Raw genomic sequence first — 55,745 nt, 5'->3', positions numbered from 1 at the left:
GACGTGTTCGCACACTTCTCCGCCATCAATGCGAGCGGCTACCGCTCGCTTGACGAGAACCAGAAGGTCAGCTTCGACACCGAGCAGGGCCCCAAGGGTCCTCAGGCGTCGAACATCCAGCCCCTCTAAGGCTCGGATCTTCCACTAGATCTTTTCGCGAGTAGCAGGTCGGACCCCGGTCCGGCCTGCTTCTTCGTTAACCGGGCCCTGTCGGCGGACCGCCCGCGTGCCGGCGCCGCCTCGACCGTAGCGCCGGCTCGACCGCCGCGCCGCCCACGCGTCCGCGCCGGCTCGATCGCCGTGCCGGACCGCTCGCGCAGGCTCGACCGCCGTGCCCGGCCGGGACGCAGGGGCTTCCCTCAGCCCTCCCCGGCGCAGAGACCGATGAACGCACCGAGCTCTTCCAGCGCGGCCGGGGTGGACGGCATGTGCTCGGTCAGCCGCGGGGACCTGACGACGACGGCGCGCCACTGCCCCCGCGAGACCGCGACGTTCACGCGGTTGCGATCGAGCAGGAACCCGATGCCGCGGGGTGCTTCCGCGGCGGAGGACGCCGTCATGGTGACGACCACGATCACGGCCTGCTGACCCTGGAACTTATCCACCGTTCCCACCCGGACGTCCCCCAACCCGGCCGTCCGCAGGGCCTGCCGGGTGAGCTGCACCTGGGCGTTGTACGGGGCGACCACCAGGATGTCCTCCTGCGCGAGCGGGCGCGGGACGGCGCCCGGCTCCGGGGTCCAGGCCAGACCGAGGTGGCGCCGCACCTGGGTGACGACCTCCGCTGCCTCCTGGGCCGAGGCCGTCGCGTTGCCCTCGTGGTCGACGACGACGCATTCGATGCCCGGCCGTTCTCCCTCCAGGTGCCGCCCGCGTGCCGCCGTGGCCGTGGTCAGCCTGCCGTCGTAGGCGAAGACCGACACCGCGTGGCACAAGTCCGGATGCATGCGCCAGGTGTCCGCGAGGAAGTAGCCGAACTGCCCGGGCAGCGTCGCGTGTCCGGCGGACAGCCAGCCGAGGGCGGATGCGTCGACCGGCTCCGGGTGGGTGCCCTGGGTGACCTGGGGGAGTTGCTGCGGGTCGCCGAGGAGCAGGAGCCTGCGTGCGGCGCGGGCCACGGCCATCGTGTTCGCGAGCGAGAACTGTCCCGCCTCGTCGATGACCAGCAGGTCCAGGGACCGCGCCGGCACCCTGCTCCCGGTCATCGTCCAGGCCGTCCCCCCGACCAGGCAGCCGCCGGCTCCGCCGATCAGGCGCGCGACGTCGTCGTCGGACCGTTGCGTCCAGGGCGTGTCCGGAGTCTCGGTGCGCTTGGCCACCTGGTCGGCGGGGACGCCGGCCTCGACGGCACGGCGCAGCAGGTTCTCGACGACGGCGTGCGACTGCGCGACGACGCCCACCTTCCATCCGCTGCGCACCAGACGCGCGATGACGTCCGCGCCGACGTGGGTCTTGCCGGTGCCGGGCGGACCCTGCACGGCGAGATACGAGTCCTGGAGGAGATGGAGGGCGGCGGTGATGGCCTCGGCATACCCGTCATCGCGCGGCGGTGCCGTGGGCAGTTCGGCGCCGCCGGCGAGGCGTGGGGGGATGCGCCGCAGGAGGTCGAGCGCGGGATCCCCGGGCACGTCCGGGAGCGTCCGGCCCACCCGGTCCGCGAGGTCCACCAGGGCGTCCTGCATCGACCTCGTCATGAGTGGCTGGTCGGGGGCCAGCGCGAGGGGCAGTTCGGGACGCTCCGGTGCTCCTCGCCGCAGCTTCTCCCTGAGCACCACGGTCGCGACGCCGTCCGCGTCCTCGGACAGCTCCATCACCTCGACGCCGAACCAGCCACCGCGCCCCGTGCCGCCGGTGTCGATGCTGTCCGCATCGGACGGGACGGGCGCGTCGTAGATCGCGAAGTAGGTGGAGCCCTCACGGATGTCGGCGCCCGCCGTCAGGGTCCCGGTCGCCTTGAGCAGACGGACGGGGTTCGAGCGGGACGTCGGCTTCGCCCAGTCCTGCACCACCTCGAGCGTGCGGAACACCAGCACGTCACGCGCGTCGTCCCAGGTGTGGGCGGGGGAGGCGAGCCGGTCGAAATGGGACCACCAGAACTGCTTGCGCTCCCGGCGGTGATATCCGACGGCGGCCGCGACGAGCGCGATGGCCTGCTGCTCCGGGTCCTTCCCCGGAGCGCCCGGCAGGTCGGCGAGGTACGCCAGCAGCCGGGCCTCCTCGGGAGCGGGTCCGTAGGCGGGGTGCTCCCCGGCGTCGGGCGCGGCGGAGGTGGCCCCAGGTGAGGTGGGTCCCGCGGCGTCGTGCACGGAGGTCGGCGACGTCGAGGGCGCATCGTCGGGCGCAGGGAGGTGCGCGCCGTCGGGCGTGTCGGCGCGGGCCGCCGCCGGTCCACGGGGCTGCGGCCCCGCCCCGTGCCGCAGCCCGAGCGAGAGCAGCCAGTCCCGGAGCCCGAGCGTCGAGAGGCAGTCGTAACGGTTGTAGTCGGTGATGCCGGCGAGGATCTCCGCCGCGGCGGCGCTGTCGCCGGCGTCGCGCGCGGCGCAGTAGGCGGCATAGGCGACGACCGACGCCCCGGCATCGGTCACGTCCCCGGAGCGGAGGGTGCCCCCCATGTAGAGGGGCTCGAGCTTCTTCAGGCTGTAGGAGCGCTCGGAGATGCGGAGGCTGTGGCGCACGGTGTCGTAGAGGTCCACGAGGACGCCGTCGCGGAGCAGGGTGTCCACGGCGTCCTCGCCGATCACGTGGACGAGGGACAGCCGCCGCAGGGCGCTCTTCTCGTAGGCCGCGTAATGGTAGACGTGCAGGTCCGGGTACTGCACACGGCGCTGCCGGACGTACTCGAGGAAGCGGACGAACGCCGTGCGCTCCTCCGCACGGCTGTGGGCCCAGAAGGGACGGAACGGAGGCTCGCCGTCGCGGTCCGTGGGTTGCTCGACGACGCCGAACAGGTATTCGATGCCCCAGCTGCCGTCGCCGGGATCCTGCCACAGGGGGTCGCCCTCGAAGTCGAAGAAGATGTCGCCGGGGCTCGGCGCGGGCAGGGCCCGCAGCGTGTGCCGGGGGAGGACACGGTAGGACAGCGCGCGCTCGGCGCCTCCGGCATCGCGGTAGGTGACGCCCCCGTCCACCGCGATCCCGCCCACCTGCAGGCGTGCCTGCTCCTGCAGCCGCGTCAGCGCGGTGTCCTCCGGGCGGTCGGGCATCGCGGCGAGGTCGTCGATCGTGGAGATGCCCTCGCCGTGGAGCCGCGCCCGGCGGTCGGTGGTCATCCCGGCCACCAGCAGCAGGTCCCGTGATGCCAGCACCTGCTCGGCGCAGTAGTCGCACCGCCCGCACGCGGCGACTCCCGGCGCACCCCAGGCCACGGGGTCCGGCTGCCCCCGGTGGCCGTGCACGAGCTCGAGGAAGCGGGTGCGGCGCTCGCGGAACACGGGCAGCAGATCGGGCAGTCGATGGGTGCTGCGGCTGCGGTCACCGAGGACCAGCGTCACCTCGTCCGCCGTCGGGATGCCCGCCGCCTGCAGCTGGTCGCCGTACGCCGCGAGCTGCAGCAGGGCGCCGACCTTGGCGTGGCGGGCGAGCTTGGTGTCCCAGACGGCGTACGCGCCGTCGTCCTGCCGGACGAGGAAGTCCGAGCGCCCGTGGAACACGCCGTCGAAGAACGCCGCCTGGAACACGACGGCCGCGCCGGAGCGCAGGGCGCGGAGCGACTCCTCCTGCTTGGCCGCCAGGGTGGCGCGGTCCATGGATGCGGCCGGTTCGACGTCGTACACGCCCGACACGTTGCCCGGTGACCACAGCCCGTGCTCGGCGACCAGCTCGTCGAGGACCTTGTGCTCGTGCACGTCCCCGAGGGCGGCGGCGCGCTGCAACATCTCGTCCACGGGGAACTGTGCCCGTGGGGTCCGTCCCAGCTTCTCGTCGAGGATGCGCAGGAGCCGGTACCCGCACTCCGACGCCGTGACGAGGTCCGTCGCCGAGAACACGAGGTCGGGGGAGGTCGCGTCCGGGCCGCCATCGGCGTCGAGCAGGAACATGGGCCGCTGATCCTTTCGTCGTGGTGCCGGGGAGGGCAGCAGTCCATCACGGGCCGCCGACGATCCTGTGATCGTGGTCATGGGGCGTCCGGCCCGGCAGGCGGTGCCGGGAGCCAGCCGGCGGTGCAGCCGACAGTAGAGGATACCCGGCATGGCCGCATGGAGGACCTCTTCGAGGAACGCCGGCGCGCAGGGGCCGCCGCCGGGGCAGGGGGCCCCGGGCACGCGGGCCCGCCGAGGGTCTGGGAGAATTGGAGGCACCGACCACCGACCGACCACCGACCGACCAGGAGCCCCATGAACCCCCGCACGCTTTTCCGCACCGTCGCTGTCGCGGAGGCGGTGACCTGGGCCTTCCTGCTGCTGGGCATGTTCCTCAAGTACGTCACGCGGACCACGGAGGCGGTCGTTCCTCCGGCGGGTGCCGTGCACGGTTTCGTGTTCCTCTGCTTCGTGGCGACGACCGTCTTCATCTGGGTCAACCAGCGCTGGTCGGTGGTGACGGGGCTGCTGGGTCTCGCCTCGGCGGTCGTCCCGTTCGCGACCATCCCGTACGAGCGGTGGATCGAGCGCCGCGGACAGCTCGCCGGGTCCTGGCGCCTCGCCCCGGGAGCCGAGACGCCCCGCACCCCCGTGGAGCAGCTCCAGGCGTGGGTGCTGCGCAGTCCGCTCGTCGCGCTGCTGGTCGCCGTCGTCGGGATCTCCGTGGTCTTCAGCGTGCTGCTGATCGTCGGCCCTCCCGGATCCTCGAGCTGAGGCACGCATGAGCGACCTGCGGAACACCACGGACGACGAGCGGTTCTTCCTCCACAGCGGCCGCCGCTGGCGGAAGACCGACCCCTCGCTGCCGGACGATGTGAAGGCACGCCTGATGTCCCACCTGGGCCGCGGACGCTCGGGCGTGCGCAACAGTGCCAAGGGCGACGACGGCGCTGCCCTGCCCCGCGCGCGGCGCACCGTCCAGCTCGCGAAGGAAGGACTCGGCGAGCGGGGGACGCCCTGGTGGGAGCAGTCGGCGGCCGAACGCACCGCGCGGTGGACCGCAGCCCTGAAGGAGCTGGACCGCCTGCACCCGAAGAAGCCCGGCGGCTCCGCCGACCGCCCGGTGGAGGACGCGCCCGTCGATGACTGACGGGGTCACGGACCCCGAGCTGCGGGCCGAGATCCTGAGGATCGCCGCGCAGCGGGGTAGCGGGAAGACGCTGTGCCCGTCCGAGGCCGCGCGCGGCATCGGCGGGGACCGGTGGCGCGACCTGATGCCCGCCGCGCGGCGTATCGCCTTCGACCTGGCCGGTGAGGGGCTCGTCCATGTCACCCAGCACGGCGAGCCGGTGGCCCCGGACGCGCGCGGCCCGATCCGTATCCGCTGGATCGACGGCGGGGCTGCGACGACGGACGATATCGGGGCCGCGACGACGAACGACGGCGCCTCGGGGGAAGCGCCGTCGTCCGGGTGATGCTCGTGCCCCGCAGTCGGGGTGCTCAGCTGTCCGTCAGTGTCAGTCCGGTTCCCGTCCATTCGACCGGTTCCGCGTGCATCGACCGGTAGGTCACCGCTGCGTCCCAGCTGTGGAACAGGAGGTAGGCCTGACCGTCGGGAGCGATGGCCAGGTCCTGTCCGCCCGGGCCGATGTAGCGATCGCCGCCGAAGGAGTCCGACGTGAGGAAGGGCTCCGGCGCCTTCTCCCAGAGCCCCTCGAGTGCCGGGGCCGAGGCCTGGCCCACGTTGTAGGACCGTCCGCCGTAGTCGTTGCTGGAGTAGAGCAGCACGTACCCGCCGTCACGCGGCACGACGGTCGGGGCCTCGACGAGGTTGCCCTCCCACGGGAGGTCCTGCCTGATGAGCTTCTGCGTCGGTCCGGCGAGTGACAGACCGTCCGCCGTGAGCGGTGCCGTCTGGATCCAGGTGTCCTTGTCGCAGCAGTTGCCGTCGTTCTTCCAGACCAGGTTCAGGCCCTCGTCGGTCACGAAGGTGCTGGCGTCGATGGCCCCGCCCTCGTCCTCGGGGCAGACCAGCATCGCGTCCCCGGCGACCGTGAACGGCCCCGCAGGGTCCGTGGCGGTGGCGACGCCGATGCACTGCACCGTGGGTTCGAAGTTGGTACTGGTGAAATAGAGGACGAACTGTCCCTCCACCACCTCGGTCACCTCGGGCGCCCAGGTCTTGCCCGGGATGATCCACGAGGGGAGCTCCGGCAGCGCGTCGGCGTCGAGCTGCTCCCATTCGAGGAGGTCCGTGGACGTCGCCACCTGGACGTTCTTGCGGTTCCCCTCGGTCGCGTAGGCGTAGTAGGTGTCACCGACCTGGAGGATGTCCGGATCGGCGAACTCCTCGTCCAGCACCCTGGTGGGGTTCTGCTCCGCCGCCGTGGGCGCGGCCTCCGACGCCTCCGACGGCTCCGACGGAGCACAGCCGGCGGTCGCCGCGGCAAGCGCGGCGACCGCCAGCAGGGCGAGCAGGCGGCCCGGGAGCGGACGGGTCACCCCTTCACCCCGGACCGCGACACACCTTCGATGATGAAGCGCTGGAGGAAGACGAACAGGGCGAGCACCGGCACGCTGGCGATCACGGCACCGGCCATCAGGAGGTCGTAGCGGACGGCGTTGGCCGACTGCAGCGTGGACAGGCCCGGCGGCAGGGTCTGCACCTCGGGCGTGAACAGCACGTAGACCGGCCACAGGAAGTCGTTCCAGTTACCGAGGAACGCCAGCAGTGCCAGGGTGGCCATGGCCGGCTTCGCGAGCGGCAGGATGATGCGCGTGAACATCTGGAAGCGGTTCGCGCCGTCGATCCGCGCAGCCTCCTCGAGGTCGTCCGGCAGGGAGATGAAGAACTGCCGCATGAAGAACACACCGAACGCGGAGGCCGCCGTCGGCACGATGATCGCGACGAGCGAGTTCAGCCAGCCGAGGTCGCTGACGAGCAGGTAGTTCGGGATCACGAGGATCACCGGAGGGACCAGCAGCGTCGCGACGATGACCGCGAAGACGATCTTCTTGCCGCGGAAGTTCATCCGGGCCAGCGGGTATGCGGCCAGGGAGGCCGTCACGACCACGAGCGCCGAGTGGATGATCGCGGCCACCATGCTGTTCGCGAACCACCGCAGCACGGGGGTGTTGGTCCCCGGGGCGAGGATCGTCCTGTATGCCTCGAGGGAGAAGGGGTTGGGGATCCACGACGGCGGGATGGCCGTCGCGTCGGCGCGCGTCTTGAACGAGGTGACGATCATGAAGATCATCGGGCTGATGAAGATCAGCGCCACGAGCGCGAGGAGGACGATCTTGACGAGGGTGCGGGGCTGGATCCTGCGCGCCTGCTTCGCCGACGGGGCGTCCGTGGGGGTGGTGCGGGTATCGACGGCCGAGCTCATCGGGCATCCTTCCGTTCGCGGAACAGCCAGAAGACCACGAGGCTCAGGCCGATGAGGAAGACGGTCAGCACGTAGCTCATGGCGGCGGCGCTGCCCATCTGGAAGTTGCGGAGGCCCGTATCCGCGATCTGGTAGATCGCCGTGCGGGTCTCCCTGCCCGGTCCGCCCTGGGTGATCAGGTAGGACTGCCCGAACATGTTGACCGACGCGATCAGGGTGGTGAGGGTCACGAAGGACAGCACGGGGCGGAGGCCGGGGATCGTGACGTTCACGAACTGCTGCCAGGGGCTGGCGCCGTCCATCCGGGCCGCCTCGTAGAGCTCCGAGGGGATGTCCTGGAGGCCGGCCAGGTAGATGACGGCGTTGAATCCGAGGGTCCACCACACGGTCACGCCCACGAGGGCCACCCATGCGGCCGGGGTCGAGGTGGTCCAGGCGATGTCGTTCGGGAGGCCCAGCAGTCCGAGGTAGTAGTTGACCAGGCCGATGTTGTTGTCGAGCAGGTACCGCCACATCACGGCCACGACCGCGACGCCCAGGACGTAGGGCGCGAAGTAGACCGCCCGGAAGAAGTTCCGGCCCGGGAACTTCTTGGCCATGAGCAGTGCCACGGCGAGCGGGATGGTGAGCAGGAGCGGCACGCTGAACAGGGTGAAGATGCCGGTGGCCTGCATCGACCCCCAGAAGTTCGTGAACTGCCTGGAATCGGGCGTGAACAGCTCGACGTAGTTCTGGAGACCCACGAACGGCTTGAGCGGCCGCGTGTAGTCCCAGGTGTGCAGGCTGATCCAGGCGCCGAAGACGATGGGCACCAGGACGAACGCGATGAACAGGACGAGATACGGGGCCAGGAACAGCCACGGGGTGGCGGCGGCCTGCTTGCGGATCTCGCGGGACGACGACGTCCCCGACGGGCGGGGTGCCCCCTTCCGTGAGGAGGCACCCCCTTCTTGCTGCTTCAGCGTGGTCATGGTTCTTACTCTCCGAACGACGCTTTGTTCTCTTCCATGAGGGACGAGGCGTTGTCTGCTGCCTCGGTCATGGCGTCCTCGGGTGATTCCTCGCCGAGGACCGCCTTGTTGACGCCGACCTCGAGGGTCTCCGTCTGGACGGCACCGATACCGGGGACCGGCGGGAGGAAGCGCATGGAGTCGATCTCCTCGGCGATGGCCTCCTGCGGCATGCCCTCGAGGGCACCCTCCGCGCGGACGGATTCGCGGGCGGGGATCATGCCGGAACCGGCCCACTCGGCCGAGTTCTCGCTCATCCAGGCGATGAACACCTTGGCTGCGTTCTGCTTGTCGGGATCGGGCTGTGCCTGGCGGGGCAGGAAGAAGTTGTGCGAGCTGGCCCAGACGGCCTTCTCGTCGAAGATCGTGGGGATGGGCGCCGAGGCGTAGGACATGCCGGACGCCTCGAGGTCGTTGAGCTGCCAGATGCCGTCCCAGGTGATCGACGTCTCGCCGTTCTTGAACGCGACGTACTGCGAGTCGATCGCGACGTTGGAGGGGCTGTACCCGTCCTCGACGATGCCCCGCTGCCAGTCGATGGCCTCGAGGCCCTCGGGGGAGGCGAAGTTGGCCTTGGAGGCCTCGGCGTCGTACGGCTCGTTGCCGTTCTGCCACTGGAGGGAGAGGTTCATCAGGTGGCTCGGCCAGAGCGACGGCATCCAGAACGGGGTGTCGTAGCCCGCAGCCTGCAGCTTCGTGAGCGCGTCCTCGAAGGATGCCGCGTCGGTGGGGGCCTCGGTGATGCCGGCCTTCTCGAAGTGCTCCGTGTTGTAGTACATGGCCAGGGAGTGGACATCCAGGGGGACGCCGAACCGCTCGTCCTGGTAGACGCCGGCGTCCCAGACTTCCTGAGTGAAGTCGTCACCCGTCAGCTCCAGCGTGTCCGTGAGGTCGTCGACCGGCACGATCACGTTGCGTGCGGCCATCGAGGACAGCTGGTCCAGGTGCATGACGCCGACGTCGGGGCCTTCGCCTGCGGTGACAGCCGCCGGGAGGCGCTGGTAGAAGTCCGCCCACTGCATGGTGTTGGAGCTGACCTTGATGTTCTCGTGCTCGGCGTTGAACTCCTCGATCATGGTCTCCATGAACGGGCCGTCACCGCCGGTGAAGCCGTTCCAGAAGGAGAGTTCGACCGCGGGGCCGTCGTACTCGCCGGTGAATTCACTGGCGGCCGGCTCACTGCCGGAACCGCCGCATGCGGTCAGGCCGAGCAGTGCGACGGCGCCCAGGGCCGTGGCGGCCCGCAGGCGTCCGCGCAGGGATCGCTTCGGATGGTTCATGGTGTCCTCCTCGTTGAAAACGTTGCGCACTTCCAGGTGAGTGGCTCAGCGTGTGACCGAGCTTACAGCGCTGTAAAATTAGTGTCCAGCGATTTGTCGCACGGAGTTCCGGCCCGGGCCGGCGCCCCCGGGTCTCCGATTTAGACTGGGATCGACCCGAGGAGACCCAGATGAGGAAAGTCCGACTTGCGGATGTGGCCGAAGTGGCCGGCGTGTCGATGAAGACGGTGTCGAACGTCGTCCACAACTACCCGCACGTCACGCCCGAGATGCGCCGGAAGGTGCAGCAGGCCATCGACGAACTGGGGTACAAGCCCAATCTGACGGCGCGGCGGCTGGCGACGGGCAAGACCGGCATGATCGCCCTCGCGATCCCGGAGATCGACCACCCGTACTTCTCCGAACTCTCGCGGTACATCGCGGAGGAGGCCAGCCGCCTGGGCTACCGGGTCATCGTGGAGCAGACGCTGAGCAATCCGGAGGCGGAGCGGGCGGTCCTGAGCGACCGCGAGGCGGGCCTCGTGGACGGCGTCATCTTCCACCCCGTGCGGATGCAGTCCATCGAGGTCGCCCGGCTGCAGCGCGACGTCCCGGTGGTGCTCCTCGGGGAGTCGACCATGCCCGTCACGGCCGATCACGTCATGATCGACAACGTGGTGGCGGCGCAGGAGGGCGTGCGGCACCTCGTGGGTGAGGGGAGGCGCCGCATCGCGTTCCTCGGTGTGGTCTCTGGGGACACCACGGGATCAACGGACCAGCGGCTCCTCGGGTACCAGCAGGGCCTCGTCGACGCGAAGATGCCCCTCGACCCGGGCCTGGTGCTGTCGGTGTCCGACTTCACGCCGGAGGAGAGTGCCCGGGCGGTGGCCCACGCCCTCGCCTCCGGCCTCGCGTTCGACGGCCTCATCTGCCGCGACGACAGGTTCGCGACCGGCGCGTTGTTCGCACTGCGGCAGGCAGGCGTCCAGGTGCCCCGCGACGTCGCCGTCGTCGGGTGGGACGACACCGAGCTCGGTCGATGGGCCACCCCGCCGCTGACCTCGATCGCACCGGACAAGCGGGAACTCGCGGCCACGGCCCTGGAGCTGCTGCGCGAGCGGATCGACGGCTACCACGGCGTGGGGCGGCACCGCATCGTCTCCCACGCGCTGACGATCCGCGAGAGCGCACCCCTCGGAGCCCCCGCCCTCATGCCCCGATAAAAGGCTTTACAGCGCTGCAAAAATGGGACAAGATATCGGCATGCCGAATCCAGAAGCGTTGACAGCCAGTACCCAGGACGGGACCTACCCGCGGCCCCAGCTCCTCCGCCGCCGATGGATGGATCTCGGCGGCCAGTGGGACTTCAGCCATGACGACGACGACGCGGGCGAAGCGGATCGCTGGTTCTCCGCCGGTGCGCCGTTCCCCCTCACCATCACCGTCCCGTACCCGCCCGAGTCCGCGATGTCGGGTGTGCACGAGACCGGTTTCCACCCGGTGGTCTGGTACCGCCGGACGATCACGCAGGCGGACATCGACGAGAGCGGTCGCGCGGGTGAGGGTGACCGGCTGCTCCTCCACTTCGGCGCGGTGGACTACCGGGCGACGGTCTGGATCAACGGGCAGCTCGTCGGCTCCCACGAGGGTGGCCAGAGCCCCTTCTCGTTCGACGTGACCAGCCACGCCGTCACGGGCGAGGACCTGGTGCTCGTCGTCCGGGCCGAGGACGACCCGCACGACGTCGCCCAGCCCCGCGGCAAGCAGGACTGGCTCGAGGATCCGCACGTCATCTGGTACCACCGCACCACCGGCATCTGGCAGCCCGTCTGGCTGGAGTCCGTCCCGGCGTCGTTCATCGAGGCCGTGACCTGGGAGCCGGACGTCCCGAACGGCTCCGCCCGCCTCGAGCTCGCGATCTCGCCGCAGCGCGTCGGCGCCCTGACGGTGCGGGTGGACCTGAGCTTCGACGGCCAGCCACTGGGCACCTATTCGACGTCGGCCGCCCAGTCCCGCGTGGTGATGGACTGCGTGATCCCGCACCAGGCCAACGGCCAGGCCTACGAGTCGCTGCTGTGGTCCCCGGACCATCCCCGCCTGATCGACGCGACCGTCACCCTGCTCGACGCCGACGGTTCGCCGGTGGACGAGGTGTGGTCCTACTTCGGCCTGCGCAGCGTCGGGACGGCGGGACGCCACTTCCTCCTCAACGACCGCCCCTTCTACGTGCGGTCGGTGCTCGAGCAGGGCTACTGGCCGGATTCGCTCCTCGCCGCACCGGATGCCGCCGCGCTGCGCGAGGAGGTCCAGCTCATCAAGGACCTCGGCTTCAATGCCGCCCGCCTGCACGAGAAGGTGGAGGACCCCCGGTTCCTCTACTGGGCGGACCGCCTCGGCCTGCTGGTCTGGGGGGAGATGGGCAGCACCTTCGAGTTCTCGCCGACCGCGATGGAGCGCGTGGCCCGGGAATGGGCGAGCGTTGTGCAGCGTGACCGGTCCCACCCGTGCATCGTGACCTGGGTTCCCCTCAACGAGAGCTGGGGCGTCCAGCAGATCTCCCACAGTCCGGCACAGAAGCACTTCGCCCAGGCCATGTACCACCTCACGAAGGCCCTCGACGCGTCCCGCCCGGTCATCTCCAACGACGGCTGGGAGCACGTGGAGTCGGACATCTTCACCATCCACGACTACGCGACGACGTACGACGACCTCCACGCGAACTACCGGGACCTGCCGACCTTCCAGTCGCTCGTCGACGGCGTGGGGCCCGCCGGGCGCCGCCTGAGCGTCCTGCCGGGCCTGCCGCGGACCGAGCCGGTCATGGTGTCCGAGTTCGGGGGGATCCTCTACGCGCCGAACAGTCCCATCGAGACGTGGGGCTACTCCACCGCCGAGTCCGGCGAGGACTTCGCACGGCGTCTTGAGGCGCTGTTCACGGCCCTCCAGGACAGCCCCTTCCTGTCCGGGTTCTGCTACACCCAGCTGACCGACACCCTGCAGGAGGCGAACGGCCTCACGGACGAGAACCGGAAGCCCAAGCTGCCCGTGGCGGAGATCCGGAAGATCGTGATGGGCAAGGCCTGGAGGCCCGACCATGTCTGATCCCACCGGCATGCACGGGTCCGTCGCGTCCCGGATCCCCGACGGGGCGTCGCCCGAGGCCGCTGCGGCCGTCGAAGGCCTGTACACCCGCGGCGTGATCGCGCAGCAGGGTGCGTTCACGCGCGAGTGGGCGGCGGAGATGCGCGAGGACATCGACGCGGCTCTCGCCGAGGCGCTCGCACGCCCGAACGGGGCGGTCGGGCGTGGGCCGAAGCGGTACTACGTCGAGATCCACCCCGAACAGCTGCGGGGCTGGGTGGACCTCGTGGACCACCCGTGGGTGCGCATGGTGTGCGAGTCCGTCCTGGGTCCGGACTACGAGATCGTGGAGCTCGGGTTCGACGTCCCGGGCCCCGGCGCCGTCAACCAGCCGTGGCACCGCGACTTCCCGATGCCGGAGGAGACGCGGGAGACCGGGCGGCTGACGTCGCTGGCGTTCAACCTCACCGCCGTCGACACCGAGGAGGACATGGGCCCCTTCGAGGTCGCTCCCGGCACGCAGTGGGACCTGCCCGAGGGCTTCGACCACGAGATGTTCCCGCCGAAGTCGGCGTACGCGCGGTACGAGGCTCTCGCCGAGCGCAAGTACCCGAGGATGGGTGACATCTCCGCCCGCTCCGCGCTGACGATCCACCGCGGCACGAGGAACGAGTCGCAGAAGTCCCGGCCTGTCCTGGTGCTCGGGGTGGACGCCCCCGGCGCGGGCAACGCGGAACACCACGCCATGGCCGTGACGAAGCCCTTCTACGACGCCCTGCCCGAGCGGGTCCGCCGCCACGTGGTCTGCCCTGTGGTGGACGCCCTGGTGCCGATCACGCAGAAACACTCCATCGAGGGCCTCATGATGGGCGAGGCCTGAGCGTCCTCCCTGCAGGTTCCATGAACGACGACGGCGGCACCCGGATGGGTGCCGCCGTCGTCGTGCGTGCGGGGCACAGGGCCCGGATGAGCTACTTCCGCGCGAGCTCCGGGTGGTGCAGTTCGGTGACGTCCGGGTGCGCACGCGCCCGGCCCTTCAGCATGTTGGAGCCGTAGGAGGACAGCATCGGGTTCTCGGGGTCGTCCGAGATGCCGCGGGCCGTGGCCCGCAGGTCCTCGGTCAGGGGGACCGGCTCGATCACGGCGTCGAGGCGCGGGGACCAGAAGAACGGGACGGCGTAGCGGTCCACGCCCGGTGCGGGTGCGGTGACGCGGTGGATGGTGGCCGCGAGGTAGCCCTCGGTGGCCACCTCGAGCATCTCGCCGAGGTTGACCACGAGCGCCCCCGGGATCGGTGTGACCGGGACCCACTCGTCGGCGCCGTGGGGGAGGACCTCGAGGCCGCCCACCTGGTCCTGCAGGAGGAGGGTCACGAACCCGTAGTCGGCGTGGGCGCCCACGCCCTGCGAGCCGGCTCCCTCGACGACCCCGCCCACGTAGTGCACGAGCTTGGCCATCCAGGCCGGGGTGCCCTCGAAGGGTTCGGCGAAGTAGTCCTCGGGGAGGTGGAGGGCGACGGCGATCGCCGAGAGGAGCTCGGCGCCGACGCGCGACATCAGCGCCGCCCACGCCATGGCCTGCTCCTCGAGCTCGGGCAGCGCGGTGCGGGGCCAGAGGTTGGGGCCCTGCAGGAGCCAGTACGGCTCGTCGGCGGGGTAGTCCGCCAGGGGCTCGCGCTCGGGGGAGAAGTCGATCTGCTCGCGGGCGTCGGGGCGGCCGCGCGTGATCTCGGTGCCGAGGCCGGCGTAGCCGCGGAAGTGCGGCGAGGACCGGTTGTGGATCCGGAGGCGCTCCTCCAGCGGGAGGTCGAAGAAGCGGCGGGTGACGTCGAAGAGATCGTCCGCCTGCGTGGGGGTGGCGCCGTAGTTGATGATGTGGAAGAAGCCGACGGTGTGGGCGGCGTCGCGCAGTTCCTCGATGAAGCCGGGGGTGAAGGATCCGTCGGCGGAGCGGGCGGTGCTGAGGTCAAGGGTTGGGATCGATCCCGGGGACTGCTGCATGCGCAGCAGACTACGCCCGGTGGAAAACCGGCCCTGCCTTTGCGTTACGCCGTGTTGCGGCCGGCCCCGCCGGCCCCGTCGGTGCCGTCATCACTGCCTGTCCCGTCGGTCCCGTCCGCTCCGGGTTCCCTCACGCCCGCCAGCGCGCGGACGGCGCGCAGGCCGGCGTCGGATCCCTTCCAGTGCCGGGCCAGTGCCTCCGGACCTGCCGTCCGCACCACGGCCCGCAGGGTGACGGCGATCACGACGACGTCGTCCGCGTAGCCGATCACGGGCAGGAAGTCCGGCACGAGGTCGATCGGCACCACGAGGTAGACCGCGAGGAGGCCGAGCAGGACGCGCGTCCGCACCGGGACCGAACGGTCCGCGGCGAGGCGGCGGATGAGACCGACGAGGTCCGGGCCCAGGCGCAGCGCGTCCCGTAGCGAGATGACGTCCGGATGCCGCCGTGCATAGACGGCGAGGCAGGCGAGGAGGAACGCATAGGCGGCCAGGAGCCCGACGGCGATCTCGAGGACCGGTTCCCAGTCCATGGTCCCCCTTTCCCGTCGTCATGCCCTTGGGTGGGCAGGTTCCGACGGTAACGCCGCGGGGGCCGGGGCGGCCAGCCGTCAGGGGGCGAGGGCCGCGCGCAGTACTGCCGCGATGCTCTCGGTGACCTGCTCCTCGGTGATGGCCTCGGGATCGGCCGCGCACTCGACGGCCATGCCGTTCACCGTGGCCAGCAGGATGGTCGCGAAGACCGTGTAGTGCGCGGGGTCCGACGGTGCGCCGAACGCGGCGGCCCGCTCGGCGAGGGTGGAGGCGAGGAGGGTGCGCCGGGTGCGGCGGTGCTCGCGGAAGACCTCCCCGACCTCCGGATCGCGGCCGGCCTGCAGGGCGAACTCGACGACGAGCGCGTGCCAGCGCTGTTCACGCACGACGCCGCGGGCGAGGTAGCGGGCGGCGTGCAGGACCGTCTCGTCCAGCGAGTTCAGGTGGTCCACGCGGCTGAGGATGTCGGCGGCGGTATCGGCGAGCCGCTCGCTCAGGAGCGTGGCGAAGAGTTCCTGCTTCGAGCCGAAGTTGGAATAGACCGCGCCCTTCGTGTAGCCGGCACGCTGGGCGATCGTGTCCAGGCGGGCGGCCACGTAGCCGATCTCCTCGAAGACCTCCAGGGCTGCCGCGAGCAGTCCCGCGCGTACGTCTTCCCGGCGTGGGCGGCGTCGGGGCCGTCCTTCCGTTCCGCCGCCACTGGCATCCATGATCGTCATTCGTCCTCCTGCGATTACGATACCATTGGTATTGAATACTTTGGGTATTGAAATTGAAGGACACATGACCACCTCTCCGCCCGCACCGCAGCATCGTCCCGCCGATCCCGCGTCGGCCGTTCCCGTGTCGGCTGTTCCCGTGTCGGCCATCCCTGCGCCGGCCGTTCCCTCGTCGGCCGTTCCCGCGTCGGCCGCCTCCGGGTCGGCCGTCTCCGGGTCGGCCGTCCCCGCGGCCCTCTCCGTCGAGGGGCTCACCCTCCGTGCCGGGAAGCGCATGATCTTCGAGGGCGTCACCTTCGACGTCCCCGCCGGGTCGCTGGCCGTCCTCGCGGGAGCCTCGGGGACCGGCAAGACAGCCCTCGCCCTGGCGCTCGCCGGGCGGCTCGTCCCGACCGCCGGTCAGGCGTCCGTCCTCGGCCACGCGCTGCCGCGGCATGCCGGCACGGTGCGCCGCCGGGTCGGCTTCACGGGGAACGACACCGTGGTGCCGCTCGACGAGACGCTCACCGTCCGGCACCACGTGGCCGATGCGCTGAAGCTGGCCGGGCCGTGGTGGAAGCCCGCCGCCTCCCGGGATCAGGTGGACCGCGTCATCACCACCGCCAACACCCTGCTCGGCGCCCTCGAGGAGGCCTTCGGCGAGGACCCCGCGGCCGTGCCACTCAGGCATGCCCGGCTCCACCGCAGCGAGCTCGTCCGCGACGCCTCTCCGGTGGCGCGCTTCACGCTCGGCGTCGTCCTCGCCCTCGTCCCGGGCCCCGACGTCCTGGTGGTCGACGACGTCGACCGGCTCCGCACCGCCGACGAGCGTCGCGCCGCCTGGGCCGCGCTCCTCACCGTCGAGCGGACACGCCGCGAGGACTCCGTCCCGCTGACCGTCGTCGCCACCTGCCAGGACGCCCGTGAGCTCGAGGGCCTCGGCGGGGCCGGGCCCCGGATCAGCGCGCTCCCGCTGCGCCCCGCCGTCGTGCACGTGCTCGGCTCCGAGCCGGGTCCCGCAGCAGTGCCCGAACCTCCCGCACCGATCCCAGTCTCCGAAATCAGGTAACCCGTGTTCTCCCTGCTCCGCACGGAACTTTCCCGTTTCCGCATCACCCTGAAATCGAGGGCGGCGCTGCTGATCATCGCGATCATCCCCGCCCTGTACGGGGGTCTCTACCTCGCCGCCAACTGGGACCCGACCGGGAACCTCGACCACCTCACGGCCGCGGTCGTCAACGAGGACGAGCCCGCCACCGCCGCGGGTCCCGACGGCTCCGAGAGCACCATCTCCGCCGGCGCCGACCTCACCGACACCCTCACCTCCTCCGACGACGCCGGGTTCACCTGGGTGGAGGTCGGCCGGGAAGATGCGGAGAGGGGGCTCGACGACGGCACCTACGCCGCGTCGCTGGACATCCCAGCAGAGTTCTCCTCGACCCTCGCCTCCGTCGGCGGCGAGGAGCCCGCGCAGGCGATGCTCCACATCACCACCGACGACGCCGACAGCTACATCGTGGGCCAGGTCGGCAACACCGTGGCCGCGAACCTGCAGCGCCAGGTGCGTTCCGGTGCCACGGCGGACTACCTCGACAGCATCTACCTCGGCTTCTCCTCCCTCCACGGCAAGCTCGCCGAGGCCGGCGAGGGTGCCGGGACGATCGCCGACGGCGCCCGCAGCGCGGACGAGGGGAGTGCCTCGCTCGTCGTCGGTCTGGGCAGCCTCGTGGACGGCAGCACCCGACTGTCCTCCGGTAGCGCCCAGGTGGCCGCCGGCGCCGCCGACCTCTCGGCCGGGGCCGGGGATCTCGCCGCCGGGCTGGGACGGCTCGACACCGCCACGATGGACCTGGTCCCGCAGGCACAGCAGCTCGCCGACGGTGCCTCGTCGGCCGCCACGGGTGGAGTGGCCCTGCAGGACGGCGCCGCGCAGCTCGCCACCGGGACGCAGTCCGTCGCCGACGGCGCGGGCCGGCTCTCCGCCTCCGCCGCGACCCTGGCCGACGGCACGCGCCAGGTCGCCGACGGCGTCGGGCAGGTGGGGGACGGCGCGGACGCCCTCGCTGCGGGCGCCACCGATCTCCAGGCCGGGGCCGGACAGTCAGCGGGTGGATCACGCACCGTCGCCGACGGGCTCGCGCAGCTCACCGCGACCTACGCCGCCCTCTCCGACGCCGAGCGGCTCGCCGCACTGCAGCAACTCAGCACCGGCGCGGACGCTGCGGCCACCGGCAGCGAACAGGTCTCGGCCGGAGCAGGCACGCTGGCTTCGTCCGCCGCCGACCTCGCCGGCGGCGCCCGCACGGCCTCGACCGGTGCCGCCGGTGCGGCCGACGNTCCGTTCCGACGGCGATCGCCACAGGGCCGTCGGCCGTGAGCAGGGTCTCGTAGGGGGCGATGCTGGGGTGGGCATTTCCCATCCGCTGGGGCGCCTGGCCGGTCGCCAGGGTGCTCGATGCCTGGTTGACCAGTCCGGAGAGCAGGGACGACAGCAGGTTGACCTCCACGCGCTGGCCCCTCCCGGTGGCGTCCCTGGAGCGCAGTGCGGCGACGGTGTCGCAGGGTGCCGCCGATCTCTCCGGTGGTCTCGCCCGGCTCTCCGACGGGACCGCGGCTCTCGCCGCGAACACCCCGGGACTCCGCGACGGGATCGTGTCCGCCTCCGGCGGCGCAGCGCAGCTCGCCACCGGTGCGGATACCCTCAGCGCGGGTGCGACGGAGGTGTCCGGGGGAGCGGCGTCGCTCTCCGACGGCTCCAGCCAGGCCTACGACGGCGCCACCTCGCTCGAGGGCGGACTCGGCCGGCTCTCCAGCGGGTCACAGGACCTCGCGCAGCAGCTGGACCAGGGTGCTCAGCAGGTGCCGGAGTACACGGAGGGGCAACGCGCCGAGCTGGGTGACGTCGCGTCCTCGCCGGTCGCGATCGAGCGGACACACGACAATGCCGTGGACGCCTACGGCGAGGGTATGGCGCCCTACTTCATCCCGCTGGCCCTCTGGGTGGGCGGCATGGTGACGTACATCGTCCTGCGCGCCGTCTCGCCGCGGGCCCTGGCTTCCACGGCGGCGTCCTGGCGCGTGTCCGCCGCCGGCTACCTGCAGGGCGCCCTCCTGGCGGTCCTCCAGGCGCTGGTCCTGCTGGGTATCCTGATGGCCGGCGTCGGTCTGACCACGCCCCACCCCGTGGGACTGCTGGCCTTCACCATCCTCACCGCGCTGGTCTTCACGGCCATCCACCAGTCGCTCGTCGCGCTGCTCGGCGGTGTCGGCAGGCTCGTGGCGCTGGTGCTGCTCATGCTGCAGCTCACCACCGCGGGCGGGACCTACCCCGTGGCCACCGAGCCCGGGTTCTTCCAGTTCCTGAGCCCGCTCCTGCCGATGACCCATGCCGTGACCGGGCTGCGCCACCTGATCGCGGGTGGGGACCCCGGCGTCGTCTGGCTCGCGGCCGGGCAGCTCCTGGTCTTCTTCGTCCTGGCGGCGGCGCTGTCCGTCGTCGCATCCCACCGCGGCCGCTCGTGGTCGATGGAGAAGCTGCACCCGAGCCTCGCGATCTGACAACTCCTCCTGCACACGAGGCGGGCCGGCATGCGGCCTGCGGAAGGACCTTATAGGTTGGAGAGGTACCGAGCATCCACCAGGAAGGCACCATCCCATGATCTTCATCGTCGTCAAATTCACCGTGAAGCCCGAGTGGAGTGACCGCTGGATCGACCTGACGCGGGACTTCACGGAGGCCACGCGCCAGGAGCCGGGCAACCTCTGGTTCGACTGGTCCCGCAGCGTCGAGGACCCCCACCAGTTCGTGCTCGTCGAGGCGTTCCAGGACGACGCCGCGGAGGCGCACGTGAGCAGCGACCACTTCACCCAGGCGATGCAGGACATGCCGCAGGCACTCGTGAAGACCCCGGAGATCATCAGCGAACGGATCGGCGCCGAGGGCTGGGGCCAGATGGGCGAGCTCACCGTCGCCTAGCGTTTCGGCAAGGCGTTCATCGGGAGGACGCCCGGTGAACGTCACACCCGGCCGGGGCACCCATCAGGGGTTCCCGGTCCTCCGTCGGGCATTTGTCGGGCATGGCCCGATACCCGTCCCGTTCGCCCGGGCACCAGCCAGGGGCTCCCCGGTGCACCTGTCCGGCGTACGTCGGGCGCCCGTCAGGCGTTCCCCGGCGCGCCGGGAAGCGCCTGTTCCAGGATGAAATCGTCCTCGAAGCGGTCACCCAGCCGGAAGCGCTTGGTTCCGACGCGCCGGAAACCATGTTTCGTGTAGAACCGGAGGGCGCGCGCATTCTCCTGGTTCACGCCGAGCCATACCCCCGGCAACCCGGACCCCGCGGCGAGCTCGAGGGTCCGCCGCATCAGGGCCGCGGCGGCGCCGCGCCCGTGCTGGTCGGGGTGGACGTAGAACTTGCTGAGTTCCACGGTGGGCGAGATCGAGAGTGCGGCGAGCACGTCCGGATCCGTGGGCTGCTCCAGCACCACCATGCTCCAGCCGCGGATGCGGTCGCCCTCGCGCAGGCAGAGGAGGGTGTGCTGCGGGGCTTCGATGTACGCGGTGAAGCGTTCGGCGGAGAGCTGGGTCGCGATGTGCCGCGCGATGTCCTCGGGCAGCGAATCGGCCGGGCAGGCCAGGGGGAAGGTGACGGCCGCGACGGCGGCCAGCTGCGCGGCGTCGGCGACGGTCGCCGTCGTGATCGCGACGGGCATGCGGGTGGCGGGCTCGGGGCCCGGGCCCGTGCCGGCGTCGTCCGTCCTGCCCCGCGGCCTGTCGAGTGGCCTGTCCACGGTCTCGTCTGTGCTCATGAAACCAATGTATTCCGACCCGCACCCGGGCGCGGATCCTGAGGTCGTGGCGGGGCGGCGGCGCCGTGTCCGTGACGAGTGACACACTGGTGGCGGCGGTATTGCCCGAGGTGAACGGTGCCCGGCGGTCCCGCCGGAGCAGCGCCGGCGGTCGTCCGGCAGGAGCAGATCGACGAGGATCATGATGACAACCGATACAGAACAGCAGGACGCCTACCGCGAGGACATCCTGGGGGCGGACTACGAGGTGCGGACGCTGTCCCTGCGTCCCGACGAGGAGGGCGACGTCGTCGCGACGCTCGTGCGCCGCACCCTCCCCGCCGGCTCGCGCCGGGCCGTCCTCTACGTGCACGGCTTTGTGGACTACTTCTTCCAGACGCACCTCGCCGACGCCTGGCTGGCCGCCGGCTTCGACTTCTACGCGCTGGACCTCCGCAAGTACGGCCGGTCCGTCCGTGAGCACCAGACGCCGAACTACATCACGTCGCTGGACGCGTACGACGAAGAGCTCGACGAGGCGGCGCGCATCATCCGCGAGGACGAGGGCCACGACGTCCTCGCGGTCATCGGCCACTCCACGGGCGGCCTGGTCACGTCCCTGTGGGCGCACCGCCGTCGCGGACAGGGGATCGTCGATGCCCTCCTCCTCAACAGTCCCTGGTTCGACCTCAACGCGAGCCTGTTCCAGCGCACCCTCGGCACCGCGGCCGTGCATCGCCTCGGGACGCTCAGGCCGCGTGCCGTCGTCGGGAAGCTCGGCACCGCGTACGGCCGGTACCTGCACCGGGCATCGGGAGGTGAATGGGACTACGACCTGGCGTGGAAGCCCCACGGAGGCTTCCCCGTCGTCGCCGGCTGGCTGCGCGCCATCCGCCACGGGCACGCGGAACTGAACCGTGGCCTCGCGATCGACTGCCCCGTGCTGGTCGCGTGCTCGGACGCCACCTCGAATCCCGTGAAGGAGCCCGCGCGCATCTCCTCGACCGACGTCGTGCTCGACGTCGCGCATATCGCCGGGCGGGCGCCGAAGCTCGGCAGGCTCGTCACCCTCGTGCGCATCGCGGGCGGCATCCATGACCTCGCGCTCTCGCCGGAGCCGGCCCGGGTGCAGTTCTTCGAAGAAGTCGAGCGCTGGCAGGAGGCCTACATCCCGGATGCCGACCAGGGCTGACGAGGCCCTCCGGGTCCCCTGCGCGAGACATCATCCGAGCCACAAGTAAGCATGCTTAGTAGTAGGCTGGACTCTTCGGGCAGGGCTATCGCCCTGTTCCTCGACGAAAGGGATCCACCATGACGACAGGCGACACGCCCCAGCCGCATCACGGCACGACGGCGCCGGCAGGCAAGGGCGAGTCCCACACGCGGGCGGGCGCTATCTGGACGGCGGTCATCGCAGCCCTCGTGCTCCTCGTGCTCCTGATCGTGTTCTTCCTGCAGAACGATGCTCCGGTCCTCGTGACGTTCTTCGGCCTCGAGGGATCCATCGCGCTCGGCCTCGCACTGCTCATCGCGGCGGTCGGCGGCGGCGCCGTGGTGGCACTCATCGGCGCGGTCCGCATCATCCAGCTCCGGACGGCGGCACGGCGCAACCGCCGCTGAGGGGTTCGGCGGCCCCGCTGAACGAGGGCACCTGGCGGCTCCCGCCGCTGAGCGAAGGGGCGTAGCCCCCGCTGCACGAAGGGATCGAGCGGCTCCTGCCATTGAGCGACGGGGCGTGGCCGCCGCTGAACAAAAGCATCTGGCGGTTCATGCCGCTGAACGAATGTACGCAACGGCTCCAGCCGCTGAACGAAGGAGCCTAGCCGTCCCCCGCCGCGACGTCGTAGGTCAGGACGGCGAACTGCCCCTGCTGCTCGACGGACCGCAGCGTCAGCCGGTCCGATTCGACGCGCAGGGGCAGCAGCGGCGCTCCCGCCGTCAGCGCCACGGGCGCGACCGCGATCCGGATCTCGTCGAGCAGGCCCGCGGCGAGGAACTGCCCCGCGAGGTCGCCGCCACCGACGACCCAGATGTCCCGCGGCCCCGCGGCTTCGCGCAGGTGCCTGAACACCGGCCGGACGTCTCCGGAGACCAGCCGCACGTCCGCACCCTCCGGGACAGGCAGTTCCCTGCTCGTGAAGACGAAGGTGGGACGGTCGCCGTACAGTGCAGCCCACTTGGCCGGCTCCTTCAGGAGCCGCTCGAAGGCCAGCACCCATTCGTACGTCGTCGAACCCTCCACCAGCACGCCTACGCTGTCGAGGAACCGCTCGTACTCCTCCGGGGGAGGGGGTTCGACGGCGAAGAGCCACTCCAGCGAATTCTGTTCGTCCGCGATGAAGCCGTTGAGGGTGGTGGCGGTATAGAAGACGACGCGGGTCATGGGCCATTCCACCACGCAGTCCCCGCCCTCGTAAGGGGTCGAGCCCCCACCGCCGGGCCGTTCCTCCCACCGCCCGGGTCCGCAGAGTGGGAATGTTCGACCATGCCCACCGGGTAAGGGTTCCCGGTGGGCGGATCCAACGATCCCGTGAAGGGTGCCGGGCCGTGCTACCCCTGCGCCTCGACCCCGCCCACGAACTGTCGGACGAGGGCGTCGAACTCGTCCTCCCGCTCGATCTGGGGCATGTGCCCGCACTTCTCGAACAGGTGGACCTCGGCGTGCGGGAACATCGTCCGGGCGTGTTCGAGGTGCGACGCCGGCAGGATGCGGTCCTCGTCGCCCCACACCAGAAGGGTGGGCTTGTGCTGCGCTGCGACCGTGCGCAGGAGGTCGGTCCGCCAGCGGCGGCGCACGCCGCGGACGGTACCGAGGTGGCGGGCGACGGCGAGCAGGACGTCGTCGTACACCGGGTTCCGGCCCACCTCCTGGGCGTGGTCGAGCCGCTCCTCCGTGACGAAGCGCTTGTCGTAGAACAGGGCCCGCTCCGTCCGGTAGGCGGCCTTGCGTGACTTGTCCTTCATGAGGCGCCGGCCGAGCGGGCGGACGGCGAGCAGGCGCAACGCGATCGTCACCTCCTTGCCGAATCCGGCGCTGTTCACGAGCACGAGGCTCCGCACGCGCTGCGGCTCGAGGGTGCTGATCTTCATGGCGATGGCGCCGCCGAGCGAGTTGCCCACCACATGCAGCGGCCGGTGTTCCCCGAGGGTGTCGAGGGCGGCGATCACGAAGCGGGCGATCGACTCCATCGAGTACCGGCCCGCCGTGCGCTCGGACAGACCGAAGCCGGGCAGGTCCATGCTGATCACCCGGTGATCCGGGGCGAGGCGCCCGTACAGCCCTTCCCAGTCCTCGAGGCTGCGGCCTATCCCGTGCAGCAGCAGGACGGGCGGCTTGTCCCGGGCGCCGGCATCGCGGTAGCGGACGCGGACGCCGTCCACCAGGAGGTAGCCGTCGTCGCCCCCTGACATGGGGATCCCGGTCGACGGTTCGACGCCGGGACGGCCGCCGCTCATCGGCGCACCTTGCCCGCGAGGCGGGCGAGGCTCGTGGCGCGGCGCTCGAGGGTACCGAAGGACATCGGTGCCACGCGGGCGACGACGTCGGGCAGTTTCGCGCTGAGGCCGATCAGCAGGCGGGCTTTGCGGGCCTTGACCGCCTCGAGCATGAGCCCTGCGGCGCGGTCCGCGGGGAAGGTGAGGAGCCGGTCGAAGTCCTCCTTGGCGTGCTTCACGTCGCGGTCGCTGAGGTTCCCGCCGATCCGCGCATTGAGGGCGATGTTCGTCCGGATGCCGCCGGGGTGCACGGTGGTGGTGCCGATCCCGCGGGGGAGCAGCTCGTTGCGGAGCGCTTCGGTGAAGCCGCGCAGCGCGAACTTGCTGGCGGAATAGGCGGTCTGGCCCTTCGGTCCCACGAGGCCGAACAGGCTCGAGACGTTCAGGATGTGCCCGCCGGGCGCGATCCGCGGGAGCAGCCGGTGGGTGAGCAGCACGGGCGCGGTGAAGTTGATGGCCATGACCCAGTCGAAATCGTCCATGCTGATCTGGTCGAAGCGGCCGGCAAGGGCCACGCCGGCGTTGTTGACGAGCAGGTCCACGCGGTCGGTCGCGGCGAGCAGATCGGTCGCCAGGCGTTCGACGGCGTCACGGTCCGCGAGGTCGGCCGTGAACGTCGTGACGCTGCTGCCCGGGTGGGTGGCGCGGATGGACGCCGCGACGGCGTCGAGCCGGTCCGTGTCGCGGTCCACGAGCAGCAGGGTGCTGCCGCGCTCGGCGAGGCCGCGGGCCAGGTGCTCGCCCATGCCCCCGGCGGCGCCGGTGACGACGGCGGTGGACCCGGCGAACTGGAAGGGTTGGATGCTCACGCGTGGATCTCCTGGAGGTCGGGGGCCGGGGCAGCGGGCGGTGCGGGCGCGTCGAAGACCATGTTCTTCGCCAGGTTGCCGTGCAGTGCGGTGGGGGCGTCGAGCAGGTAGTTCTGCCGCATGGTCCACGGCTGCCGGTCGCCCTGCTTGGGGAACGCCGAGACGGCGCGCTGTACGTAGCCGGAGGTCAGGTCCAGGATGGGGCGGGCCTTCATCGGGCCGTCGACGGCGGGCGCCCCGGAGCGGTGGCCGTTGCGGTCCATGTACCGGATGAGGCGGCAGACGTACCGGGAGCTGAGGTCCGCCCGGAGCGTCCACGAGGCGTTCGTGTAGCCGACGCACAGCGCGAGGTTCGGTACGCCGCTGACCATCAGGCCCCGGTACACCCAGGAGTCGCCGAGGTTCACCGGGGCGCCGTCGACGGTGAACCTCGCGCCTCCCAGCGGCAGCATCGAGAGCCCCGTGGCGGTGACGACGACGTCGGCCTCGAGTTCCTGCCCGGATGCCAGGCGGATCCCGTGCGGGGTGAACGTGTCGATGGTGTCCGTGACCACGGACGCCGAGCCCTGCTTCATCGCCTTGAAGAGGTCCGCGCTGGGGGCGACGCACAGGCGCTGGTCCCACGGGTTGTAGGCGGGCGTGAAGTTCTCCGCGACCGTCTTCTCGTCACCGAGGATCCGCGCGGTCTGGGTGCGGATGAGCTTCTTGGCGATCTCCGGGCGGCGGCGGCACAGCTGGTAGAACGCCTGCGTGAACAGCACGTTCTTCGCACGGGCCACGTGGTGGGCGATCCCGGCGGGCAGGTGGCGGCGGGCGGCGTCGGAGAACTTGTCGCGGCTCGGCACGGCCGTGATGTAGGTGGGGGAGCGCTGCAGCATCGTCACGTGCGCGGCGTCCTTCGCCATGGACGGCACCAGGGTGACGGCGGTGGCTCCGCTGCCGATCACGACGACGCGCTTGCCCGTGTAGTCGAGGCCCTCAGGCCAGAACTGGGGACGCACCACCTCCCCTTCGAAGGCGTCGAGGCCGGGGAAGGTCGGCTCGTGCCCGCGGTCGTAGTCGTAGTAACCGCTGCAGAGGTAGAGGAATCCGCACGTGAGCCGGCGGCGCTCCACCGCGCCGGAACCGGAGTCCGTGACGTCCAGCTCGAGGGTCCACCGGGCGTCCTCCGAGGACCAGGCGGCGCTGACGAGCCTGGTGTGGAACCGGATGCTGTCCCGGATGCGGGGTTCCTCCGCGGTGTCGCGGATGTACTTCAGGATGGACGACCCGTCGGCGATCGCCTTGGCCTCGGTCCACGGGCGGAACGGGTAGCCGAGCGTGAACATGTCGCTGTCGGACCGCACGCCCGGGTAGCGGAAGAGGTCCCATGTGCCGCCGATGGCGGCGCGTGCTTCCAGGACGGCGAAGCTCTTGCCGCGCAGTTCCGTCGAGACCCGGTAGGCGGCGCCGATGCCGGACAGACCTGCGCCCACGATGACGACGTCGAGGTGTTCGATGCTGGAATCCATATCTCCCATTCTTCCGGCGAACCCTCCCGCGTACTTGACTTCACGCGACAGCTATTTACCCTTGGACGACATGGGCTCCGTCATCCGATCCGCCGGCATGCGCGGCTTCCGCGACGTCGTCGAGCAGTTCGGGGGCGACGCCGCGGCCCTCGCGGCGCAGTACCGCGTGCCGCTCGAGGCGATCGACAGCGACGATGTCCTCGTCTCCGACATCGCCATGGCGAAGCTCCTCGAGGGGGCCGCCCGTGCGCTGCCCTGCCCGGACCTGGGCCTGCGCATCTCGGAGTACCAGGACATCGGCATCCTCGGCCCGCTTGCGGTCGCCATCCAGAACTCACCCACCGTGGGCGCCGCCCTGGAGTGCGCCTCCCAGTTCCTGTTCCTCCACAGCCCGGTCCTGCGGTTCACCATCGTCGCCGACCCCGAGGGGCGGCCCGGCGACGTGGGCCTCTGCTACGGATCCTCCGAGGGGGCTCCGCCGCGGCAGGCGACCGACGCGATCCTCGCCTTCTCGCACCGCATGCTCCGCTTCCTGGTGGACGGTCCGTACGGCCTGCACTCGGTCCACCTCTCGCACCTGCCGAAGGCGCCCGCCGCCCGGTACACGGAATTCTTCGGGGCGGAGGTGCGGTTCGGCCAGGCCGCGTCCCTCCTGCGCGTGCCGAGGAGCCTGCTCGACCGACCGCTCGCCGGGGTGGACGGCACGCTGCGGGAGATCGCCCTCGACTACCTGCACAGCCACTTCCCCGAGCCGGGGCGCGTGGTGGCGCCGCAGGTCCGGAACACGATCGACCGCATGCTGGGCACCTCGCCGCCGCGCATCGACTCCGCAGCGAGGCTCCTCGGCATGCACACGCGGACCCTGCAGCGCCGGCTCGCCGCGGAGGGCACGTCCTTCGAATCCCTGCTCGACGACGCCCGCCGCGACGCGGCGCTGCGGCTGCTCACCCGGACGGACCTGCCGCTGCAGCAGGTGGCTGCCTTCGTGGGGCTGTCCGAACAGTCCGCCCTCACGCGCTGTGTCCGCCGGTGGTGCGGGACGACGCCGCGGGCGGTGCGATCCGGCAGCGGGGAGGAGCAGGGCCCCGCCTACACTGGCAGGCAGGAGTCGGGGGCTGGAAGGGGGAGCGGTGGCCGGGATCACCAGCGCTGACGTGGCCCGTGAGAGCGGGGTCTCGCGGACGACCGTCAGCTATGTCCTGACCGGCAGGGAGGGCGTCACCATCTCCGAGGAGACCCGGCGCCGCGTGCGGGAGACCGCGGCCCGGCTCGGGTATGCGCCGTCGGCTGCGGCCCGTGCCCTGCGTACCGGACGCAGCGACCTGGTGCTGTGCATCCTGCCCGACTGGCCCGTGGGACCGGTGATGGAGACCCTACTGGACGAGCTCGCCGACGAGTTGTCCGGCCGCGGGCTGACTGTCCTCGTGCATCACGGGCGGCGGACCCGCCCGCTCGCCGACCTGTGGCGCGCCGTGACGCCGCGTGCGGTGATCGGCTTCGCACCCTTCTCCGACGAGGACCTCCTCATGATGCGGCAGGCCGGCATCCAGGTGCTGGGGACCCTCGGCGAGGAGCATCAGCCGGGCCCCGCCCCTCCGTCGGAGACCCAGCTCGCCATCGGAGCCCTGCAGGCCCGGCGCCTCGCCGCGGGCGGAGCCCAACGTCTCGGGTACGCGTGGCCCACCGACCCCCGGCTCGATGACTTCGCGAGGGACCGTCTGCTCGGGGTGCAGCGTGCCTGTGCTGGGCTCGGCCTTCCGGAGCCGGTGGTTCATCCTGTCGCGCTCGACGCCGCGGCCGCGGCGACCGCCGTCCGTGCCTGGCGGGACCAGGAGGTCACCGCCGTGGCCGCCTACAACGACGACGTCGCGCTCGCGGTGCTCGCGGGCCTGCGGGTCGAGGGACTGTCCTGCCCGGGCGACATGAGGGTGGTGGGAGTCGACGACGTCCCCGCGGCAGCGCTCGCGGCGCCTCCGCTCACGACCGTCGCACAGTCCATCGAGGTGCAGGCCCGCTATCTCGCCGCACTCGTCCTCGCGGATCTCGACGCGTCTGCGGAGAAGCCCGAGCCTCCGGGTGACGGGCTGCGGCTCGTGGAGCGGGATTCGGGCTAGGTGCATCTCGCGCCTGGTTCGTCTGATGCCGCTATCGCATTCAGTGGCGCGGACGGATGTCGGTAACGTGCGAGCTTCATGACACCGCCACGCGGATGCCGTTCACGGGTAGATCCTGATCGGGGCGCCCAGGGGAGTTCGTTCGGCTAGGGTGGTCGGCAAGCGGAGCTTCCAAGCTCCTTCGTGGCTGATCGCATTCAAGCGGGAACCGCGCACTGGGCAGGATATGAGCTGACCGGGTGCGACAAGTCGAGGAATACGACATGTCCACCTGCCCGAAGATTCCCTATGCCAGCCGTGGAGCCGCTGAGCGGGCCATACGAGCCATAGCTCTAAAGTATGTGGGTTGCGGGCGCACAAGCCCGAGAGGTGCGTACTTCTGCACTGCCTGCCGGTGCTGGCACCTCACCTCCAAGGCGGGCCTACAGAGTCCGCCGTGGGTCAAGGCACAGGCCCGGCGCTGAACGCCGCGTAGATGTTGTTGCGTCCAGCAGGGGTAGGTGCACGGGTAGTCAGGGGTAAGCCCGCGCCTCTCAGATCGGCACCCCAGTGTAGGTGCACTGCCAAGCCAGGCATCGGTCGCCGGCCGTATTCAGTCTCATTCCCGGACGCAGGAAAGGCCGGAGCATCGCCCCGACCCTTCCCGTCACTGCTCGTCCACCGCCGGCCTACCGCTCGGCCCGACTTACGGAGCCGGGTACCGCACCACGTAGCTCGGCGTCCCGGTGTTCGCGTTGCTCACGGGTGCTCCGGTGTTGTTCACGACGTGATCGATCGTGCCCGCACCCAGGTTCACGGTCAGGAGGTGGTTGAGCACCACGCCGGGGGTCTCCGGCACCTCGAAACCGCGGGTGGCATGGATGCTCGGGTCCACGTTCGTGAACACGTACGAGCCGCCGCCCCACAGGGTGTGGTTCCTGACGTCGTCGGCCACCTTGTAGCCGGCCCAGCCGAGAACGCCGTCGTGCTGCCAGGCGGCTTGGTTGGGCGGGTCGTAGGGCAGCTCGTTCTGGAAGAAGACGGTACGGCCCCGCTCGCCGTTCCAGATGACGTTGTACTCCTGGTAGTGCTCCACGAAGAGGCCCGTCGCGGTGACGTCGTCACCGTTGACGATCACGCCGTTCCGCCCGGTGCTGACGTCCCAGCCGAACGCGCCCTCGTTGCCGTGGTCCGCCCGCCATACCCAGGTGTGGTCGATCAGCACGTGGTCGCTGTTGATCTCGAGGCTCACATCGGCCTTGCCCACGTGCGGGCCGCCGATCCGGAAATAGACGTCGCTCAGCGTCGTCGGGTTCGCCGGATCGCTGCGCTTGGCGCCGTTGGTGCCGTTCTTCGTCCCGACCTGCAGCAGGACGGGCGAGTTCACGGTGCCGCCGTCGATCGTGACGCCGGCGATGACGACGCCGGGCACGTCCGCGACACGCATCGGCGTGGACCCGTCGACGGCGGTGAGGGTCGCATGACCGAGGCCGAGGACCACCGTGCCGGCGCGCTTCACGGCGATGGTCCGGTCGATGTCGTAGACGCCCGGGGTGAGCAGGAGGTGCTTGCCGCGGGCGAGTGCGTTGTTGATCGCCTGGACGGAATCACCCGGCCGTGCGACGAAGAACTCGGACAGCGGGATGGTGCGCCCGGCCGTCAGTCCGTCGCCCCACGAGGTGCCGCGGGACTCGGTCTGTGCGGCGGGTACGCGCACGCCGTAGGCCCCGGAAGCGTCCGCGAAGAGGTAGGGCTTCTCGCGGCTGACCGGGGTCCGGTCGAGTGTCGTGTACGGGGGCGTGGGGAAGGACTCGTCGGTGGGGGCACCCTCCGCCCCCGAGAAGACCGCGTTCCAGACGCCGTTGGACCAGGTGCCGATCTCCGCGTTGCGCGTGAACCACTGCTGCTGGGACCCGTTGACGATGTCGCCGGCCTTCGAGTCGGCGAGGTAGCCGCCGCTCGCGAACTGCGGGCCCGCGGTGCAGTAGTCCATCAACGAGAGCGTGCCGCCGGTGATGTTCACGCGCCGGAGCGAGACGGCCTGGGACACGGCCCAGAAGTTCGCGCTCGCGCGGCAGCCGTCCTGGCCTGCGCCGTTGACCTCCAGCGTGAGGTTCGAGAGCGTGCGCCAGAAGTTGTTCAGCGCGATGCAGTTGCTGGTGCCGTTGTCCTCGAGGCAGCGGTTGTAGACCTCGATCTTGCCGTTGATGGTCACGTCCGAGGGGGAGGCGCCGAGGCCGGCGACCTCCGTGTAGTAGCCCACCTTGAACTGCAGGGGTTCGGCATCGGTGCCGTAAGTGCCCGGCAGGAAGAGGAGGGCTTCACGCTCCGTGCCCATCTCGTTGTCGATCTGCCGGGTGTTGACGGCGTCGACCGCCGCCTGGATCTCGCTGACGGGCATGCTCGGATCGAAGATCGTCACATTGGGTCCGAAGTCCGGGGCGGATGCCGGGGGAGCCTTCTTGGTCGCTGCCGGCGTCGTGCCTGCCGGCGCTGCGACTGCTGCGACTCCCGTGCTGGTGGCCAGGAGCGCGGCGGCTCCGAGGGCCGCGGCCAGGCGCGTACGCCCGGTCCTCGTGGGGTGGGGGATGGTCATGCGGGGCGGTTCCTCTCCGTCGAGGTGGTCCTGATCGGGGCGAGTGGTGAATCGTGTCACCAGTCGTTCGTGAATTACATCCCCGGACCCGGGCGAAGTCAAGGAAAGCGGGCGGCCGAGGTGTCGGCGTTGAACGCGAGCGGTACCGGTGGTACAGCTTGATAGGCGCAGCAGAGCGCTGCCGATTGCGGTCGGCCGTTACACCCGCCCCGACCCGAGGAGACACCATGGCAACGCCCCACGACGCAGAGCGCACCCTGAACGACTGGAGCCGCACGCTCGGCCAGGCCCTCCAGGTCCTCGACCTCGAGCTCGACCACGCCAGGATCGTGGAACTTGCCGCACGTACCTCCCACCTGCTGACGGCGGACGCCGGCGTGATCAGCGCCTTCATGGTCGGCTATGCCGCAGGGACGGTCACCACCAATGGGCGGGCCGAGACGGACGCCGCCATCGAGAAGGCCGTGAAGACGGTGCTGACCGTCATCGAGAAGGACGAGCAGACGGACGAGCAGAGCGGCTGGACCGGCTCGGCCCAGTAGTACCTCACGCCGCTACGGGGACCCCACGCCGCATCGATGCGAGGCGTGCGAGCGTCCAGGCCACGACGACGGCGACGATCACCGCGGCGGCCAGGCCGAGTCCCGCGTAGCCGAGCAGCACGAGGGCGGGGCCCGCGAGGGCTCCGCCCAGCGCACCCGCGAGATTCATCACGAGGTCGGAGGACCCCTGGACGGGGGCCCGCTCCGCCGGGCCCACCGCGCCGGTGAGGAGCGCCGACGCCGACACGACACAGGCCGACCATCCCAGGCCCAGCAGCACGAGGCTCGTGGTCACCCACGCCTCGGACTCCGATCCCCGCCATGCCGTGACCAGGGCCAGGAGCAGGAGGACCTGCCCGCACAGGATGCCCTGGGTCTTCCCGAAGCGGTCGGCGACCCAGCCGAACACGGGCGACAGCGCATACATCCCGGCCACATGCAGGCTGATCGTCAGCCCGACGATGGACAGCCCCGCGCCGTGGTCGTGGAGGTGCACCGGGGTCATGGACATGAGCGAGACCATGGCGGCGTGGCTCACCCCGATCGTCACGACGGCGAAGCGGGCCATGGGATTGTCGGCCAGGATACGCAGGCCCCGACGGCGCTCCGGCGGGGCGCTGCCGGCAGGTCGGGCCTCAGCCTGCCGGGCCAGCGCTGTCAGGAGCGGATCGGGCCGGAGGCCCAGCGCATAGACGGCCGCGGCGCCGGCCTGTGCCGCAGCGGAGAAGACGAAGCCGCCGCTGAGTGGCGGGATCCCGAGCAGCAGCGCGACCGCCGCGCCCGGTTCGAACAGATTCGGTCCCAGCACCGCCCCGATGGTGGTCGACCACACGACGATGGCCAGGCTCCGGCCGCGCGTCGCCTCGGTGGCGAGGTCCGTGGCCGCGAAGCGGGCCTGCAGCCCCGTGGCGGACCCCACGCCCAGGAGCACGAGCGCGAGGAGCAGCAGCGGGAACGCGGAGAGCGATGCCGCGGCGATTGCCAGCATCGCGCCGATACCGGAGACGACGGCGCCCGTCGCCAGGGACACCCGACGTCCACGGCGCTGCGCGAGCGATGCGAGGGGGACGGCTGCCGCGGCGGCGCCCAGGGTGGCCATGGTGGCAGCCATCCCGGACCACGCGCTCGACCCGGAGGTCTCCGCCGCGAGCAGCGCACCGAGGGAGAGTGTGGCCCCTGCCCCGAGCCCGCCCAGAACCTGGGCGGACACGAGGACACGGATGACGCGGCGCTGCTGGGCCTGCTGCCCGGTCGCATCCCGGTTCAGATGCTCTGTCCGCTGCGTGTCCGGCTGCTTCTCCACCACGTCCGCCCCTCCCGGTCGTCACGACCGGAGCAGTCTATCCGTGCAGGTGCAGGCTTGAGGACCTGATGCACTGCCACCAGGCGAACGGTGGAGATCGATCCTCGCGGATCGGTGGCGACCGCAGGTGCAGAGTGTTCGTCGGGACGGTTCGACGTCGAAAGTCCCCTCTCCGGGCGGATCGTCGCAGCGTATCCTTTGGCCATGACTGAGGCAGAACCGATCGGACGAGACCGGGCTATGGACGCGGGATTCGTGTCCGAGGAGGCCATCTACGCACTGATCCTCGTTGCCGGGATCATCGTCACCGCCGGCGGGCATGGCGAGAGCAGTTGGGCGGCCTTCTGGATCGTGGTGGGAACGGTGGTGGTGTTCTTCGTTGCCCATATCTATGCCGGGACGCTCGCACACCTGAACGTGGGTCCACATGAGCGCATGGAACTGGGCACGGCGTTCCGGGCGTCGGTGAGGCGGTCCTCGGGTCTGGTCGTCGGGGCGGCGATCCCGGCCAGCATCCTCCTGCTGGGGGCGACCCGCGTCATCGACGACGAGAACGCGATGTGGTTCGCGCTCTGGGCGGAGGTTGTGGCCCTCGCGGCGCTCGGGTATCTCGCGTTCGCGAAGCGCCGAGCTTCGGTCCCGGTCCGCATCCTCGGTGCTGTGACGACGGCGTTGTTCGGTCTGGCGATGATCGGGCTCAAGGTGGTCATCCACTGAGATTCGCGGACGGAGCGCGAGGACTGAGCGCAGGGACAGGGCGCGGACAAGCATCATCCGAGGAGCAGCGCAGCGCACACGAGCCTGCCGAACGAGGGTGGGCCGGAGGTGGAGAGCATGCCACGGCCGTCGATCGGGCAAACCGGCGACGGTCAGCCCGATGGGTCGCCAGGAGGCGCTGGGTCACCAGACCCGTCAGCCTCGCAGACCCGCCAGGAGGCGCTGGGTCACCAGACCCGTCAGCCTCGCAGACCCGCCAGGAGGCGCTGGGTCGCCAGCCTCGCAGACCCGCCGGCCATTCAGGCGAGGAGTTTGGCCTTCTGTGCCGCGAACTCGTCCTCGGTGAGGATCCCGTCCTCCTTCAGGGCGGCGAGTTCCCTGAGCTGGGTGATCATGTCCTTGGGTGGCTCCTGCGCGGCGGCAGGTGCTTCGGCAGCGTCCCTGGGCTCCGGTTCCTCCGCGGCCATGTCCTGTTCGTAGGCCCGGCTACGGTTGGCCGCAGTCTGCGCGTCACGGTCGGCGAACTTGGCGGCCTGCCGGCGCTGCACCCTGCCGCTCACGGCGGTGGCGGTGCCGGCGACGACGGCGGTGCGGGCAACCCCGCGCAGTAGACCTGGCATGTCGTGATCTCCTCAGTTGGTCTCATCGAGTGCGTCGAGCGCCTCGATGATGTCGGTGGCGGGAATCCGTGCGCTGGCGATCAGCTCGCCGCCGCTCGCGCGGACTGCTGCCACGAAGCGCGCAGCCCATGTGTTCTCGTAGACGATGAGTGCGGCCACCGTGCCAGGGGCCATGGCACTGGTCGCCTGAACGATGTCCTCGACTCCGAGGATCCCGGAGGATGCCCCGGTGAAGGAGGAGAACCCGCCGCTCTCGGAGATGGGATCGGTGAGCTCGATGACGTCGACGCTCCCGTCCTCTCCCTTACGGACGATCTGGAGGTCGAAGAGACGGATCACTCCTCGCTCCACGAGGTCCATGAGTGCGGGGGCGGCCTCGCCGGTCAGTCGCTCGGGTGAGAACTCGAGCAGGACGAAGTCGATCGGGGCGACGAGCGCCTCACTGTTGTCGACCTCGCCGGCGCCGACCGCTTGGGTTTCTGTCGTGGTCACTGCAGTTCCTCCTGGGAATCGGTGTGGAGCGGGGCGCCGCTCGCGCGGCGCATCGGACGGAGTGCGGCTAGTGGAGGGCCTTCTCCTTCAGCGACTCGTATTCCTCCGCCGTGATCGCCCCGCTCTGGTACAGCGACGCCGCTTTGCTGATCTCGTCGGCGGAGCTGGCGCCCGCGATCGACCGGATGCGCTGGGTCTCGTACTCCTGCTGACGTTGCATCATCTTGATCTGCCGCTCGCTCATGCCCTGCCCGCGGGCGATCACGTAGACGAGTGCCGTGATGAAGGGGAGGAACAGGAGGAAGAGCAGCCAGACCGCCTTCGCGAATCCGCCCAGCTCGTGGTCGCGGAACAGGTCGCCGATGATCGAGAACAGGACCATCAGATACGCGATGAAGGCGAAGGTCCAGAAAAAGAACCAGACAAAATCCCAGATACCTTCCAGAACATCCATGACCGATCTCCTTGCATAGCTCGATGGGTGCCGAGTGCGGGAGCGCCCGCCACACCCAGGGATCAGGCTAGGGGGCCCGGGAGGGGGTCGAACAGAGTCGATGGTCCCGCTACTGTTCCCGGTCACGGCCCTCGACGGAGCCGCACAGGAAACGAAGAAGCCCCCGGTCCGCGGACCGGGGGCTTCCTTGGTGCAGCTGCTGTCAGGCGTTCGCCGCTTCTGCCTTCTTCGCAGGCGTCGTCGTGCCGTTGGTCGGGAAGCCGTCCGGTTCGACATCGGGTGCCTGCACGGTCGCGACGTGATCGTGTGACGCCGGTGCCGTGTGGGTGCTCTTCTCGAAACGGACGATGATCTGCTTCGACCTCGGGGTGTTGCTGCCCTCGGCGACCTCGTCGAGGGGGACCAGGACGTTCGCCTCCGGGTAGTACGCGGCGGCGCAGCCGCGCGCCGTCGGGTACGAGACCACGCGGAAGGCGCGGAGCACGCGCTGCACGCCGTCGTCGTACACGCCGTGGATGTCCACGCTCTGGCCGTCCTCCAGGCCCAGGTCGGTGATGTCCTGGGGGTTGATGAACACCACGTGGCGGCCCTTCTTGATGCCGCGATACCTGTCGTTGTGACCATAGATGGTGGTGTTCCACTGGTCGTGGGAGCGCAGCGACTGGAGGATCAGCGTGCCCTCGGGGCGCTCGAGGTATTCGAGGTCGTTGACGGTGAGGACGGCCTTGCCGGTGGGCGTGTTGAACGTCCGTGAGTCGCGCGGTCCGTTGGCCATGATGAAGCCGCCGTCGAGGCGGATCTTCCGGTTGTAGTCCTCGCAGCCCTCGACCACGTTGGCGATGTGCTCGCGGATGAGGTCGTAGTCCTTCTCGAAGCCCTCCCAGTCGGCGTTGATCTTGCCGTCGATCGTGGCCCGGGCGAGCCGGCTGATGATCGCGGGTTCGGACAGCAGGTTGTCGGAGACGGGCTCGACGCTGCCCCAGGAGGGGTGGACGGCACACACCGTGTCCTCGACGGAGACGAACTGCTCGCCCGTGGCCTGGCGGTCGACCTCCGTGCGGCCCTTGCAGGGGAGGATGAGCGCCTCCTTGCCCGTGATGAGGTGGGAGCGGTTGAGCTTGATGGAGATCTGCACCGTCATGTCGGTGTTCTCGAAGGCCTTCTCGGCCACCTGCGTGTCGGAGATCGCGGAGACGAGGTTCCCGCCGAGGGCCACGAGGACCTTGACCTGTCCGTCACGCATGCGCCGGATGGACTCCACGGCGTCGACGCCGTGCTCATGGGGCGGTTCGAAGTCGAACTCCTTACCGAGGGCGTCCATGAAGGTCTGGGGCATCTGCTCCCAGATGCCCATGGTGCGGTCACCCTGGACGTTGCTGTGGCCGCGGATGGGGGAGGCGCCGGCGCCCGGCTTGCCGATGTTGCCGCGGAGCAGCAGGAGATTGATGATCTCCTTGATCGTGGCGACGCCCTTCTTCTGCTGGGTGATGCCCATGGCCCAGGTGATGATCACCTTGTCGGCGGCGAGGTATCGGGCGGCGAGCTCGTCGATCTGCTCGATCTGCAGGCCCGTGGCTTCGAGGACCGTGGCGTCGTCGAGCTTCAGCAGGTACTCGCGCAGCTCGTCGAGGCCTTCGCAGTGCTCCTCGAGGAAGGCGTGGTCCAGCACCGTTCCGGGGTTCTTCGCCTCGGCCTCGAACACGCGCTTGGACACGGCCTGCAGGAGGGCCATGTCGCCGCCGAGCCGGATCTGGAGGAACTGGTCGGCGATCTCGGTGCCCTTGCCTGCGACGCCACTGACCTTCTGGGGGTTCTTGTAGCGCTTCAGGCCTGCCTCGGGCAGCGGGTTCACGGAGACGATCTGGCCGCCGGTCTCCTTGCATGCCTCCAGCTCGGTGAGCATGCGCGGGTGGTTCGTTCCCGGGTTCTGGCCCATCACGATGATGAGGTCGGCGTTGGCGTAGTCGTCGAACGTGACCGTCGCCTTGCCGATGCCGATGGTCTGGCCCATGGCCCAGCCGGAGGACTCGTGGCACATGTTGGAGCAGTCGGGCAGGTTGTTGGTGCCGAAGCCGCGCACGAAGAGCTGGTACAGGAACGCGGCTTCGTTCGAGGTGCGGCCGCTCGTGTAGAAGGCGGCGTCATCCGGGGCGTCGAGGCTCTTGAGCTTGTTGCCGACGATCTCGAAGGCCTCGTCCCAGCTCACGGGCCGGTAGTGGTCCTCGCCCGCGGGCTTGTAGACGGGTTCCACGAGGCGTCCCTGCATGCCCAGCCAGTACTCGGAGCGCTCACGGAGGTCGCTGATCGAGTTCTCGGCCCAGAAGTCCGAGGAGATCACGACGGGCGCCGCTTCCCAGGTGACAGCCTTGGCGCCGTTCTCGCAGAACTCGAAGGTCTTGCGCTTGGCGGGATCGGGCCAGGCGCAGCTCGGGCAGTCGAAGCCGTCCTTGTGGTTCATCTTGAGGACGGTCTGAAGAGTGCGCTTCACGCCCATGTGCTCGATCGCCGGCTTCATGGAGTTGTAGACGCCGGGGATGCCCGCGGCCCACTCCTTGGGTCGGTTCGAGACCTCGATGTCCTTCTCGTCGACTTCGTTCACACGGGGTTCACTGCGCGTCATGGCGGACGTCCTCCTTCGCGGCCCAGGGATGGGCACTCCTCGACAGGTGGTCTACCCGCCCTGATACCTCAGGCCTAACAGGCTACCGGGTGCGTCCGCAAGCGCCCCACGCCCCTTCGGCGAGGTTTGACTCGGGAGGGCGCCTTTGTGCGCTGAACGACGGCGGATCCCGGTTTAGTTAGTTGACCTAACGAAACGACAGGAGTAACGTTACTTAGAGCAACGAAGTATATGAGCCGGGAGCCTTCATGTCCGTAGGGCAGTCCACCGCTGCAGAACTGGTGCACAACATCTTCGATCTGCAGCGTGCGCTGCGTGCGGTCACTGCGGCGAGCATGAAGTACTCGGAGCTGGGGCCGGCCCACACGGGCGTCCTCTTCTTCATCGGTGAGGGCGGGCCGCTCCGCGCGTCGGCGCTGGCGGCCCGGCTCGGTATCGGCCCGTCCGCCCTGAGCCGGCAGCTCGCCGACCTCGAGCAGTACGGGTTCGTGGTCCGCACGCCGGATCCGATGGACGGGCGGGCGTGCCTGCTCTCGCTCTCACCGCAGGGCCGGGCATGTCTCGCCGAGACCTACGAACGCAGGGCCGAGACCCTGCGCGGGATCCTGGCCGACTGGACGGAGGGCGAGGCCGAAGCGGCGTCGCTCTCCGTGCAGCAGCTCACGGTCGCGTTGCGAGCCGCGGGACCGCACCCCGACGGGGTGCCTCCTGCAGCGGGCTCCGGCGCAGCACCCACGACACTCGACACCACGGGCAACGACGGCCGTCACCACCCGGACCCCGCGTCCGAGACCACGAAGGAAGAACGCTGATGGCCACCCATCCCACCAGGAAGAAAGCAGCGGGAGTCTCCGCGCGGCAACCGGCTCCGACGCCGCACCACGGGGCCGGCGAGCCCATGAGCCACAGGCAGATCCTCCAGGCCCTCACGGGCCTGCTCGCAGGCCTGTTCACGGCGATCCTCAGCAGCACGATCGTGGCGAACGCCCTGCCCACCATCATGAGCGACCTCAACGGCTCGCAGACGGACTTCGCGTGGGTCATCACGGCTGCGCTGCTGGCCAATGCGGCGACCACCCCCATCTGGGGCAAGTTCGCCGACCTGTTCGACAAGAAGGTCCTGGTGCAGCTCAGCATCGTGATCTTCGTGGCCGGCTCCGTCCTGGCGGGATTCGCCCAGACGATCCCGCTGCTCCTCACGGCCCGTGTCATCCAGGGTGTCGCCATGGGTGGCCTGACCGCCCTGGCCCAGGCGATCATCGGGACCATCATCGCGCCGCGTGAGCGCGGCAGGTACTCCGGCTACATGGGTGGCGTCATGGCCGTAGCGACGGCTGGAGGGCCCCTGCTCGGCGGCTTCATCGTGGACTCGCCCCTCGGCTGGCGGTGGACGTTCTTCGTCTGCGTGCCGCTCGCGATCATCGCACTGGTGCTGCTCCAGGTGACCCTGAAGCTCCCCGATACGCGCCGCAAGGCCAGCATCGACTGGCTCGGGTCCGTCCTGCTGGCGGCGGGCGTCAGCCTGCTCCTCATCTGGGTCTCCTTCGCCGGCAAGGAGGGCTACTACGAGTGGTTCTCCCGCGAGTCCGCGCTCATGGTCGGCGGCAGCGTCATCCTCCTGGCCCTCCTCCTCGTGGTGGAGTCGAAGGTGACCGAGCCGATCATCCCGCTGAAGATCATCTCCCAGCGCACCACCGCCCTGGCCATCATCGCCTCGATCACGGTCGGCGTCGCGATGTTCGCGAGCTCGAGCTACCTCGGCCAGTACTACCAGGTGGCCCGTGGCGCGACACCCACCGAAGCCGGACTGCTCACCATGCCGATGATCGCCGGCAACCTCATCGGTTCCATCGGCGCCGGCCTGCTGGTGACCCGGTTCGGCAAGTGGAAGCGGTTCCTGACGGCCGGCTCCCTCTTCCTCATCGCAGGGCTCGGCCTTGCCGGGACCATCGACCACCTGACCGAACTGTGGGTGGTGGGTATCTACACGTTCGTCTTCGGCCTGGGCCTCGGCCTCCTGCTGCAGAACCTTGTCCTCGCGGTCCAGAACACCGTGGCGGTCAAGGACATCGGTACGGCCAGTGCGTCGGTCGCCTTCTTCCGTTCCATGGGCGGTGCGGCCGGCGTCGCCGTCCTGGGTGCCGTCCTCGGTACGCAGGTGGAGAACAGGACCACCGAGGGGCTCGCCGCCGCAGGCATACCCGCCAGCGGGGGAGCGGCCGGTGGTTCGCTCGACCTCGTCGACCTGCCCGCGCCGATCGCGGACATCGTGCGGGCCGCGTACGGCGACAGCACGGCGCTGATCTTCCTGATCACCGCGGTCATCGCGGTCGTCGGACTCGTCTGCGTCCTGTTCATCAGGGAGACCCCGTTGCGCCGGACGGTCGATTTCGCCCCGGCGGCCCCGGCCGGTCCTGCGGCCTCCATGTCGCCTGCGGCGACCGGTACCACCGGCGCGACGCCGTCGGTTGCCGGTGCGCCGTCGGACTCCCGGATCAAGGCGGCGTCGAGCAGTGCTGATGCACAGCCCGCGGCCGACATCGCCCGGCACGGTGGCGCCGTGTCGAGCCGGAACGACGACGACGGCGGGTATCGGACGTCCGACGTCGTCGCCATCCAGCCGTCGCACGGCCGGCACAGTGCCGGACCGGTGGAGATCCGCAGGGCCGACGTGGACCGTGCGGCCAGGGAGCTGACCGAACTCTCGGCCAGGGAGCTGACCGAGCTGTCGGAGCTGGACGAGCTGGACCAACTGACGGAGCTGGACGAGCTGACCGCATCATCCGGGCTCTCCACGTTGGACGCCGGTCTCGAGGATCGAGCGGGGGCCGACCGCTAGTCCGGACGAGCAGGACGAGCAGGAGGACAAGCAGCAGGACGAGCAACAGGCCAGGCCGCCGGGTTTCCCGGTGGCCTGGCCTCGTCGTGGGTGCCCGGTGTTCGTTCGACGGACCCTGCACAGGCGGCATGGGGTGATCCGGGTGCCGGCCCGGCTGGACCGGACCGCCTCGACCGGTCCCAGCGCTCTGCCTCACCTGCCCGACCGGCGGGAACCGGCGGAACCCGACCGCCGGGTCGATACAGCCGGGTGCCTACGCGATGCCGGTGGTGCCCAGCAGCGATCCGACCAGATAGGTGAAGGCCATGGCCAGGGCGCCGCCGATCACGAGGCGGATCGTCGCGCGTCGTCGTGAGCTCCCGCCCACGTGGGCGCTGATCGCCCCCGTGATCGCCAGGGCCACGAGGACCGCCACGAAGGTGATGGGGATCCGGAGTTCGGCCGGAGGGAGGAGGATCGCGAGGAGGGGGAGGACCGCGCCGGCCGCGAACGATGCCGCCGACGCGAAGGCCGCATGCCAGGGATTGACGACCTCGAGCTCGTTGATGTTCAGCTCCGCCGACAGGTGGGCCGCGAGGGCGTCGTGTTCCGTCAGCTCGGCAGCGACCTGGCGGGCCGTCCCGGGAGTCAGCCCCTTCTGCTCGTACAGACCCGCGAGCTCGTCGAGTTCGCCGTCGGGATCCTCCGCGAGCTCCTGGCGTTCCTTCTCGATCAGGGCTTCCTGGCTGTCCTTCTGACTGCTGACGGACACATACTCGCCCAGCGCCATGGACACGGATCCGCCCACCACGGCGGCTGTTCCCGCCACCAGGATGGGCGTAACCGCATTCGTCACGCCGGCGACGCCGACGACGGTCGCTGCGGTGGACACGATGCCGTCATTGGCTCCGAGGACCGCGGCGCGCAGCCAGTTCAGGCGCCCCGCCACGCCGCTGTCGTGAGGTTCGCTGCGCTGTACCGGCATGTCCGTCATGGAAGCAGTAAAGCACCGGGCCCCCTGCTCGGCTACCGAGGATCGGCTTGCCTTGCCACCCCCAGTAGCATCGAGGAGTGAAACCGTTCCTGCTCCTGGCCACCCGTGTCGACGACTACGCTGCCGATGCCGAATACCGGAGCTTCCTGAGCTTCGGTGGCCTCGCCGAAGGCCAGCTGCGGCGCGTCCGGCTCGAGGCCGGCCCACTGCCCGAGCTCGATCTCGCGGACTACTCCGGGATCTTCCTCGGGGGCAGCCCCTTCAATTCCTCGGACCCGGAGGAGTCGAAGGGGGCCGTGCAGGTGCGTGTGGAGGGCGAACTCGCCCGGCTGCTCGACACGGTGGTCGCCGAGGACTTCCCGTTCTTCGGAGCCTGCTACGGCGTCGGCACCCTCGGCCGGCACCAGGGCGCCGTCATCGACGGCACGTACGCGGAGCCGATCGGAGCCATCGACATCACCCTCACCGACGCCGGCCTCGCCGACCCGCTGCTCACCGGGCTGCCGTCGTCGTTCTCCGCCTATGTGGGACACAAGGAGGCGTGCGCCGCGCTGCCGTCGTCGGCGGTCCTGCTGGCGTCCTCGGCAACCTGTCCCGTACAGATGTTCCGCGTGCGTGAGAACGTGTACGCCACCCAGTTCCACCCCGAGCTCGACGTCGAGGCGCTGGTCGGCCGGATCAGGACCTACCGCCACGCGGGGTACTTCCCGCCCGAGGAGGCCGAGGACTACATCGAGCGGGCCCGTGCCTCCGCCGTGGACCATCCTGCGGCAATCCTCGGCGCGTTCGTGCGGCGCTACGCGCGGCACTGAGTGGCGTCGTCGTCGAGCGTGAGAGCGGCGGAAATGCGTCCTGACGTGCGTCGGTACCGGGAGGTACTGTCGGAAGACACGCTGCGCAGGGCGACACAGAAGAGGTAGCTGCCATCCGTTTCCGCACGAGAACGAGACCGAGCACGAGTACCGCACGGGCCGGACGCACCGTCCCCGTCCGGCCGGCCGCCGGCGAGAAGCGCCATCACGAGGTGCTGATCATCGGCGGCGGCAACGCCGGTGTCTCCCTGGCCGGACGGCTGCGCAGGTACCGGTTCAAGGACGTCGCCGTGATCGAGCCGCGGAGCAGGCACCTCTACCAGCCGCTCTTCTCGCACATCGCCGGCGGCACGGCGGATGCCTTCGAGGCCGTGCGCCTGCAGTCCGAGGTCATGCCACCGGGGGTCACCTGGATCCAGGACAAGGCCACGGACGTCAGCACCGGGTCCGGCACGGTGCTGCTCGAGTCCGGCAGTGCCATCACCTACGACCACCTCGTCGTCTGTCCCGGGATCCAGAACGACTGGACCGCCATCCCCGGTCTCAAGGAGGCCATGGAGGGGCCGCACGGCGCGTCCAACTACGAGTACGAGCTGGCCCCCAAGGCGTGGAAGCTGTTCAGGGACCTGACCCGCGGCACCGTCGTCTTCACCCAGCCGCCCGGACCGGCCTCGTGCGACGGTGCGGCGCAGAAGCCCATGTACCTCGCGTGCGACCACTGGCAGCGCGAGGGGGTGCTCGAGGACATCCGCGTCGTCCTCGCCGTGTCCACGCCCACCATCTTCGGCATGGACATCATCGACGAGGAACTCAACCGCAAGATCGAGGAGTACGGCATCGAGGTCCGGTACAGCACCGAACTCGCCTCCGTGGACCCGGAGGGCCGCACCGTCGAACTGGTCAACAGCGTCACCGGCACCCCGGAGACCCTGGGCTACGACGTCCTCCACGCCGTACCACCCCAGTCCGCCCCCGAGTGGCTGAAGTCCACGGACCTGCCGGCGCATGGAAGCCGGGCGGGCTTCGTCGAGGTGGATCCCGTGATCCTCCGGCATCCACGCTTCCCGAACATCTGGTCTCTGGGCGATGCCGCGTCGACGCTGAATTCGAAGTCCGGGGCGGCACTGCGCATGCAGACGACGGTCCTCGCGAAGAACCTCCGGGCCGTGCTCAAGGGGAAGAAACCTACCGCGGAGTACAACCACTATTCGGCCTGCCCGTTCGTGGTCAGCCACAACACCGTGGTGTTCTCGGAGTTCGACGACAAGTACGCTCCGATGCCCACCGTGCCGGGGTGGGACGACCTCGCCCGGGAACGGCGGCTCACGTACGTGATGGAGCGGTTCGTGCTGCCGAAGGTCTATTGGAATCTCATCCTGAAAGGCCGCGCCTGAGGGTCGGGCAGCCCGGTCCTCCTTCCCTTGTCCGTGCCGGAGCCTCCCCGTAGCATCCGGTCATGGAGATCATCGAGTACCGCCCCCTGCGTGATCAGCTCGTCTACACCTTCGGTGGCAGTGCTCCCGTCCTGACGGTCCGGCCCGGGACCGCGCTCCGGCTCTGGTCGGAGGATGCGTTCAACAATGCGCTCACGTCGGTGGACGACGTGTCGGGCGAGAAGGTGGACCTGAACTTCGTCAATCCGCAGACCGGGCCGTTCTATGTGGAGGGTGCGGAGCCCGGGGACACGCTCGCCCTGCACATCGTCGATCTCACGCCGGCGCGCTCCTACGGGGCGTCCGCCACGATCCCGTTCTTCGGAGGACTCACCAGCACCGACCGCACCGCATCCCTGCAGGAGCCCCTGCCCGACATCACCTGGATCTACCACGTCGACACCGAGCGCCGGACGGTCGGATTCCAGTCGAGGCACGGCGACTTCGAGGTCGCCCTGCCGCTCGAGCCGATGCTCGGGACAGTCGGCGTCGCGCCGCCCGGCGGGGAGGTCCGGTCGGCGCTGGTGCCGGAGCGGTTCGGCGGCAACATGGACGCACCGGACGTCAAGGCGGGCACCACGGTCTACCTCGGGGTCAATGTCGAGGGTGCGCTGTTCTCCATCGGCGACGGCCACTATCGCCAGGGGGAGGGGGAGGCCTGCGGCACCGCCGTCGAGGGAGCGATGCACTCGACCATCATCGTGGAGCTCGTCAAGGGCGGGGCCCCGGCGTGGCCGCGGTTCGAGACGGACTACCACTGGATGGCGGTGGGGTCCTCGCGCCCCATGGAGGATTCATGGCGCATCGGCCAGCTGGAGATGATCCGTTGGTTCCAGGACCTCTTCGGGCTGCACCAGCTCGATGCCTACCAGCTCCTGACCCAGACCGCGCTGGCCCCGATCGCGAACGCCGTCGACGCGAACTACAGCGTGGTGGTCAAGGCGCCCAAGGCACTCTTCCCTTCGGTCGATGCATACGGTGGGCTCCACGCGCACCTGCGGCGGCAGGCCGCCGACCTCCGCTGATCCGCGACGGGGCGGCCTGTCCGCCGTAGCGGTGGCCGACGCCGTCGTGCTCCTTGCGAGTCCGCGCCCGGCCCGGGCCACGGGCGTCGACCTCCTGGTCGACGCACCCACACGTGGCATCCAGTTCCAGCGCGGACGGCGTCCGGGTCACGCCCTCTTGCGCGGACGGCTTCTCGCACGGACGACGACGGCACGCACGACGACAGCGCCCGCGACGACGGGACGCCGGATCCGCCGGCGTCCCGTCGTCGTGCCGTGAACTCCTTCGATGGCCTGCTTCGACGGCCTACTTCGACAGGAAGCGGAGCAGGATCTCGTTGATCTCGGTGGCGTGCGTCCACAGCATGCCGTGCGGGGCGTCCTCGATCTCCACGTATTCGGCGGAGGGGAGGCGCTTGGTGAATTCGCGGCCGGTGGAGTCGATCGGGAGGATCCGGTCGTCGGTGCCGTGCACGATCAGGGCGGGGACGGTGATCTTCCCGACGTCGCCGCGGAAATCGGTCAGCCAGGAATCGACGACGGCGAACGACGCATACCAGGACGCCCCCGAGGCGACGTTCCAGGCGTTGCGCAGTGCTCCCTCGCTGAGACGGTTGCCGAGGAAGTTGTCCGTGTTGAAGAAGTCGTTGTAGAAGTTCGTGAACCAGGCGTAGCGGTCCTCGATCGCCGCGCTCCGGATGCCGTCGAACACCGCGGCGGGGGCGCCGGAGGGGTTGTCCTCTGTCTGGAGCAGGAACGGCTCGAGCGAGGCGAGGAACACGGCCTTCGCCACGCGGGCCTCGCCGTAGGTGCCGATGTAGCGTCCCACTTCGCCCGTACCCATCGAGAAGCCGACGAGGACGGCCTCAGTGAGGTCGAGCGTCTCGAGGACCGTGTTCAGGTCCGCGGCGAAGGTGTCGTAGTCGTAGCCCGTCGTCGGCTTGCTGGATCGGCCGAAGCCGCGGCGGTCGTAGGTGATGACGCGGTACCCGGCGGTGAGGAGAGCAGCGGTCTGCTTCTCCCATGAGCCGCCGTCGAGGGGATATCCGTGGATCAGGACGACGGGCCGGCCTGCGCCGTGGTCCTCGTAGTAGAGCTCGATGTCCGTGCTGTTCTCGGTGCCGACCTTGATGAAGCCCATGTGGGTGGTCCTTGTCTCGAGCGGAGAGAACGTTCGTTCTCTCTCGGTGGCCAATATAGAGAACGTTCGTTCTCAATTCAAGTAGAATGGCTGAATGACGAGCTCCGAGATCCGCAGCCGCATCGTGGAGACCGCCGACGGGCTCTACAACGCGAAGGGCATCCAGGCTGTCGGCATGGACGAATTGCGCTCGGCAGCGCACGTCTCGCTCAAGAGGCTCTACCAGGAGTTCCCGTCCAAGAGCAGCATCGTCATGGCCGTCCTCGAACGCCGACACCGGTCCTGGACGGAGGGGCTCGATGCGCAGGTCCGCGGTGGAGACTGTCCGCGGGCCCGGCTTCTCGCGATCTTCGACTACCTCGCGCAGTGGTTCGGCGAGGATTCCTTCCGCGGCTGCGGCTTCATCAACAGTTTCGCCGAACTCGGCGCAATGAGCCCTGACGTCGCCGAGTATGCGAGGAAGCACAAGGAGTCGTTCCAGGAGTACGTCGGGGACCTGGCGGAGGCGGCGGGAGCGCCGCCGTACCTGGCGCCACAGCTGTCGATCCTCGCCGAAGGCGCGCAGACGACGGCGGCGATCGCCGGTTCCTCGGAAGCTGCGGGTCAGGCGCGCCGTGCCGCCGAAGTGCTCATCGACGCGGCCCTGCGCGAGGGGATCAGGGGAGCGGCCTAAGCCGTCAGGTCCTGGTAGTCGGGGTTCTCCTCGATGAAGGCCGCCACGAATTCGCACTGGGGAACGACCGTGAGGTGCTGCCGGCGGGCGTCGTCGAGCGCATACCCGATGAGGGTGCTTCCGATCCCGCGACCCTCGACGTCCCGGTCGACGACCGTGTGCGTGAAGGTGATCGAATCGCCGGACCGCTCATAGGCGGCGGTACCGACAGGGCTGCCGTCGAGGGTGGCCACGTAGCGGCTCTCTGCCTCGTTGTTGCTGACCTGGACGTCCGGGGTGTCGGTGCTCATCCAGCCACCCTCGCATCCGTACCGACCGGGGTCAACGTGCCATGTCCGGTGGTCACTTCTCCTGCCGGGGCCCGGCCTCTCCGCTGCGGTGCCGCACGCGAGGTACGGTCTGAACCATGACATCGAAGATTCTGGTGACCGGTGCAAGCAGGGGCATCGGTGCAGCCATCGCCCATGATCTCGCAGGGCGTGGGCATCGTGTCGCCGTCCATGCCGGCCGTGATGGGCGCGCCGCCACGGCGGTGCGCGATGCGCTTCCGGGCGACGGACACGTGGTGGTCGTCGGCGACGTCGGTGATTCCGAGGCCTGCAGTCGCATCGTCGACGAGGCCGTGGGTGGGCTGGGCACTCTCGACGTGCTGGTCAACAACGCCGGCATGTTCGAGGCGCATCCGATCGACACCGTGTCCTTCGCGGACTGGCAGGAAGCGTGGCGCCGCACGCTGGACGTGAATCTGCTGGGGCCGGCGAACCTGGCCTGGCTGGTCGCGCGGCATCTCCTCGACCGGCCGGCGGGGCCGGAGGGCGGACGGCTGATCAGCGTCGGATCACGCGGAGCCTACCGGGGCGAGCCCGTCACACCGGCCTACGGTGCGAGCAAGGCGGCGTTGCACTCCATGACACAGTCCCTCGCGGTGGCGCTCGCACCGCACGGGATCCTTGCTGCCGCCGTCGCGCCGGGATTCGTCGAGACCGACATGGGCAGGACAGTGCTCGACGGCCCGGGTGGCGACGCGGTGCGCGCACAGAGTCCGTTCAATCGCGTCGCGACGCCGGAGGAGGTGGCGCAGACGGTCACGTGGCTCGCTACCGATGCTCCGCTCTGGGTCAGCGGCACCGTGGTGGACGTCAATGGGGCGTCCTACCTGCGGTAGCTACAGGGCGGCTAGAGGAGATGGATGCCGCTGTGGGCGGCGGCCCGCAGATCCGTCCTGCGCTCGAGGTGGCGGTGGAAGAGCTCCACGTCGGTGCCCTTTGCTGAGGCGAGAGAGGATCCTGCTGCGATGAACGCGGTGCCCAGGCGGATGAGCGTCCGGGATGTGAGTCCTCCGCGGGATGATCCGGCGAGCGCCGGGTAGCCGGCGTGAAGGGTTGTGCTGGTCATGTCGTCTCCTGGGGATCGATGAGGGGGAAGGCGTTGAAGTGGATCTGGACGGGCCGGGTTCCCGGGGTGCCCGGTTCGGAGCGGTAGGCGTCGAGCTTCTCGCGGAAGATCTCGCTCATGTCCCGGGTGAGGGCTGCGAGCTGGTCCACCGTCAGGTGGGCGTTCATCGTCGCGATCACGGCTGCGTCCGCCCACTCGGGCGGGATGGACTCGGAACCACTGGCCATGAAGGTGGCGAGAGCTTCGGAGCGGCCGCGTTCGAACTGGCGGTTCACCTGCCGCGTGGCTTCCCGTGTGGTGGGGTCCTGCTCGAGTTCGGGGGTGCTGAGCGTCAGGGATCCGCGGGGGCGTTCCCACCACCGCTCCCGTGCGGAGCCCCGTTCCACCTCGCGGACGAGGCCGTGGCGCGCGAGCTGCCGCAGGTGGTAGCTCGTTGCCCCACTCGATTCGCCGACCCTCTTGCCGATGCTGCTCGCGGTCTGCGGCCCGTAGCTAGACAGGACCTCGAGTAACTGGACCCTGAGAGGGTGGGCGAGGGCCTTGAGTGCCGCTCCGTCCAGGATGCGGTTGCCGTCCTCCGACGGGTGTCCTGTGTTGCCTGTGCTCTCCTTCATGCCTCCAGTGTGCACGCGCAAAGATATGTTTGCAATGCTTTCTTTGCACTTTTTGGTCCCTTTCGTGCGAATGCCGACCGCCGTCGTCGGACCTTCTCCGGGCGGCGGGGGAGGTTCGAGGCGTGACGCCCCGTGACGACGGCGGGTGGACGACGGCGTGCCGGCCCACCTACGCTCGAGACCAGAATCAAGAGCTCCAACGCAAAACCCTGGTTTGTTGGACGGCAACCCCCTCGCTGTAGCGGGGTGCCCCAGGTGAGGATTCGGCCCGGCACAGGCAGTGCGGGCAAGTATGGCGCTTCCGCCACGGCAGTGCCCCGACGTGAGGACTCTTCATGCCCGCATCACCACGCCGTATCCGGTTCAACGCCTTCGACATGAACTGTGTGGGCCATCAGTCGCCGGGTCTGTGGCGTCACCCCGAGGATCAGTCCTGGCGCTACAAGGAACTGGGCTACTGGGCCGACCTGGCGAAGACCCTGGAGAAGGGACTGTTCGACGGCGTCTTCATCGCCGACGTCCTCGGCACCTACGACGTCTTCGGCGGCTCCAACGAGGCCACCCTGAGGCAGGGGACGCAGACCCCGGTCAACGATCCGTTCCTGCTCGTCTCGGCCATGGCGCTCGTCACCGAGCACCTCGGGTTCGGCGTCACCGCCGGCACCGCCTACGAGCACCCGTACCCCTTCGCGCGCAGACTCTCCACGCTGGACCACCTCACCAAGGGGCGGGTCGGCTGGAACGTGGTGACCGGCTACCTGCCGTCCGCTGCACGCAACATGGGCCAGGAGGACCAGCTCGAACACGACGCGCGCTACGACCACGCGGACGAGTACCTCGAGGTCCTCTACAAGCTGCTCGAGGGGTCGTGGGAGGACGACGCCGTGGTCCGCGACCGCGAGACGGGCGTCTTCACGGATCCGGCCAAGGTCCACGAGATCGGCCACGACGGCACGTACTTCAAGGTCCCGGGCATCCACCTCAGTGAGCCCTCACCACAGCGGACGCCGGTCATCTTCCAGGCCGGAGCGTCCTCCCGGGGCATCGCCTTCGCGGCAGGTAACGCCGAGGCGGTGTTCGTCGCTGCACCCACGAAGGAGAAGCTGAAGGACGTGGTCAGGAAGATCAGGGATGCGGTCGAGGCCGAGGGTCGTGACCGCTACTCGGTGCGGATCTATACCCTGCTCACCGTGATCACGGACGAGACCGAGGAGAAGGCCCAGGCCAAGCACGCCGATTACCAGCAGTACGTCAGCTATGAGGGTGCCCTCGTGCTCGTCTCGGGATGGCTCGGTGTGGACCTTTCCGTCTACGATCCGGACGAACCGCTCGGCAACGTGAAGTCCAACGCCATCCAGTCCGCCGTCGCGAACTTCCAGAAGGTGAACGACGACGGGTCGCCGTGGACCGTGCGGGACATCGCCGAGTCGGCGGGGATCGGTGGGCTCGGGCCGCGCATCGTCGGTTCGGGTGTGCAGGTCGCCGACGAGCTCCAGGCGTGGGTCGAGGAGACCGACGTCGACGGCTTCAACCTCGCCTATGCGATCACCCCGGGGACCTTCGAGGACATCATCGAGTTCGTCGTGCCGGAACTGCAGAAGCGTGGTGCCTATCCCACCGAATACACGGAGGGAACACTGCGTCAGAAGCTGTTCGGGAAGGGCGACCGCCTGCCCGAGGAGCACCGCGGTGCGCAGTATCGGCTAGCGCCGGTCCGCCCCTGACGCGTCGCCGGGTTGGTCATCGTCGACCCGGCGGGCGTGGTTCGGGCGCCACGGGTAGTCTCCGCCTTACGTGTCGGTGGGGTCGGTCATTGGCACCAGGCGGGTATGGCGGGAGCGTCGTGGTTCGTCCGCCCTGGCGCGTCATTTGCCTCAGTAAGCGTGGGGCATTGGTGGCTTCAGCTGGGAATAGACCTGCGCTCGCGGCGGAACAGTCGCGGGAAGGTGGCCAGCCCGAGGTGCGGGGGACTAGCGTCGAAGACAAGGTATCCGACGACCAGTCATCCGACAGAAGGAGTTCCCATGTCACGCGTAGCCATCATCGGTGGGCACGGAAAAGTAGCCCTGCATCTCACGAAGATCCTCACGAGCCAGGGCCACCAGGTCAGCTCGGTCTTCCGTAACCAGGACCACGCCGGCGACGTCGAGCAGGCCGGGGCAACCCCCGTTGTCGCGGACGTCTCCGAGCTGTCGGTGGAGCAGATGGCCGATGTCTTCCGTGGCCATGACGCCGTCGTCTGGTCTGCAGGCGCAGGTGGCGCGAGCCCCGAGGCGACGTATGCCGTGGATCGGGATGCTGCGATCCGCTCGATGGACGCCGCCCAGGAGGCGTCCGTGGGGCGCTATGTCATGGTGTCCTACCTCGGGGCACGTAAGGACCACGGTGTCCCCGAGGACAACGGCTTCTTCCATTACGCCGAGGCGAAGGCCGCGGCTGATGAGCACCTGCGCAACTCGGAGCTCGCCTGGACCATCCTCCAGCCGGGAGCACTCACCACGGACCCGGGAACCGGGATGATCGAGGTGTCCGCCGAGCCGCAGCAGGACTCGGTGGCACGCGAGGATGTCGCACTCGTGGCCGCCGTCGTCCTCGGTAACCTCGGCACGGTCGACAAGACCATCCAGTTCAACACCGGTGAGACGCCGGTCGCGGAGGCCATCGAGGCTGCACTGTAGTCCGACCAGCACGATGAAGGCGGCGTTCACTGTGTGGGCGCCGCCTTCTGTGTGCCAGCTGGCCCTCGTCTTCAGTGTGGTGCGGGCTGTCCTGATTCACGAGGGTGTGCACGAGAAACGCCAGGCGCTCCGTAGCTCCCGGGATCTACGCACCGTTCCGTACGCCGGATGCGCCCGGCGGACCGGATGCACCCGACGCCCCGGGAGCACCGCTGGGTATGCCAAACGCACCCGACGGGCCGGATGTACCCGACGCTCCGGATACGCTGCCCCGCGCTCCGGATGCACCGCTCCCCATGCCGGAGGCGGCCCTACCTGACGGACCGGGCCGCACCCGACGCTCCGGGCGCACCGCTCGGTATGCCAGACGCACCCGACGGGCCGGATGTACCCGATGGTCCGGGCGCACCGCTCCCCATGCCGGAGGCGGCCCCACCGGACGGACCGGGCCGCCCCCGACGGTCCGGGCGCACCGATCATCCGGTGCTGTGCTCCAGAACGCTTGTGCTGCGCTCCGAGACGTCCACGCTCGGCCCCGAGGCGTCGTCGAGCAGTGCTTCATGGACGGCTTGTCCTGCCTGCCAGTACCTGTTCCGACGAGCCGTTCCCGGAGGACCGAGGGTTCGGGGGGCGGTGAACCACGGAATGCCGTTCCGGGATGCCACGGTCCAGGCACCTTGATGAATGACATGGTGGTGGCGCGAACACAGCAGGACTCCGTTGTCGATGCTCGTCGCGCCGCCTGCTGACCACGGATCGATGTGGTGGGCTTCGCACCAGCTGGCCGGGATGGAGCAGTCAGGGAAGGCGCAGCCCTTGTCCCTGGCCACGAGCGCTCGCCGAAGATGGGGCGGAAAAAGCCGCTGTGCCCGTCCCACATCGAGGATCTGACCGCTGCTTCCGAGGACCAGGGGGATGATGTCGGCATCGCACGCCAGCTTCCTGATGCTCCCTGCACTCATCTGCCCGGAGAAGACCGAATACCCCGCCTGATGTGTGGCGCCGATGAGGTCCTTGTAGTCGATGGTCACCATGACCTGTGGTCGGTGGCCGCCCGTCGAGGGAAGCGCAGCCGTGCTCAATGTGACCTTGCAGGCGGCGATCAGGCCGTCGAGGAGGGTCTGGGCCCTCGTCGCCGCCGGCTGATCAACGAGAGCGGGTGAATTCTCGGCTGTGGCCGGGCCGTGTGGTGCGTGCGGTGTACTCGAGGTGTCCGGTGCTCCGGGAGCTCCCGGTGTCCCCGGCGCCCCGGGTTCCCCGGGTGGATTCTCGGCTGCGGTGGCATCGATCCGCCCCGCTGCGCCGCGCGGGTTCGCCGTTGAGTTCATGACGGTTGCGAGCAACTCGAACTGCTCATCCGTCGCCCCGATTTCGAGGAAATGCAGTCCATGGCGTCGGCCACGGAAGAAGACGCCCTGCCTCGCGCGCAGCACCTTCTCTGTCGGCTCCTGCCCGTCCTGATCGAGGACGCCCTCCCAGCGCCGCGCCAGCACCCGGAGGATATCCTCGTCGGACTCCATCGCCTGCCGTGTCAGGTGATGCTCCATCGACGCGAGTTGCCGCGGCGTCGCGAACGAGTCCACCCGCTGCAACGCGTGCGCGACTACGGTGGCGGCCCGTCCGCTGATGCGGCCAGTGGTCACCGCGCCGCCCAGTGCTGCAAACCGGGGAGGTACACGCGCGCCGGTCGGCGAGATCCGGGGGAGTACCATCTCCGCAAGACTCAGCCGGCGCTTCGCCTCTGTCCGACTGATGCCCAGCGTGGCACGGAGAAAGTCTGCGCAGTTCCTGTATCCATTGCCGCTCGGCTCGGTCGGCTCGGTCGGCTCGGTCGGCTCGGATGACGTGTACGCGGCAGGGCCGGTGCGGACATCCCCGCGGACGGATTGCTCTGCCCTCGCCAGAAGCGAACCGCCCGCAGTTCGCTCCTCGTCATCGGCAAGATGATGTTCCTGGGCGACGCGGGCGGCGAGGATCTGGAGATGGTCGATGGTCCGTGAGGCGTCTTCGACCTCCAGCAGGAACCGCATGGCGTCCTGTCGGGACCGGAGGCCCTGGCTCTGATCGATGTCCCTCGCGCATTCGGCAAGCGCTGTGCATACCGAGTCCATGGAACTCGGAGGTGCGGTCAAGCGCTCGACCGGTGCGGTAGTCATACCTGAATTTTATCGAACATGCGTACTAATGGCGCGGTGGGGAAGCGAATGTGGAGGAAGAGTCGTCCTCAGTTATCCACATAGGCAGCGCCTGTGGACCTGCACCGGCATTCCGAGTGGAACCTCCTGTTTCGGGACATCCGGCCCTCACGGACTCCTGGTCTACTGCGGCGGTGCGCAGGCGGCTGCCCGCGACCCGATGCCCGCCGTCGTCTGCTTCTATCGAGCACCGCCAATCCTGCTCACGACCCCTGTAGACCAACCCGGCCACTCGGGACGGGGACGCACGGTGCCTCGCCCTGGTTCCTAGAGGCCGGCAGCGGCGTGAAAGGTCCGTAGCGCCTCGACGACGAGCCGGTGGTCCTCGAGTTGCGGAAGGCCGGAGACCGTTACCGTGGCGACCGGACCGACGCCCTGGATGTACAGCGGGAAGGAGCCGCCGTGCGCTGCGAACATCGTCGTGTCGAACAGCGGATCGTCCTCCACCCGCCCGCCGTTGCGGCGCCCCCGGAGGCCGACGAGCAGGGAGGGGACGAGGTAGCGTTCGGCTGTGCGGCTCTTCGCGTCGAGCCAGTAGTCGTTGTCGGGTGTTGTTCCGTCGAGTGCGGCCCGGAACAGGATGTGGTCGGGCCTTCGGATGCAGACCGCGATCGGCAGGTTGCGTCCCGCGCCCAGCTGGACGATCAACTGCCCCAGGGCGACTGCGTCGTCGTTCGTGAAGCGGGTGAACTGGAGCTCGGCGACCTCCCTCTCGACCGTGCTGATCAGCGCCTCGAGCGCCTCGGCAGGCTGTTCGCTGCTGCCGTCCGGATCGAACGGGAGGACGGCTGTAGGGAGGGCGTCATTGCTCATCTCCTTAATTTACGTCGTCGACGGGACGTGGCGGGCTTTTGCTCAGTTGTTTAGTAATTTCCTCGGGGCGGCAGTGTGTGCGTCGCCTGCGTTTCTCGCGGACATGATCCCGAAGCGGAAGGCTCCGGCGGATGTCAGAGTCCGGGTGCGCAGGGCCCGGCGCCGAGGAGCGCGAGGCCTGCGAGGTCGCCCTCCCCGAACGAGACCCGGCCGACGTTCTCCGAGTAAATCAGTTCGCCAGCGTCATCCACATGGTCGAGTCCGACGACGTGCGCGAGCTCATGCATGATCGTCGCCTTCAGGTACGCGCGCCCGTCCGGGTAGCCGAGCGATGTGGCGGCGTCGGGCGCATCGAGCTGTACCTGGCCACCCACGTAGACCAGCGGCTGCCCGGACGCCTGGGCGTAGTCGCTGCCGCCGAGACCCGCGATGTCCCCGGCCAGTCCGGGAATCTCCTCAGGGGTGGTCCAGATGATCAGCACCGGCACCCAGGCCTTCCCGTACAGCTCCGGCTGGTACAGGTCACGCTCTTCGCTGGGCGCCTCGGTGGTCGCGCCGTCGTGGACGAACTGCAGACCCGTGGCGGCGGACACCTCAGCGACGGCTTCCTGCACCAGTCCCTCCGAGCCGGCCGGGGCACTGTCCGGCCGGACGACGTAGTGCACGGGGCGGCAGGGATCGTAGGCCACCCACTCCTGCTCCTCGACGGGCGAGTCCATCAGCTTGAACGCCGTCGACGACGGAGCGGGCGGCGGCGTCCCGAGCGGCACGCCGTTGGCCTCGACCCCGCGGGGCGGCACATCGGCGCCGGGCAGAGGCGGCAAGGGGGCCGGCAGGTCGGGCAGCGTGACCGGCAGGTCGGGCGAGGGGACGTCCAGATCCGGCAGCGTGACCGGCAGGTCGGGCGAGGGGACGTCCAGGTCGGGCAGTGCGACCGGCAGATCGGGCAGTGGGGCGGGCAGGACGAAGCGGTCGAACACCGACGGCGTCGCGTACAGGGCGGCGACCAGGACCAAGCCCGCTATCGTGCCGGATCGTCGTCGTCGCCGACGGCCTGGCGCGTTGTGCTCCCGGGGCGGTGTCTGCTCGTAGGACGGCGCTTCCTCGGAAGCCGGTGCGGTTCGCCAGGGCGGGGGGGGGGGGGGGGG

General features: G+C 69.6%; 53 protein-coding genes, 1 pseudogene and 1 riboswitch (1 of these 55 only partly in view). Of the genes and pseudogenes, 26 read left to right on the top strand and 28 right to left on the bottom strand.

The features are described 5' to 3' along the window. Window positions 1-129: the 3' portion of a cold-shock protein gene (locus RY94_RS09695; RefSeq protein WP_026533290.1), read on the top strand. The gene continues 75 nt to the left of window position 1, outside the view; the window shows 129 of its 204 coding nt (coding positions 76-204); its start codon lies beyond the left edge, outside the window; its stop codon occupies window positions 127-129. 230 nt (window positions 130-359) lie between these two features. On the opposite strand, the gene RY94_RS09690 is transcribed toward RY94_RS09695, so the two are convergent. Continuing rightward, window positions 360-4,037 (bottom strand): TM0106 family RecB-like putative nuclease, encoded by a 3,678-nt coding sequence (locus RY94_RS09690; protein WP_043444432.1) that lies wholly within the window; start codon window positions 4,035-4,037, stop codon window positions 360-362. A 297-nt stretch (window positions 4,038-4,334) separates the two neighbouring features. Between RY94_RS09690 and RY94_RS09685 the strand changes: the two genes are divergently transcribed. The 3 genes from RY94_RS09685 to RY94_RS09675 are packed head-to-tail and all read left to right on the top strand — an operon-like array spanning window position 4,335 to window position 5,494. Beyond that, on the top strand, window positions 4,335-4,793 hold the full coding sequence (locus tag RY94_RS09685; RefSeq protein ID WP_043444430.1) for a DUF3817 domain-containing protein: 459 nt from the start codon (window positions 4,335-4,337) through the stop codon (window positions 4,791-4,793). A 7-nt stretch (window positions 4,794-4,800) separates the two neighbouring features. Further along, window positions 4,801-5,169: a hypothetical protein gene (locus tag RY94_RS09680; protein WP_052274206.1), complete on the top strand. Its 369-nt coding sequence runs from the start codon at window positions 4,801-4,803 to the stop codon at window positions 5,167-5,169. Continuing rightward, window positions 5,162-5,494: a DUF3253 domain-containing protein gene (locus RY94_RS09675; protein WP_082046230.1), complete on the top strand. Its 333-nt coding sequence runs from the start codon at window positions 5,162-5,164 to the stop codon at window positions 5,492-5,494. Before RY94_RS09680 ends, RY94_RS09675 begins: the two co-directional genes overlap by 8 nt. Before the next feature lie 25 nt (window positions 5,495-5,519). Here the strand turns inward: RY94_RS09675 and RY94_RS09670 are convergent, their stop codons facing one another. Genes RY94_RS09670 through RY94_RS09655 form a run of 4 tightly spaced genes read right to left on the bottom strand, consistent with a single transcriptional unit; the run spans window position 5,520 to window position 9,698 of the window. Further along, a complete protein-coding gene (locus tag RY94_RS09670) occupies window positions 5,520-6,521 on the bottom strand; it encodes a glycoside hydrolase family 43 protein (protein WP_231554485.1) in 1,002 nt (333 codons plus the stop codon). Further along, window positions 6,518-7,408, bottom strand: coding sequence for a carbohydrate ABC transporter permease (locus RY94_RS09665; RefSeq protein WP_043444428.1), 891 nt, complete (start codon window positions 7,406-7,408; stop codon window positions 6,518-6,520). The genes RY94_RS09670 and RY94_RS09665 overlap by 4 nt, the downstream gene beginning before the upstream one ends. Further along, window positions 7,405-8,379, bottom strand: a complete 975-nt coding sequence (locus RY94_RS09660) for a carbohydrate ABC transporter permease (RefSeq protein ID WP_043444426.1) — start codon at window positions 8,377-8,379, stop codon at window positions 7,405-7,407. Before RY94_RS09660 ends, RY94_RS09665 begins: the two co-directional genes overlap by 4 nt. Before the next feature lie 5 nt (window positions 8,380-8,384). Further along, window positions 8,385-9,698: an ABC transporter substrate-binding protein gene (locus tag RY94_RS09655; RefSeq protein WP_156135117.1), complete on the bottom strand. Its 1,314-nt coding sequence runs from the start codon at window positions 9,696-9,698 to the stop codon at window positions 8,385-8,387. Between the two features lie 170 nt (window positions 9,699-9,868). Here RY94_RS09655 and RY94_RS09650 point away from each other — a divergent pair, with 170 nt between their 5' ends. From RY94_RS09650 to RY94_RS09640, 3 genes are read left to right on the top strand one after another with little or no spacing between them, the layout of a single operon-like run. Then, on the top strand, window positions 9,869-10,900 hold the full coding sequence (locus RY94_RS09650) for a LacI family DNA-binding transcriptional regulator (protein ID WP_052274204.1): 1,032 nt from the start codon (window positions 9,869-9,871) through the stop codon (window positions 10,898-10,900). Window positions 10,901-10,940: 40 nt separating this feature from the next. After that, on the top strand, window positions 10,941-12,779 hold the full coding sequence (locus RY94_RS09645) for a glycoside hydrolase family 2 protein (RefSeq protein ID WP_043444424.1): 1,839 nt from the start codon (window positions 10,941-10,943) through the stop codon (window positions 12,777-12,779). Beyond that, the gene (locus RY94_RS09640) at window positions 12,772-13,638 is read left to right on the top strand and encodes a phytanoyl-CoA dioxygenase family protein (RefSeq protein WP_197060643.1); all 867 of its coding nucleotides are present in this window, start codon (window positions 12,772-12,774) and stop codon (window positions 13,636-13,638) included. Before RY94_RS09645 ends, RY94_RS09640 begins: the two co-directional genes overlap by 8 nt. Before the next feature lie 91 nt (window positions 13,639-13,729). Here the strand turns inward: RY94_RS09640 and RY94_RS09635 are convergent, their stop codons facing one another. The 3 genes from RY94_RS09635 to RY94_RS09625 form a co-directional block, all read right to left on the bottom strand. Beyond that, window positions 13,730-14,758, bottom strand: a complete 1,029-nt coding sequence (locus RY94_RS09635; protein ID WP_043444422.1) for an isopenicillin N synthase family dioxygenase — start codon at window positions 14,756-14,758, stop codon at window positions 13,730-13,732. A gap of 44 nt (window positions 14,759-14,802) precedes the next feature. After that, a complete protein-coding gene (locus RY94_RS09630; protein WP_082046229.1) occupies window positions 14,803-15,291 on the bottom strand; it encodes a YkvA family protein in 489 nt (162 codons plus the stop codon). A gap of 78 nt (window positions 15,292-15,369) precedes the next feature. Then, entirely contained in the window at window positions 15,370-16,011 is a 642-nt protein-coding gene (locus RY94_RS09625) for a TetR/AcrR family transcriptional regulator (protein ID WP_052274203.1), read from the bottom strand. A gap of 64 nt (window positions 16,012-16,075) precedes the next feature. Here RY94_RS09625 and RY94_RS09620 point away from each other — a divergent pair, with 64 nt between their 5' ends. Then, window positions 16,076-17,059, top strand: coding sequence for an ATP-binding cassette domain-containing protein (locus tag RY94_RS09620; RefSeq protein ID WP_043444421.1), 984 nt, complete (start codon window positions 16,076-16,078; stop codon window positions 17,057-17,059). A gap of 3 nt (window positions 17,060-17,062) precedes the next feature. Continuing rightward, complete coding sequence (locus tag RY94_RS09615) at window positions 17,063-18,367, top strand: YhgE/Pip family protein (RefSeq protein ID WP_052274202.1); 1,305 nt, start codon at window positions 17,063-17,065, stop codon at window positions 18,365-18,367. Here the strand turns inward: RY94_RS09615 and RY94_RS17860 are convergent. Continuing rightward, a pseudogene (locus RY94_RS17860) lies at window positions 18,321-18,539 on the bottom strand (CoA transferase); the annotation flags it as partial. The gene RY94_RS09615 and the pseudogene RY94_RS17860 overlap by 47 nt on opposite strands. On the opposite strand from RY94_RS17860, the gene RY94_RS09610 reads away from it, so the two are divergent. Together RY94_RS09610 and RY94_RS09605 are read left to right on the top strand one after the other, a co-directional pair. Beyond that, window positions 18,439-19,548 (top strand): YhgE/Pip family protein, encoded by a 1,110-nt coding sequence (locus tag RY94_RS09610; protein WP_231554494.1) that lies wholly within the window; start codon window positions 18,439-18,441, stop codon window positions 19,546-19,548. The pseudogene RY94_RS17860 and the gene RY94_RS09610 overlap by 101 nt on opposite strands. 97 nt (window positions 19,549-19,645) lie before the next feature. Continuing rightward, complete coding sequence (locus RY94_RS09605; RefSeq protein WP_043444419.1) at window positions 19,646-19,966, top strand: putative quinol monooxygenase; 321 nt, start codon at window positions 19,646-19,648, stop codon at window positions 19,964-19,966. A gap of 182 nt (window positions 19,967-20,148) precedes the next feature. On the opposite strand, the gene RY94_RS09600 is transcribed toward RY94_RS09605, so the two are convergent. Then, window positions 20,149-20,796 (bottom strand): GNAT family N-acetyltransferase, encoded by a 648-nt coding sequence (locus tag RY94_RS09600; protein WP_331375519.1) that lies wholly within the window; start codon window positions 20,794-20,796, stop codon window positions 20,149-20,151. 181 nt (window positions 20,797-20,977) lie between these two features. On the opposite strand from RY94_RS09600, the gene RY94_RS09595 reads away from it, so the two are divergent. After that, entirely contained in the window at window positions 20,978-21,967 is a 990-nt protein-coding gene (locus tag RY94_RS09595; protein WP_231554484.1) for an alpha/beta hydrolase, read from the top strand. 119 nt (window positions 21,968-22,086) lie between these two features. Beyond that, complete coding sequence (locus RY94_RS09590) at window positions 22,087-22,395, top strand: lipopolysaccharide assembly protein LapA domain-containing protein (RefSeq protein WP_082046225.1); 309 nt, start codon at window positions 22,087-22,089, stop codon at window positions 22,393-22,395. Between the two features lie 199 nt (window positions 22,396-22,594). Here the strand turns inward: RY94_RS09590 and RY94_RS09585 are convergent, their stop codons facing one another. The 4 genes from RY94_RS09585 to RY94_RS09570 all read right to left on the bottom strand — a co-directional run bounded on the left by RY94_RS09585 (window position 22,595) and on the right by RY94_RS09570 (window position 26,590). After that, on the bottom strand, window positions 22,595-23,158 hold the full coding sequence (locus tag RY94_RS09585) for a dihydrofolate reductase family protein (RefSeq protein WP_043444417.1): 564 nt from the start codon (window positions 23,156-23,158) through the stop codon (window positions 22,595-22,597). Window positions 23,159-23,325: 167 nt separating this feature from the next. Beyond that, entirely contained in the window at window positions 23,326-24,231 is a 906-nt protein-coding gene (locus tag RY94_RS09580; RefSeq protein ID WP_197060641.1) for an alpha/beta fold hydrolase, read from the bottom strand. Beyond that, window positions 24,228-25,079 carry an SDR family NAD(P)-dependent oxidoreductase gene (locus RY94_RS09575; protein WP_231554483.1) on the bottom strand — a complete coding sequence of 284 codons (852 nt, stop codon included), beginning with the start codon at window positions 25,077-25,079 and terminating at the stop codon, window positions 24,228-24,230. Before RY94_RS09575 ends, RY94_RS09580 begins: the two co-directional genes overlap by 4 nt. Further along, on the bottom strand, window positions 25,076-26,590 hold the full coding sequence (locus tag RY94_RS09570; protein WP_156135115.1) for a flavin-containing monooxygenase: 1,515 nt from the start codon (window positions 26,588-26,590) through the stop codon (window positions 25,076-25,078). Before RY94_RS09570 ends, RY94_RS09575 begins: the two co-directional genes overlap by 4 nt. A gap of 70 nt (window positions 26,591-26,660) precedes the next feature. Here RY94_RS09570 and RY94_RS09565 point away from each other — a divergent pair, with 70 nt between their 5' ends. Both RY94_RS09565 and RY94_RS09560 read left to right on the top strand, forming a co-directional pair. Further along, the gene (locus RY94_RS09565) at window positions 26,661-27,743 is read left to right on the top strand and encodes an AraC family transcriptional regulator (protein ID WP_082046224.1); all 1,083 of its coding nucleotides are present in this window, start codon (window positions 26,661-26,663) and stop codon (window positions 27,741-27,743) included. Next, complete coding sequence (locus RY94_RS09560) at window positions 27,721-28,704, top strand: LacI family DNA-binding transcriptional regulator (protein WP_043444413.1); 984 nt, start codon at window positions 27,721-27,723, stop codon at window positions 28,702-28,704. Before RY94_RS09565 ends, RY94_RS09560 begins: the two co-directional genes overlap by 23 nt. Before the next feature lie 685 nt (window positions 28,705-29,389). Here RY94_RS09560 and RY94_RS09555 read toward each other — a convergent pair. Further along, window positions 29,390-31,279, bottom strand: coding sequence for an adenylyl cyclase (locus tag RY94_RS09555; RefSeq protein WP_043444411.1), 1,890 nt, complete (start codon window positions 31,277-31,279; stop codon window positions 29,390-29,392). A gap of 227 nt (window positions 31,280-31,506) precedes the next feature. Between RY94_RS09555 and RY94_RS09550 the strand changes: the two genes are divergently transcribed. Beyond that, entirely contained in the window at window positions 31,507-31,821 is a 315-nt protein-coding gene (locus tag RY94_RS09550) for a DUF6457 domain-containing protein (RefSeq protein WP_043444410.1), read from the top strand. Between the two features lie 4 nt (window positions 31,822-31,825). Here the strand turns inward: RY94_RS09550 and RY94_RS09545 are convergent, their stop codons facing one another. Next, entirely contained in the window at window positions 31,826-33,127 is a 1,302-nt protein-coding gene (locus RY94_RS09545; RefSeq protein WP_231554482.1) for an MFS transporter, read from the bottom strand. Window positions 33,128-33,328: 201 nt separating this feature from the next. Here RY94_RS09545 and RY94_RS09540 point away from each other — a divergent pair, with 201 nt between their 5' ends. Beyond that, complete coding sequence (locus RY94_RS09540; protein ID WP_043444408.1) at window positions 33,329-33,841, top strand: hypothetical protein; 513 nt, start codon at window positions 33,329-33,331, stop codon at window positions 33,839-33,841. Window positions 33,842-34,140: 299 nt separating this feature from the next. Here the strand turns inward: RY94_RS09540 and RY94_RS09535 are convergent, their stop codons facing one another. The 4 genes from RY94_RS09535 to RY94_RS09520 form a co-directional block, all read right to left on the bottom strand. Beyond that, on the bottom strand, window positions 34,141-34,461 hold the full coding sequence (locus RY94_RS09535; RefSeq protein ID WP_043444406.1) for an SHOCT domain-containing protein: 321 nt from the start codon (window positions 34,459-34,461) through the stop codon (window positions 34,141-34,143). Window positions 34,462-34,473: 12 nt separating this feature from the next. Beyond that, window positions 34,474-34,953: a DUF6325 family protein gene (locus RY94_RS09530; RefSeq protein ID WP_231554481.1), complete on the bottom strand. Its 480-nt coding sequence runs from the start codon at window positions 34,951-34,953 to the stop codon at window positions 34,474-34,476. 67 nt (window positions 34,954-35,020) lie between these two features. Beyond that, on the bottom strand, window positions 35,021-35,407 hold the full coding sequence (locus RY94_RS09525; protein WP_043444404.1) for an SHOCT domain-containing protein: 387 nt from the start codon (window positions 35,405-35,407) through the stop codon (window positions 35,021-35,023). 202 nt (window positions 35,408-35,609) lie between these two features. Further along, the gene (locus RY94_RS09520) at window positions 35,610-38,027 is read right to left on the bottom strand and encodes an FdhF/YdeP family oxidoreductase (protein ID WP_082046223.1); all 2,418 of its coding nucleotides are present in this window, start codon (window positions 38,025-38,027) and stop codon (window positions 35,610-35,612) included. Between the two features lie 248 nt (window positions 38,028-38,275). Here RY94_RS09520 and RY94_RS09515 point away from each other — a divergent pair, with 248 nt between their 5' ends. Further along, on the top strand, window positions 38,276-38,839 hold the full coding sequence (locus tag RY94_RS09515) for a MarR family winged helix-turn-helix transcriptional regulator (protein ID WP_082046222.1): 564 nt from the start codon (window positions 38,276-38,278) through the stop codon (window positions 38,837-38,839). A gap of 86 nt (window positions 38,840-38,925) precedes the next feature. Then, window positions 38,926-40,866, top strand: coding sequence for an MFS transporter (locus RY94_RS09510; protein WP_231554493.1), 1,941 nt, complete (start codon window positions 38,926-38,928; stop codon window positions 40,864-40,866). Between the two features lie 253 nt (window positions 40,867-41,119). Here RY94_RS09510 and RY94_RS09505 read toward each other — a convergent pair whose 3' ends face one another. Continuing rightward, on the bottom strand, window positions 41,120-41,839 hold the full coding sequence (locus tag RY94_RS09505; protein ID WP_043444402.1) for a VIT1/CCC1 transporter family protein: 720 nt from the start codon (window positions 41,837-41,839) through the stop codon (window positions 41,120-41,122). A gap of 77 nt (window positions 41,840-41,916) precedes the next feature. Between RY94_RS09505 and RY94_RS09500 the strand changes: the two genes are divergently transcribed. From RY94_RS09500 to RY94_RS09490, 3 genes are all read left to right on the top strand, one after another. Next, the gene (locus tag RY94_RS09500) at window positions 41,917-42,651 is read left to right on the top strand and encodes a glutamine amidotransferase (RefSeq protein ID WP_043444400.1); all 735 of its coding nucleotides are present in this window, start codon (window positions 41,917-41,919) and stop codon (window positions 42,649-42,651) included. Window positions 42,652-42,863: 212 nt separating this feature from the next. After that, entirely contained in the window at window positions 42,864-44,045 is a 1,182-nt protein-coding gene (locus RY94_RS09495; protein WP_043444398.1) for an NAD(P)/FAD-dependent oxidoreductase, read from the top strand. A gap of 62 nt (window positions 44,046-44,107) precedes the next feature. Next, on the top strand, window positions 44,108-45,109 hold the full coding sequence (locus tag RY94_RS09490) for an acetamidase/formamidase family protein (RefSeq protein WP_043444396.1): 1,002 nt from the start codon (window positions 44,108-44,110) through the stop codon (window positions 45,107-45,109). A gap of 286 nt (window positions 45,110-45,395) precedes the next feature. Here RY94_RS09490 and RY94_RS09480 read toward each other — a convergent pair whose 3' ends face one another. Further along, on the bottom strand, window positions 45,396-46,229 hold the full coding sequence (locus tag RY94_RS09480) for an alpha/beta fold hydrolase (protein WP_043444392.1): 834 nt from the start codon (window positions 46,227-46,229) through the stop codon (window positions 45,396-45,398). Between the two features lie 94 nt (window positions 46,230-46,323). Between RY94_RS09480 and RY94_RS09475 the strand changes: the two genes are divergently transcribed. Continuing rightward, a complete protein-coding gene (locus tag RY94_RS09475; protein WP_043444390.1) occupies window positions 46,324-46,902 on the top strand; it encodes a TetR/AcrR family transcriptional regulator in 579 nt (192 codons plus the stop codon). On the opposite strand, the gene RY94_RS09470 is transcribed toward RY94_RS09475, so the two are convergent. After that, window positions 46,899-47,192: a GNAT family N-acetyltransferase gene (locus RY94_RS09470; RefSeq protein WP_043444388.1), complete on the bottom strand. Its 294-nt coding sequence runs from the start codon at window positions 47,190-47,192 to the stop codon at window positions 46,899-46,901. The genes RY94_RS09475 and RY94_RS09470 overlap by 4 nt on opposite strands. 116 nt (window positions 47,193-47,308) lie before the next feature. On the opposite strand from RY94_RS09470, the gene RY94_RS09465 reads away from it, so the two are divergent. Further along, on the top strand, window positions 47,309-48,067 hold the full coding sequence (locus RY94_RS09465; RefSeq protein ID WP_043444385.1) for an SDR family NAD(P)-dependent oxidoreductase: 759 nt from the start codon (window positions 47,309-47,311) through the stop codon (window positions 48,065-48,067). Window positions 48,068-48,078: 11 nt separating this feature from the next. Here the strand turns inward: RY94_RS09465 and RY94_RS09460 are convergent, their stop codons facing one another. Then, a complete protein-coding gene (locus RY94_RS09460) occupies window positions 48,079-48,297 on the bottom strand; it encodes a hypothetical protein (RefSeq protein ID WP_043444383.1) in 219 nt (72 codons plus the stop codon). Continuing rightward, a complete protein-coding gene (locus tag RY94_RS09455) occupies window positions 48,294-48,911 on the bottom strand; it encodes an ArsR/SmtB family transcription factor (RefSeq protein ID WP_043444381.1) in 618 nt (205 codons plus the stop codon). The genes RY94_RS09460 and RY94_RS09455 overlap by 4 nt, the downstream gene beginning before the upstream one ends. Window positions 48,912-49,096: 185 nt before the next feature. Beyond that, window positions 49,097-49,210: riboswitch (SAM riboswitch) on the top strand. Between the two features lie 36 nt (window positions 49,211-49,246). Here RY94_RS09455 and RY94_RS09450 point away from each other — a divergent pair. Both RY94_RS09450 and RY94_RS09445 read left to right on the top strand, forming a co-directional pair. Further along, complete coding sequence (locus RY94_RS09450; RefSeq protein ID WP_043444379.1) at window positions 49,247-50,635, top strand: LLM class flavin-dependent oxidoreductase; 1,389 nt, start codon at window positions 49,247-49,249, stop codon at window positions 50,633-50,635. Between the two features lie 300 nt (window positions 50,636-50,935). After that, a complete protein-coding gene (locus RY94_RS09445; RefSeq protein ID WP_043444377.1) occupies window positions 50,936-51,589 on the top strand; it encodes an SDR family oxidoreductase in 654 nt (217 codons plus the stop codon). A 476-nt stretch (window positions 51,590-52,065) separates the two neighbouring features. Here the strand turns inward: RY94_RS09445 and RY94_RS09440 are convergent, their stop codons facing one another. The 3 genes from RY94_RS09440 to RY94_RS09430 all read right to left on the bottom strand — a co-directional run bounded on the left by RY94_RS09440 (window position 52,066) and on the right by RY94_RS09430 (window position 55,613). Continuing rightward, window positions 52,066-53,745 (bottom strand): HNH endonuclease signature motif containing protein, encoded by a 1,680-nt coding sequence (locus RY94_RS09440; RefSeq protein WP_082046219.1) that lies wholly within the window; start codon window positions 53,743-53,745, stop codon window positions 52,066-52,068. 306 nt (window positions 53,746-54,051) lie between these two features. Further along, on the bottom strand, window positions 54,052-54,597 hold the full coding sequence (locus tag RY94_RS09435) for a heme-degrading domain-containing protein (RefSeq protein WP_043444375.1): 546 nt from the start codon (window positions 54,595-54,597) through the stop codon (window positions 54,052-54,054). 134 nt (window positions 54,598-54,731) lie between these two features. Then, complete coding sequence (locus tag RY94_RS09430; protein WP_052274198.1) at window positions 54,732-55,613, bottom strand: hypothetical protein; 882 nt, start codon at window positions 55,611-55,613, stop codon at window positions 54,732-54,734. Between the last annotated feature and the right edge of the window lie 132 nt (window positions 55,614-55,745).

This window comes from Arthrobacter sp. L77 (assembly GCF_000816565.1).
GTDB classification, from domain to species: Bacteria; Actinomycetota; Actinomycetes; order Actinomycetales; family Micrococcaceae; genus Arthrobacter_D; species Arthrobacter_D antioxidans.
The sequence above is the reverse complement of the archived record's forward strand: the minus strand, read 5'-3'. Positions and strand labels throughout refer to the sequence as shown.

Bases quoted from the DNA above. Each gene is read 5' to 3' on its own strand.
- RY94_RS09435 (WP_043444375.1), bottom strand. From the start codon at position 54,597: ATGAGCAATGACGCCCTCCCTACAGCCGTCCTCCCGTTCGATCCGGAC.
- RY94_RS09505 (WP_043444402.1), bottom strand. From the start codon at position 41,839: ATGACGGACATGCCGGTACAGCGCAGCGAACCTCACGACAGCGGCGTG.
- RY94_RS09565 (WP_082046224.1), top strand. From the start codon at position 26,661: ATGGGCTCCGTCATCCGATCCGCCGGCATGCGCGGCTTCCGCGACGTC.
- RY94_RS09585 (WP_043444417.1), bottom strand. From the start codon at position 23,158: ATGACCCGCGTCGTCTTCTATACCGCCACCACCCTCAACGGCTTCATC.
- RY94_RS09455 (WP_043444381.1), bottom strand. From the start codon at position 48,911: ATGAAGGAGAGCACAGGCAACACAGGACACCCGTCGGAGGACGGCAAC.
- RY94_RS09640 (WP_197060643.1), top strand. From the start codon at position 12,772: ATGTCTGATCCCACCGGCATGCACGGGTCCGTCGCGTCCCGGATCCCC.
- RY94_RS09660 (WP_043444426.1), bottom strand. From the start codon at position 8,379: ATGACCACGCTGAAGCAGCAAGAAGGGGGTGCCTCCTCACGGAAGGGG.
- RY94_RS09620 (WP_043444421.1), top strand. From the start codon at position 16,076: ATGACCACCTCTCCGCCCGCACCGCAGCATCGTCCCGCCGATCCCGCG.
- RY94_RS09655 (WP_156135117.1), bottom strand. From the start codon at position 9,698: ATGAACCATCCGAAGCGATCCCTGCGCGGACGCCTGCGGGCCGCCACG.
- RY94_RS09600 (WP_331375519.1), bottom strand. From the start codon at position 20,796: ATGAGCACAGACGAGACCGTGGACAGGCCACTCGACAGGCCGCGGGGC.
- RY94_RS09680 (WP_052274206.1), top strand. From the start codon at position 4,801: ATGAGCGACCTGCGGAACACCACGGACGACGAGCGGTTCTTCCTCCAC.
- RY94_RS09535 (WP_043444406.1), bottom strand. From the start codon at position 34,461: ATGCCAGGTCTACTGCGCGGGGTTGCCCGCACCGCCGTCGTCGCCGGC.
- RY94_RS09440 (WP_082046219.1), bottom strand. From the start codon at position 53,745: ATGACTACCGCACCGGTCGAGCGCTTGACCGCACCTCCGAGTTCCATG.
- RY94_RS09515 (WP_082046222.1), top strand. From the start codon at position 38,276: ATGTCCGTAGGGCAGTCCACCGCTGCAGAACTGGTGCACAACATCTTC.
- RY94_RS09510 (WP_231554493.1), top strand. From the start codon at position 38,926: ATGAGCCACAGGCAGATCCTCCAGGCCCTCACGGGCCTGCTCGCAGGC.
- RY94_RS09690 (WP_043444432.1), bottom strand. From the start codon at position 4,037: ATGTTCCTGCTCGACGCCGATGGCGGCCCGGACGCGACCTCCCCCGAC.
- RY94_RS09675 (WP_082046230.1), top strand. From the start codon at position 5,162: ATGACTGACGGGGTCACGGACCCCGAGCTGCGGGCCGAGATCCTGAGG.
- RY94_RS09635 (WP_043444422.1), bottom strand. From the start codon at position 14,758: ATGCAGCAGTCCCCGGGATCGATCCCAACCCTTGACCTCAGCACCGCC.
- RY94_RS09480 (WP_043444392.1), bottom strand. From the start codon at position 46,229: ATGGGCTTCATCAAGGTCGGCACCGAGAACAGCACGGACATCGAGCTC.
- RY94_RS09550 (WP_043444410.1), top strand. From the start codon at position 31,507: ATGGCAACGCCCCACGACGCAGAGCGCACCCTGAACGACTGGAGCCGC.
- RY94_RS09580 (WP_197060641.1), bottom strand. From the start codon at position 24,231: ATGAGCGGCGGCCGTCCCGGCGTCGAACCGTCGACCGGGATCCCCATG.
- RY94_RS09590 (WP_082046225.1), top strand. From the start codon at position 22,087: ATGACGACAGGCGACACGCCCCAGCCGCATCACGGCACGACGGCGCCG.
- RY94_RS09685 (WP_043444430.1), top strand. From the start codon at position 4,335: ATGAACCCCCGCACGCTTTTCCGCACCGTCGCTGTCGCGGAGGCGGTG.
- RY94_RS09645 (WP_043444424.1), top strand. From the start codon at position 10,941: ATGCCGAATCCAGAAGCGTTGACAGCCAGTACCCAGGACGGGACCTAC.
- RY94_RS09605 (WP_043444419.1), top strand. From the start codon at position 19,646: ATGATCTTCATCGTCGTCAAATTCACCGTGAAGCCCGAGTGGAGTGAC.
- RY94_RS09475 (WP_043444390.1), top strand. From the start codon at position 46,324: ATGACGAGCTCCGAGATCCGCAGCCGCATCGTGGAGACCGCCGACGGG.
- RY94_RS09520 (WP_082046223.1), bottom strand. From the start codon at position 38,027: ATGACGCGCAGTGAACCCCGTGTGAACGAAGTCGACGAGAAGGACATC.
- RY94_RS09525 (WP_043444404.1), bottom strand. From the start codon at position 35,407: ATGGATGTTCTGGAAGGTATCTGGGATTTTGTCTGGTTCTTTTTCTGG.
- RY94_RS09595 (WP_231554484.1), top strand. From the start codon at position 20,978: ATGATGACAACCGATACAGAACAGCAGGACGCCTACCGCGAGGACATC.
- RY94_RS09490 (WP_043444396.1), top strand. From the start codon at position 44,108: ATGGAGATCATCGAGTACCGCCCCCTGCGTGATCAGCTCGTCTACACC.
- RY94_RS09630 (WP_082046229.1), bottom strand. From the start codon at position 15,291: ATGGACTGGGAACCGGTCCTCGAGATCGCCGTCGGGCTCCTGGCCGCC.
- RY94_RS09555 (WP_043444411.1), bottom strand. From the start codon at position 31,279: ATGACCATCCCCCACCCCACGAGGACCGGGCGTACGCGCCTGGCCGCG.
- RY94_RS09570 (WP_156135115.1), bottom strand. From the start codon at position 26,590: ATGGATTCCAGCATCGAACACCTCGACGTCGTCATCGTGGGCGCAGGT.
- RY94_RS09470 (WP_043444388.1), bottom strand. From the start codon at position 47,192: ATGAGCACCGACACCCCGGACGTCCAGGTCAGCAACAACGAGGCAGAG.
- RY94_RS09650 (WP_052274204.1), top strand. From the start codon at position 9,869: ATGAGGAAAGTCCGACTTGCGGATGTGGCCGAAGTGGCCGGCGTGTCG.
- RY94_RS09450 (WP_043444379.1), top strand. From the start codon at position 49,247: ATGCCCGCATCACCACGCCGTATCCGGTTCAACGCCTTCGACATGAAC.
- RY94_RS09465 (WP_043444385.1), top strand. From the start codon at position 47,309: ATGACATCGAAGATTCTGGTGACCGGTGCAAGCAGGGGCATCGGTGCA.
- RY94_RS09665 (WP_043444428.1), bottom strand. From the start codon at position 7,408: ATGAGCTCGGCCGTCGATACCCGCACCACCCCCACGGACGCCCCGTCG.
- RY94_RS09540 (WP_043444408.1), top strand. From the start codon at position 33,329: ATGACTGAGGCAGAACCGATCGGACGAGACCGGGCTATGGACGCGGGA.
- RY94_RS09625 (WP_052274203.1), bottom strand. From the start codon at position 16,011: ATGACGATCATGGATGCCAGTGGCGGCGGAACGGAAGGACGGCCCCGA.
- RY94_RS09460 (WP_043444383.1), bottom strand. From the start codon at position 48,297: ATGACCAGCACAACCCTTCACGCCGGCTACCCGGCGCTCGCCGGATCA.
- RY94_RS09445 (WP_043444377.1), top strand. From the start codon at position 50,936: ATGTCACGCGTAGCCATCATCGGTGGGCACGGAAAAGTAGCCCTGCAT.